At 62.9% G+C, this 57,234-nt stretch carries 53 protein-coding genes and 1 tRNA gene (1 of these 54 only partly in view); 11 read left to right on the forward strand and 43 right to left on the reverse strand.

Features of this window, described 5'->3' with window-relative positions; genetic code table 11:
- A partial coding sequence (locus tag GJ699_RS03000) for a S1 family peptidase (RefSeq protein ID WP_154373009.1) occupies positions 1 to 1,293 on the forward strand: 1,293 nt, incomplete at its 5' end.
- Positions 1,290 to 2,288: an FHA domain-containing protein gene (locus tag GJ699_RS03005; RefSeq protein WP_154373011.1), complete on the forward strand. Its 999-nt coding sequence runs from the start codon at positions 1,290 to 1,292 to the stop codon at positions 2,286 to 2,288. The genes GJ699_RS03000 and GJ699_RS03005, both read left to right, overlap by 4 nt.
- Before the next feature lie 101 nt (positions 2,289 to 2,389).
- On the opposite strand, the gene GJ699_RS03010 is transcribed toward GJ699_RS03005, so the two are convergent.
- Entirely contained in the window at positions 2,390 to 2,989 is a 600-nt protein-coding gene (locus tag GJ699_RS03010) for a TetR/AcrR family transcriptional regulator (RefSeq protein WP_154373013.1), read from the reverse strand.
- 100 nt (positions 2,990 to 3,089) lie between these two features.
- Between GJ699_RS03010 and GJ699_RS03015 the strand changes: the two genes are divergently transcribed.
- Positions 3,090 to 4,316, forward strand: a complete 1,227-nt coding sequence (locus GJ699_RS03015) for an MFS transporter (RefSeq protein ID WP_154373015.1) — start codon at positions 3,090 to 3,092, stop codon at positions 4,314 to 4,316.
- Between the two features lie 4 nt (positions 4,317 to 4,320).
- Here GJ699_RS03015 and GJ699_RS03020 read toward each other — a convergent pair whose 3' ends face one another.
- A complete protein-coding gene (locus tag GJ699_RS03020) occupies positions 4,321 to 4,626 on the reverse strand; it encodes a hypothetical protein (RefSeq protein ID WP_229261930.1) in 306 nt (101 codons plus the stop codon).
- Between the two features lie 225 nt (positions 4,627 to 4,851).
- Between GJ699_RS03020 and GJ699_RS34380 the strand changes: the two genes are divergently transcribed.
- The 3 genes from GJ699_RS34380 to GJ699_RS34385 all read left to right on the forward strand — a co-directional run bounded on the left by GJ699_RS34380 (position 4,852) and on the right by GJ699_RS34385 (position 6,144).
- Positions 4,852 to 5,334, forward strand: a complete 483-nt coding sequence (locus GJ699_RS34380; RefSeq protein ID WP_229261931.1) for a DUF433 domain-containing protein — start codon at positions 4,852 to 4,854, stop codon at positions 5,332 to 5,334.
- 113 nt (positions 5,335 to 5,447) lie between these two features.
- Positions 5,448 to 5,717, forward strand: coding sequence for a BrnT family toxin (locus GJ699_RS35250; RefSeq protein WP_154373017.1), 270 nt, complete (start codon positions 5,448 to 5,450; stop codon positions 5,715 to 5,717).
- A complete protein-coding gene (locus GJ699_RS34385; RefSeq protein WP_229261932.1) occupies positions 5,647 to 6,144 on the forward strand; it encodes a DUF433 domain-containing protein in 498 nt (165 codons plus the stop codon). The genes GJ699_RS35250 and GJ699_RS34385 overlap by 71 nt, the downstream gene beginning before the upstream one ends.
- Here the strand turns inward: GJ699_RS34385 and ispF are convergent.
- From ispF to GJ699_RS03220, 36 genes are all read right to left on the reverse strand, one after another.
- Positions 6,084 to 6,572 carry a 2-C-methyl-D-erythritol 2,4-cyclodiphosphate synthase gene (gene ispF, locus GJ699_RS03045; protein ID WP_154373019.1) on the reverse strand — a complete coding sequence of 163 codons (489 nt, stop codon included), beginning with the start codon at positions 6,570 to 6,572 and terminating at the stop codon, positions 6,084 to 6,086. The genes GJ699_RS34385 and ispF overlap by 61 nt on opposite strands.
- 2 nt (positions 6,573 to 6,574) lie before the next feature.
- Positions 6,575 to 7,297 (reverse strand): 2-C-methyl-D-erythritol 4-phosphate cytidylyltransferase, encoded by a 723-nt coding sequence (gene ispD / locus GJ699_RS03050; protein ID WP_154373021.1) that lies wholly within the window; start codon positions 7,295 to 7,297, stop codon positions 6,575 to 6,577.
- An 8-nt stretch (positions 7,298 to 7,305) separates the two neighbouring features.
- Positions 7,306 to 7,995 (reverse strand): hypothetical protein, encoded by a 690-nt coding sequence (locus GJ699_RS03055; RefSeq protein WP_154373023.1) that lies wholly within the window; start codon positions 7,993 to 7,995, stop codon positions 7,306 to 7,308.
- On the reverse strand, positions 7,992 to 8,543 hold the full coding sequence (locus GJ699_RS03060; protein ID WP_154373025.1) for an NUDIX domain-containing protein: 552 nt from the start codon (positions 8,541 to 8,543) through the stop codon (positions 7,992 to 7,994). Before GJ699_RS03060 ends, GJ699_RS03055 begins: the two co-directional genes overlap by 4 nt.
- A 34-nt stretch (positions 8,544 to 8,577) precedes the next feature.
- Positions 8,578 to 8,883 (reverse strand): DUF2818 family protein, encoded by a 306-nt coding sequence (locus tag GJ699_RS03065; RefSeq protein ID WP_154373027.1) that lies wholly within the window; start codon positions 8,881 to 8,883, stop codon positions 8,578 to 8,580.
- Positions 8,883 to 10,388 carry an NADH-quinone oxidoreductase subunit NuoN gene (gene nuoN, locus GJ699_RS03070; RefSeq protein ID WP_154373028.1) on the reverse strand — a complete coding sequence of 502 codons (1,506 nt, stop codon included), beginning with the start codon at positions 10,386 to 10,388 and terminating at the stop codon, positions 8,883 to 8,885. The genes GJ699_RS03065 and nuoN overlap by 1 nt, the downstream gene beginning before the upstream one ends.
- Before the next feature lie 19 nt (positions 10,389 to 10,407).
- Positions 10,408 to 11,907 (reverse strand): NADH-quinone oxidoreductase subunit M, encoded by a 1,500-nt coding sequence (locus tag GJ699_RS03075; protein ID WP_154373030.1) that lies wholly within the window; start codon positions 11,905 to 11,907, stop codon positions 10,408 to 10,410.
- A 31-nt stretch (positions 11,908 to 11,938) separates the two neighbouring features.
- A complete protein-coding gene (nuoL, locus tag GJ699_RS03080) occupies positions 11,939 to 14,032 on the reverse strand; it encodes an NADH-quinone oxidoreductase subunit L (protein WP_154373032.1) in 2,094 nt (697 codons plus the stop codon).
- 36 nt (positions 14,033 to 14,068) lie between these two features.
- Entirely contained in the window at positions 14,069 to 14,377 is a 309-nt protein-coding gene (gene nuoK / locus GJ699_RS03085; protein ID WP_072780604.1) for an NADH-quinone oxidoreductase subunit NuoK, read from the reverse strand.
- Complete coding sequence (locus GJ699_RS03090) at positions 14,374 to 15,003, reverse strand: NADH-quinone oxidoreductase subunit J (RefSeq protein WP_154373034.1); 630 nt, start codon at positions 15,001 to 15,003, stop codon at positions 14,374 to 14,376. The genes nuoK and GJ699_RS03090 overlap by 4 nt, the downstream gene beginning before the upstream one ends.
- 74 nt (positions 15,004 to 15,077) lie before the next feature.
- On the reverse strand, positions 15,078 to 15,566 hold the full coding sequence (nuoI, locus tag GJ699_RS03095; RefSeq protein ID WP_154373036.1) for an NADH-quinone oxidoreductase subunit NuoI: 489 nt from the start codon (positions 15,564 to 15,566) through the stop codon (positions 15,078 to 15,080).
- Between the two features lie 12 nt (positions 15,567 to 15,578).
- Entirely contained in the window at positions 15,579 to 16,661 is a 1,083-nt protein-coding gene (nuoH, locus tag GJ699_RS03100) for an NADH-quinone oxidoreductase subunit NuoH (protein ID WP_154373038.1), read from the reverse strand.
- On the reverse strand, positions 16,661 to 18,979 hold the full coding sequence (gene nuoG / locus GJ699_RS03105) for an NADH-quinone oxidoreductase subunit NuoG (protein ID WP_154373040.1): 2,319 nt from the start codon (positions 18,977 to 18,979) through the stop codon (positions 16,661 to 16,663). The genes nuoH and nuoG overlap by 1 nt, the downstream gene beginning before the upstream one ends.
- A 16-nt stretch (positions 18,980 to 18,995) precedes the next feature.
- Positions 18,996 to 20,291 (reverse strand): NADH-quinone oxidoreductase subunit NuoF, encoded by a 1,296-nt coding sequence (gene nuoF, locus GJ699_RS03110; RefSeq protein WP_154373042.1) that lies wholly within the window; start codon positions 20,289 to 20,291, stop codon positions 18,996 to 18,998.
- Positions 20,288 to 20,767, reverse strand: a complete 480-nt coding sequence (gene nuoE / locus GJ699_RS03115; RefSeq protein ID WP_154373044.1) for an NADH-quinone oxidoreductase subunit NuoE — start codon at positions 20,765 to 20,767, stop codon at positions 20,288 to 20,290. Before nuoE ends, nuoF begins: the two co-directional genes overlap by 4 nt.
- A gap of 18 nt (positions 20,768 to 20,785) precedes the next feature.
- The gene (locus tag GJ699_RS03120) at positions 20,786 to 22,039 is read right to left on the reverse strand and encodes an NADH-quinone oxidoreductase subunit D (RefSeq protein WP_154373047.1); all 1,254 of its coding nucleotides are present in this window, start codon (positions 22,037 to 22,039) and stop codon (positions 20,786 to 20,788) included.
- A complete protein-coding gene (locus GJ699_RS03125) occupies positions 22,039 to 22,632 on the reverse strand; it encodes an NADH-quinone oxidoreductase subunit C (RefSeq protein WP_154373049.1) in 594 nt (197 codons plus the stop codon). The genes GJ699_RS03120 and GJ699_RS03125 overlap by 1 nt, the downstream gene beginning before the upstream one ends.
- Before the next feature lie 18 nt (positions 22,633 to 22,650).
- Entirely contained in the window at positions 22,651 to 23,127 is a 477-nt protein-coding gene (locus tag GJ699_RS03130) for a NuoB/complex I 20 kDa subunit family protein (protein WP_008450353.1), read from the reverse strand.
- A gap of 3 nt (positions 23,128 to 23,130) precedes the next feature.
- Positions 23,131 to 23,490, reverse strand: a complete 360-nt coding sequence (locus tag GJ699_RS03135; protein ID WP_371867445.1) for an NADH-quinone oxidoreductase subunit A — start codon at positions 23,488 to 23,490, stop codon at positions 23,131 to 23,133.
- Positions 23,491 to 23,649: 159 nt separating this feature from the next.
- Positions 23,650 to 23,734, reverse strand: a tRNA-Leu gene (locus GJ699_RS03140).
- A gap of 174 nt (positions 23,735 to 23,908) precedes the next feature.
- The gene (secG, locus tag GJ699_RS03145) at positions 23,909 to 24,331 is read right to left on the reverse strand and encodes a preprotein translocase subunit SecG (protein WP_154373051.1); all 423 of its coding nucleotides are present in this window, start codon (positions 24,329 to 24,331) and stop codon (positions 23,909 to 23,911) included.
- A gap of 50 nt (positions 24,332 to 24,381) precedes the next feature.
- Positions 24,382 to 25,128, reverse strand: coding sequence for a triose-phosphate isomerase (gene tpiA, locus GJ699_RS03150; RefSeq protein ID WP_154373052.1), 747 nt, complete (start codon positions 25,126 to 25,128; stop codon positions 24,382 to 24,384).
- A 128-nt stretch (positions 25,129 to 25,256) separates the two neighbouring features.
- Positions 25,257 to 26,237 (reverse strand): NAD(P)H-quinone oxidoreductase, encoded by a 981-nt coding sequence (locus GJ699_RS03155; protein WP_154373054.1) that lies wholly within the window; start codon positions 26,235 to 26,237, stop codon positions 25,257 to 25,259.
- Positions 26,238 to 26,283: 46 nt separating this feature from the next.
- Positions 26,284 to 26,892 (reverse strand): tetratricopeptide repeat protein, encoded by a 609-nt coding sequence (locus tag GJ699_RS03160; protein WP_154373057.1) that lies wholly within the window; start codon positions 26,890 to 26,892, stop codon positions 26,284 to 26,286.
- A 24-nt stretch (positions 26,893 to 26,916) separates the two neighbouring features.
- A complete protein-coding gene (locus GJ699_RS03165; protein WP_154373058.1) occupies positions 26,917 to 27,684 on the reverse strand; it encodes a GIN domain-containing protein in 768 nt (255 codons plus the stop codon).
- A 113-nt stretch (positions 27,685 to 27,797) separates the two neighbouring features.
- On the reverse strand, positions 27,798 to 29,684 hold the full coding sequence (locus GJ699_RS34945; protein ID WP_267877707.1) for an MFS transporter: 1,887 nt from the start codon (positions 29,682 to 29,684) through the stop codon (positions 27,798 to 27,800).
- A gap of 10 nt (positions 29,685 to 29,694) precedes the next feature.
- A complete protein-coding gene (locus GJ699_RS03175; protein WP_229261933.1) occupies positions 29,695 to 31,392 on the reverse strand; it encodes a beta-N-acetylhexosaminidase in 1,698 nt (565 codons plus the stop codon).
- Positions 31,393 to 31,418: 26 nt separating this feature from the next.
- The gene (locus GJ699_RS03180) at positions 31,419 to 32,312 is read right to left on the reverse strand and encodes an SMP-30/gluconolactonase/LRE family protein (protein ID WP_195763450.1); all 894 of its coding nucleotides are present in this window, start codon (positions 32,310 to 32,312) and stop codon (positions 31,419 to 31,421) included.
- Positions 32,313 to 32,352: 40 nt separating this feature from the next.
- Positions 32,353 to 35,013: a TonB-dependent receptor gene (locus GJ699_RS03185; RefSeq protein ID WP_154373060.1), complete on the reverse strand. Its 2,661-nt coding sequence runs from the start codon at positions 35,011 to 35,013 to the stop codon at positions 32,353 to 32,355.
- Between the two features lie 244 nt (positions 35,014 to 35,257).
- Positions 35,258 to 36,262 (reverse strand): hypothetical protein, encoded by a 1,005-nt coding sequence (locus GJ699_RS03190; RefSeq protein WP_371867446.1) that lies wholly within the window; start codon positions 36,260 to 36,262, stop codon positions 35,258 to 35,260.
- Complete coding sequence (locus tag GJ699_RS03195) at positions 36,259 to 37,539, reverse strand: glycoside hydrolase family 18 protein (protein ID WP_154373062.1); 1,281 nt, start codon at positions 37,537 to 37,539, stop codon at positions 36,259 to 36,261. Before GJ699_RS03195 ends, GJ699_RS03190 begins: the two co-directional genes overlap by 4 nt.
- A 7-nt stretch (positions 37,540 to 37,546) precedes the next feature.
- Positions 37,547 to 38,650, reverse strand: coding sequence for an acyltransferase family protein (locus tag GJ699_RS03200; protein ID WP_154373064.1), 1,104 nt, complete (start codon positions 38,648 to 38,650; stop codon positions 37,547 to 37,549).
- Position 38,651: 1 nt separating this feature from the next.
- Positions 38,652 to 39,800: a DUF5009 domain-containing protein gene (locus tag GJ699_RS03205; RefSeq protein ID WP_195763451.1), complete on the reverse strand. Its 1,149-nt coding sequence runs from the start codon at positions 39,798 to 39,800 to the stop codon at positions 38,652 to 38,654.
- 204 nt (positions 39,801 to 40,004) lie between these two features.
- Positions 40,005 to 43,169, reverse strand: a complete 3,165-nt coding sequence (locus GJ699_RS03210) for a sensor histidine kinase (protein ID WP_154373067.1) — start codon at positions 43,167 to 43,169, stop codon at positions 40,005 to 40,007.
- An 8-nt stretch (positions 43,170 to 43,177) separates the two neighbouring features.
- The gene (locus GJ699_RS03215; protein ID WP_154373069.1) at positions 43,178 to 43,888 is read right to left on the reverse strand and encodes a response regulator; all 711 of its coding nucleotides are present in this window, start codon (positions 43,886 to 43,888) and stop codon (positions 43,178 to 43,180) included.
- 357 nt (positions 43,889 to 44,245) lie between these two features.
- Positions 44,246 to 45,136 (reverse strand): LysR substrate-binding domain-containing protein, encoded by an 891-nt coding sequence (locus GJ699_RS03220; RefSeq protein ID WP_154373071.1) that lies wholly within the window; start codon positions 45,134 to 45,136, stop codon positions 44,246 to 44,248.
- 77 nt (positions 45,137 to 45,213) lie between these two features.
- Here GJ699_RS03220 and GJ699_RS03225 point away from each other — a divergent pair, with 77 nt between their 5' ends.
- Together GJ699_RS03225 and GJ699_RS03230 are read left to right on the forward strand one after the other, a co-directional pair.
- A complete protein-coding gene (locus GJ699_RS03225; protein WP_154373073.1) occupies positions 45,214 to 45,633 on the forward strand; it encodes a CidA/LrgA family protein in 420 nt (139 codons plus the stop codon).
- Positions 45,630 to 46,313 carry an LrgB family protein gene (locus GJ699_RS03230; RefSeq protein WP_154373075.1) on the forward strand — a complete coding sequence of 228 codons (684 nt, stop codon included), beginning with the start codon at positions 45,630 to 45,632 and terminating at the stop codon, positions 46,311 to 46,313. The genes GJ699_RS03225 and GJ699_RS03230 overlap by 4 nt, the downstream gene beginning before the upstream one ends.
- On the opposite strand, the gene axe2C is transcribed toward GJ699_RS03230, so the two are convergent.
- Genes axe2C through GJ699_RS03255 form a run of 5 tightly spaced genes read right to left on the reverse strand, consistent with a single transcriptional unit; the run spans position 46,300 to position 54,130 of the window.
- Positions 46,300 to 47,391: a bifunctional acetylxylan esterase/glucomannan deacetylase AxeC2 gene (axe2C, locus tag GJ699_RS03235; protein ID WP_154373077.1), complete on the reverse strand. Its 1,092-nt coding sequence runs from the start codon at positions 47,389 to 47,391 to the stop codon at positions 46,300 to 46,302. The two genes, GJ699_RS03230 and axe2C, sit on opposite strands and share 14 nt — an antisense overlap.
- A gap of 3 nt (positions 47,392 to 47,394) precedes the next feature.
- Positions 47,395 to 49,344 carry a GDSL-type esterase/lipase family protein gene (locus tag GJ699_RS03240; protein ID WP_154373079.1) on the reverse strand — a complete coding sequence of 650 codons (1,950 nt, stop codon included), beginning with the start codon at positions 49,342 to 49,344 and terminating at the stop codon, positions 47,395 to 47,397.
- Entirely contained in the window at positions 49,341 to 50,663 is a 1,323-nt protein-coding gene (locus GJ699_RS03245) for a glycoside hydrolase 5 family protein (protein WP_229261934.1), read from the reverse strand. Before GJ699_RS03245 ends, GJ699_RS03240 begins: the two co-directional genes overlap by 4 nt.
- 15 nt (positions 50,664 to 50,678) lie before the next feature.
- A complete protein-coding gene (locus GJ699_RS03250) occupies positions 50,679 to 52,871 on the reverse strand; it encodes a glycoside hydrolase family 3 C-terminal domain-containing protein (protein ID WP_154373081.1) in 2,193 nt (730 codons plus the stop codon).
- Positions 52,868 to 54,130 carry a sugar MFS transporter gene (locus GJ699_RS03255; protein ID WP_154373083.1) on the reverse strand — a complete coding sequence of 421 codons (1,263 nt, stop codon included), beginning with the start codon at positions 54,128 to 54,130 and terminating at the stop codon, positions 52,868 to 52,870. Before GJ699_RS03255 ends, GJ699_RS03250 begins: the two co-directional genes overlap by 4 nt.
- Positions 54,131 to 54,368: 238 nt before the next feature.
- Here GJ699_RS03255 and GJ699_RS03260 point away from each other — a divergent pair, with 238 nt between their 5' ends.
- The 3 genes in view from GJ699_RS03260 to GJ699_RS03270 are tightly spaced (at most 2 nt apart) and all read left to right on the forward strand, a layout consistent with a single transcriptional unit that may run on beyond the window.
- On the forward strand, positions 54,369 to 55,397 hold the full coding sequence (locus GJ699_RS03260) for a LacI family DNA-binding transcriptional regulator (RefSeq protein WP_154373085.1): 1,029 nt from the start codon (positions 54,369 to 54,371) through the stop codon (positions 55,395 to 55,397).
- Positions 55,398 to 55,399: 2 nt separating this feature from the next.
- On the forward strand, positions 55,400 to 56,611 hold the full coding sequence (locus GJ699_RS03265; protein WP_154373087.1) for an AGE family epimerase/isomerase: 1,212 nt from the start codon (positions 55,400 to 55,402) through the stop codon (positions 56,609 to 56,611).
- A 1-nt stretch (position 56,612) separates the two neighbouring features.
- Positions 56,613 to 57,234, forward strand: the 5' portion of a protein-coding gene (locus tag GJ699_RS03270) for a carbohydrate kinase family protein (protein ID WP_154373089.1). Its footprint extends 281 nt past the window's final position; the window shows 622 of its 903 coding nt (coding positions 1-622); its start codon is at positions 56,613 to 56,615; the stop codon falls past the right edge of the window.

Here is a 57,234-nt window from a genome sequence, read left to right on the forward strand (position 1 = left end):
CAACCGGCCGCGCCCGGCGCCGATGGCGGCGCGTCGGCCGACGCCGCCCCGCTGCCGCCGCCGTCCAGCGCCGCCCAGCATCTGTACGCCGCCGCCAAGAACGACATCCTGCAAGTGCGCTCGCTGCTGAAAAGCGGCCGCACCCAATCGTCGGTCGGCTCCGGCTTCCTGATCGGCACCAGCAACCTGGTGGTGACCAACTACCACGTGGTGTCCCAATTCGCGCTCGATCCCGACACCTACGTTGGCGAATGGGTCGACACCGGCGGCCAGCGCGGCAATGTCGAACTGCTGGCGGTGGACGTGCTGCACGACCTGGCGGTGCTGCGCGTCAGCCGCAACGGCACCGGCTTCTTCAAGATGCCGGAACAACTGGCGCGCCTGACCCAGGGCCAATACCTGTACTCGATGGGCAATCCGCTCGACCTCGGCTTTGCGATTTCGGAAGGCGCCTACAACGGCGTCATCACGCGCAGCTTTTACGACCAGTTGATGTTCACCGGCCCGATCAACTCCGGCATGAGCGGCGGCCCCAGCGTGACGGTCGATGGCTCGGTGGCCGGCGTCAACGTCTCCAAGCGCCTCGATGGCGAGCTAGTCAGCTTCCTGGTGCCCGCCCGCTATGCCCAGGACTTGCTGAAAAAAGTCGAAGCCCAACAAAAAGCGCCAACCGACTTCACCGCCGTGGTGGCCGGCCAGTTGCTGTCGCACCAGAAGGCGATGGTCGACCAGTTGCTGTCCAGCCCGCTGAGCCTGAAACCGATGGGACCATACCAGGTGCCGGTGCGCGAATCCGAGCAGATGCGTTGCTGGGGCCGCTCCAACGTCAAGGCCGACAAACCGTTCACCGTGGACGACGCCAGCTGCGCGATGGAATCCGCGATCTTCGTCAGCGGCTCGCTGCAGACCGGGCAGATCGCCATCCGCCACCAATTCCTGCGCGGCACCGGGTTGGATAAACTGCGCTTCGCCCAACTGGCCAGCACCTCGTTCAAGAACGAGCACTTCGGCAGCAACAAAGACGCGCGCCTGACCGGCCCCAACTGCACCGAAAGCTTCGTCAAAAACAAAGACCTGCCGCTGCGCGCCGTGCTGTGCGTGCGCGCCTACCGCAAATTCGAAGGGCTGTACGACTTCGCGCTGCTGACCGCCAGCACCGATCAGGGCCTGATGAGCCTGCAAAGCCGGCTGGACGCGCGCGGCGTCTCGTATGACAACGGCATGCGGCTGTCGCGCGTATTCCTCGAATCGCTATCGTTGGCACAGAAGCCGAAGAAAGGCGGTGCCAAATGAAAGCGCCCTACTTCGTCGAAATCCTGGCCCGCAATGGCGACGTGCTACACCGGCACAAAGTGGCGCAACTGCCGATTCGTATCGGCCGCAGCTACGACAACGAGATCATCCTTGACGACGCCCATAGCGCCGCCAGCCACGCCATCGTCGAAACCGACCAGCACAACCAGGTCGTGATGCGCGATCTGGGCAGCAAAAACGGCACCGTCCACAAAGGCCGCCGCCAGAACAGCCTGACACTGGACGGCGACACCGTAGTGCGCCTCGGCCACACCAGGCTGCGGGTACGCGGCGCCGACTTCCCGGTGGCGCCGGAAATCGCCGACACCACCATGCACAGCTGGGAAGGCGCGACCCCGGCCACCATCGGCCTGGTGCTGATCGCCGTCTTCTCCTGCCTGGAAACCTGGCTGAGCGACGTCGAACCGTTCGCCCTGATCCGATACCTGCTGGTGCTGGCCTCCAGCCTGGCGGCCGGGCTGCTGTGGGCCGGCGTCTGGGCGCTGGCCAACCGCCTGTTCGGCAGCCATGCGCGGATTGGCCGCCACCTGTTCATCCTCGGCAGCGCGCTGGCGGTGGTGGGCGTATGGCGCGCCGGCAGCGCCGTGCTGGCCTACGCGTGGTCGTGGGAATCGCTGACGCGCTACGGCAACCTGGTCACACTGGGGATCGCCTGCGGCATGGTGTTCTTCCACCTCATCACCATCAAACCGCACCATCCGCGCCGCTTCCTGATCACCGCCACCGTCATGCTGCTGGCCGGCTCCGGGCTGATGGTAATGACCAACCTGCAAGGCACCGGCCGCGCCGCCGACGAGCTCTACATGTCAGTACTGCTGCCGCCCGAAGTACGGCAAAGCGAAGACCGCAGCGTCGACCAATTCCTGGCCAACGCCGGCAAACTCAAAGCCGCCCTCGACGCCGCCCGCACCCAAGACGTCAAAGACGGCGCCACCGGCGCCGATGACGACGACGAAGACACCGGCTCCGACTAACTGCCGAGCCCGTGTCCACTTCGGGGTCAGTTCCAGAAATCGGACATTGGATCGTGCGCGACTCAATGTCCGATTTTGGGAACTGACCCCGAAGTGGACATTCAGGCGGCTGGCCAGCCGTGCAGGACCTGGTCGACCACTTCCTGTAGCTGCTGGCGGGTGGCGCCGGCGGCGGCTTGGACTGCCATGCCGTTGGAGATGGTCATGACGTAACGCGCCATCTGGCCGGCGCAGAAGTCGGCCGGCAGATCGCCTTCTTGCTTGGCGCGCTCGAAACGCTCTCGCAAACGGGCTTCGGCGGCGGCGCGCCGTTCGATCAGCGAGTTGCGGATCGGCAGCGCGTCGTCGCTGCAGGCCAGCGCGCCGTTGATGACCAGGCAACCGTGCGGATTTTCTTCCTCGGTTTGGGCATTGGCGTTGCCGCGCAGGAAATGCTCGACCACTTCGCGCGCGCGCGACTTTTCCAGCGCGGCGTCGAACAGCGGGTCATGGCTGGCGCCATAGCGCTCCAGTGCCATCCGGAACAGGTTTTCCTTGTTGCCGAACACCGCGTACAGGCTGGGCCGGTTCATGCCCATGGCTTCAGTCAGCTCGGGCAGCGAACTGCCCTCGTAACCTTTTTCCCAGAACACCTTCATCGCCTTGTCCAGCGCGCTATCCGCGTCGAAGGTGCGCGGGCGGCCGAGTTTTCGCTCTTTCATACCGATCGGTTAAAAATTTATTGACAAAATGCTGCACTGCGGAGATTATGAACCGATCAGTAAAAAATTCAAGCATTTTTACCGCTTTCAAGGATTTCCAATGTCAAATCAGACTACTCAGCGGGCCGAAGCGCCCGTCCCAGCTCCGCATCACGGTTCGCCGTGGCCGGGTGTGCTGTCCATTGCCATCGGCGCATTTGCGCTGGTGACCACTGAATTCCTGCCGGTCGGCCTGTTGCCGGCCATCGCCGCCGAACTGGGCGTGACCGAGGGCGTGGCCGGCATGATGGTCACCGTGCCCGGCCTGGTTGCGGCGCTGGCGGCGGTGCTGGTCACGGTCGGCATCGGCCGCACCGACCGCCGCTACGTGCTGTGGGGGCTGACCGGCACCATGTTGCTGTCCAACCTGCTGGTGGCGTTTTCGCACGCCTTCCCGCTGGTGCTGGCCGGACGCGCGCTGCTGGGCGTCGGCGTCGGCGGTTTTTGGGCGCTGGGCCCGGCGCTGAGCACGCGGTTGGCGCCCGCCGGCTCGGAACCGCGCGCGCTATCGATGATTTTTGCTGGCGTGTCGATTGGCACCGTGGCCGGCGTGCCGGCCGGCGCGCTGATCGGTGAATTGTTCGGCTGGCGCGTCGCCTTCCACGCCGGCGGCGTGGTGGCGCTGCTGGTACTGCTGACGCAGATGCGACTGCTGCCATCGCTGCCGGCCAAGGCGTCGGTGACCTTCGGCCAGTTGCCGGAGCTGCTGCGCGTGCCGAAGGCGCGGCTGGGTATTTTCATTACCATGCTGATTTTCATTGGCCAGTTTGCCGCCTATACCTACATCACGCCGTTCCTGGCCCAGGTGGCGCAGCTCAACGCCAAGACCATCAGCACACTGCTGCTGGTGTATGGCGCGGCGGGATTGGTTGGCAATGTCATCGGCGGCAAGATCCTGGCCCGTAGCGTGCGTGCCGGCCTGATCACCACCGGCGTGGTGCTGGGTCTGTCGACCTTGGCACTGCCGCTGCTGGGCACTGGCTTGATCGGTGCGGCGCTGCTGGTGATTATCTGGGGCATTGCGTTTGGCATGATGCCGATGTCGGTGCAGACCTGGATCTTCCAGGCGGCGCCCCAGGCGATGGAGAGTGGCGGCGCGGTGTTTGTCGCCACCGCGCAAATCGCGCTGGCCAGTGGTGCGCTGGTCGGTGGCGTGGCGGTCGATCACCTGGGTGTGTCAAGCGCGATGGTGGTGGGTGGCGTGCTGGCGCTGGCGATGGCGGCGGTGGCACTGCGCTGGGCGCGCGATGGTCAGCAGCCCGCGACCAAGCTGCACGCGGTTCACTAAAGCACTAAAGGCGAACGCGGCGATAGGCACCGAGGAACACCTCGGCCTCTTTTGCCGTCAACACTTTGATGGCATCGCCATGCCAGACATACAGGTACTGCGGGCCGCCGAGGCGATCGGTCAGCTTGGCGTCGACCAGAAAGCTGGTGCCGAGCGGATAAACACTGGTATCGCTCATGCGACGCGAGCACTGCACGTTCATATCGGTGGCGTAAGCCTGGCCGGGCATCGGATGAATCTCCACCACCTCGCCCCACGCCACCGAATGCACCGCCACCTGGCGGTACGCCGTCATATCCCGCGCCATCATCGTTCTCCCAAAACCACCATGGTAGCAGACGCCACTTGCCTGCTGGGGTCCATGACGCACGTTTGATGTAAACGAAGGTCTTCGCAAATAGCAGGCTCAGGATGTGACAACGACATCCTGAGCCCACCTATGAAGACAGCAGCGCTCGTTACAGCGAGCGCCGATACATCACGCTCGGATCGCTTGGGAACTTGAAAGTCTCAATAGTCCACACGGAGAATCGCCATGGAATACGAATCATCTCGTTCAGGAAAGCAAGCAAAAAAGAACGACACATATTACGAGACGCCGAGTAACTGGGAGTCCGTTATGGATTTACCAGCTGACGATATGCAGTTCGATGAGGAACATCCGGAACTGGATCTGCGGCGCGCTGTCAGGCCGGTCATTAGGTTCAAAGGGAAAATCATCGAGCGTCGAAAACATCCGACAGATCCTCTGCTTCCTGAAATGCTTGAGTTAATTCAATCCCGGAGCCCGATGATACAAATGGCGCCGGACATTTTAGGCGGCATGCCGGTTTTCAAAGGCACACTGGTGCCCGTTAAGCGTTTGTTTGATTATCTGCTGTCCGGCAAGACCACCGCACGTTTTGTGAACGACTACCCTCTGGTGTCACGAGCAACGGCGGCCAACGTGCTACAAAACGATGCGACGCTTTTCTATGAAGACATCAGCAACGCATTGGAACCCATGACGCACGTTTGATGTAAACGAAGGTCTTCGCAAATAACAGGCTCAGGATGTGACAACGACATCCTGAGCCTGCTTGTTTTATTTCAGAGCCCGCTTGAAGAATGTCCTGACGCGGCTGCACTGAGATGACACTCTATACATGGGACGAGACCAAGCGCGAAAGCAATTTGCGCAAGCATGGCCTGGATTTCGCGGACGCCAGGGCCTTGCTCATGGCCGACATTTACATCGTCGAAGACATGCGTTTTCATTACACCGAGCCACGCTACAACGTCTATGCCTGGCTCGAAGGAAGCCTGGTCCGCATCACACTGGAGAAGCGCCATGGAATACGAATCATCTCATTCAGGAGAGCCAGTCAGAGGGAAAAGAAAGTTCTGGGACGAGCCCGATAGCTGGCTCAACGTCATGCCCGATCACGATGACGACATCCGCTTCGATGAAGACTGCCCGGAATACGATCCGCGCTATTTATCCGAGCCGGTACACCGTTTCAACGGCCGCCTCATCCCGCCACGCAAATCGCCATTGGATCCCTTTGATCCGGAAGTGCTGGCCTTCATAAAGTCGATCACGCCGATGGTGCAGATGGAACCGCGCATTCTGAACGGTATGCCGGTCTTCAAGCACACCGGCGTGCCCATCAAGCGCCTGTTCGACTACCTGCTGGCTGACCGGTCCATGGACGCCTTCCTGTACGATTTCCCCTCAGTCACGCAAGGTATGGCGACGCAGGTGCTGGCCTGCGACGCCATCCTGTTTTACGAAGCGATCAGCAAGGCGATCGATTCGGCGGCGATGCCTTCTTCGCGCCCCAGGTAGCCCAGCTTCTCATTGGTCTTGGCCTTGACGTTGACCTGACTGATGTCCACGCCCAAATCCTCAGCGATGTTGGCGCGCATGCTGATGATATGCGGCGCCATCTTCGGCCGCTGGGCGATGATGGTGCAATCGATGTTGCCAATGCTGTAGCCGGTCGCCACCACGCGCTGGGCCGCCGCGCGCAGCAGTTTGCGCGAATCCGCGCCCTTGAATTCCGGATCGGTATCCGGAAAATGTTTGCCGATGTCGCCCAGCGCGGCCGCGCCCAGAATCGAATCGGTAATCGCGTGCAGCAGCACGTCGGCATCCGAGTGACCCAGCAGGCCAACGTGGTGCGGGATGTCGACGCCGCCGATAATCAGCTTGCGGCCTTCCACCAGCGCATGGCAGTCATAGCCCTGGCCGATGCGGAATGGGAGTTTGCTCATGTTTAGTCTTCCTTGTTGGCCAGGTACATTTCCGCGATGCGGATGTCGGCTGGCAGTGTTACTTTCAGATTGCGGGGATGGCCTTCGATCAGGCGCGGCGCGTAGCCCAGCATTTCGACCGCGCTGGCATCGTCGGTGATGGCGTTGGCGTCCGGCGCGCTGCCCAGCGCGCGCAACAGCAGCGCGTAGCTGAACATCTGCGGCGTCTGCGCCGACCACAAGCCGTTGCGCGGCACCGTCGCCGCACTGACGCTGCTGCCTTCGGCGCCAGGCGCGCTGCGCTTCATGGTGTCCACCACTGGCAGCGCCAGCAGGCCACCGGCCGGATCATCGCCCACGCCGTCGACCAGGCGTGCGATCAGCGCCGGCGTCAGGCCGGGACGTGCGGCGTCGTGCACCATCACCATATCGTCCGCCGTCAGTTGGCCATCGAGCGCGCGCAAGCCGTTCAGCACCGAGTCCATGCGGGTGGCGCCGCCGACGCGCAGCACGGTCACGCTATCCAGCGATGGCGGCAGCACACTATCGATCACGCCGTCATCCGGGCTGACCACCACATAGGTGTGCGCCACCAGCGGCGAGGCGCAGAAGGCGTCGACCGCGTGACGCAGCATCGGCTGGCCGCCCACGGTCAGGTATTGTTTCGGTCCGTTCGCCGCCATGCGCGCGCCGACGCCGGCGGCTGGCAGCAGCGCGAAGTAGCGCCGTTGTATCGTTGTCGTCATAAATCTCGTTATCTGCGGCGGCGCGAAAGGATTTCCGCGATCTCGCCATTACATGTCTTGGCCAGGCGGGCGTATTCTTCCGGCGAGTCGATCTTGTCCTGCTCCACTTTGCCTTTGGCGAATTCGTCGCGGATGAAGTTGAACCAGGTGCTGTTGACCTCATGCTGCAGCGCCGACAAGGCGGTGCCGGACGGCGCATACAGCGGCTGTCCACCAAAGCGCTTGTTGAGCGCCTCGCCCACTACTTTCTGCACCCGCGCCAGATTGTCCTGGTGCGCCTTCAGGTGGCGCATCTCGTGCTGCAGGATTTCCTTGTAGGCGCAGCTGTTTGGCGCGAATTCGTTGCCGACATAAATCCGCACCGGCGAATAATACAGTTCGATTTCCACCTTGGGTGCGATGCACTCATAGCCGCTGGCAGGGTCCTGCAACACCGGGCCGCTGCTGACTTTGGCTTTGTGCATGCCTTGCGTCACAGTCAGGCCCAGCGTTTCCATGCGCCGGTCCAGGCTGCCGGTACGCGCGGTCAGCGCGCGGTAGGACAGCTGGTTGTTGACGGTGTAGCCGTCCTCCTTGGACTTCAGCACCGACACCGACTTGGTGATCGTGTCTTCGCAGCGGATCTGAAACGGCGTGCGCTCCGCCGCCTGCGCGCCAACTGTGGCAAGCAGACCGGCCAGCGCGATCGCCGCTTTCATAGCTTCCAGTCGCCCGCGCGCAGCTTGTCCAGCCAGAAGATGCCGATCACGGTCTTGACGTCGGTGATCTTGCCTTCGCGCACCCACTGCAGCAACTCGTCGATACTGGCGGTGAAGGTTTCGAGGAATTCGCCCTCATCGAGCCGCGACGGGCCGGCCTTCAGGCCACGCGCCAGGTACAGGTCCAGATGCTCGTCGGAATACGCGATGGCGTTATGGATCTTGGTGACGAATTGCCATTCGCCGCCGGTGTAGCCGGTTTCCTCTTCAAGCTCGCGCTTGGCGGCCAGCAGCGGATCTTCGCCCTTGTCGATTTTCCCGGCCGGGAATTCGATGAACACGTCGCGCAGCGGATAGCGGTATTGGCGCTCCATCAGCACCGTGCCATCGTCCAGCAGCGGCAGAATCACCACTGCGCCGGGGTGCAGGATGTATTCGCGCGCGGTGCGCTTGCCGTCGGGGAGTTGTATGGTGTCGCGCTGGACTTTGAGGAAATGGCCTTGATAGACCAATTCGCCATCGACATGCGTTTCTTTGAGGTTGTCCATCCCTGCTCCACTAACGTTGAAGAACGATAGTGTATCAGCCGTGGGGCTTGCGCAGGTAGCGGACGATGAATCCCGGAAATCCGAGAACGATGAAGGTGCAGGCGGAGATCGCGTAGAACTCCCAGGTCTGCGGGAAGCGGGTGCCGATATTGGCTTCGAGTGCGAAGCCCAGCGCCCCCACCACAAAGTACAGCGCGACGATCTCCAGCAGCCGCACCGGCAGCGGTTTGCGCTGCCAACCTACCGGCACCAGCGCCAGTACTTTGTCGTTGAAGAACGGCAGGTTGGCCGCCGCGATGGCTATCGCGAGGACCAACCAGCCAGCGATGGATACATCCATCAGATGGCCAGCGTGGCGTGCATTACCGACAGGCAGGTGGCCAGCAGCGGACCAGGCATGGCGCCCAGCAGCAGGATGGCCGCACCGTTCAGGCTCAGCACCAGTTTCATGTCGGCCGGCGCAACGATTTCGGTGCTGTCGGTCGGCTCATCGAACCACATGGTCTTGATGACGCGCAGGTAGTAGAACGCGCCGATCAGCGAGAACATCACCGCGAAGATGGTCAGCCACAGCTGGCCGGTGGCCAGCACCGAGTTCAGCACGGCGAACTTGGCGGCAAAGCCCATCATCGGTGGCACGCCGGCCAGCGAGAACAGCAGCACGGTCATCACCAGCGCGAACCATGGGTTGCGCTTGCTCAGGCCCTTGAAGTCCACCAGGTTGTCGGCGTCGAAACCGGCGCGCGACAGCAGCATCAGGGTACCGAAGGTGCCGACCGTGGTCAGCACGTAGGTGATCACGTAGTACATGGCCGAGCTGTAAGCGGCGTCCATGCCGGTGCGGCTCGAGGTGCCAGCCACGCCGGCCAGCAGACCCAGCAGCACGAAGCCGATCTGGGCGATGGTCGAGTAAGCCAGCATACGCTTGATGTTGGTTTGCGCGATCGCGGTCAGGTTACCGATCGCCAGCGACATCACGGCCAGCACCAGCAGCATTTGCTGCCAGTGGAACGCCATCGGCAGCAGACCTTCCACCAGCAGGCGGACGCAGATCGCGAAGGTAGCGATCTTCGGCGCGCCACCCAGCAGCAGGGTCACGGCGGTCGGCGAACCATCGTAGACGTCCGGTACCCACATGTGGAATGGCACGGCGCCCAGTTTGAACGCCAGGCCAGCCACCAGGAACACCAGGCCGAAGATCAGGATGGTCGGGTTGATGGTGCCACGGCCAACGGCGGCCGAGATTTCGCGGATGTCCAGGGTGCCGGTGGCGCCGTACAGCATCGACATGCCATACAGCAGGAAACCGGAAGCCAGCGCGCCCAGCACGAAGTATTTCATCGCCGCTTCGGTCGCACGCACGTTGTCGCGACGCATCGCCACCAGCGCGTACAGCGACAGCGACATCAGTTCCACGCCGAGGTAGATCGACAGCAGGCTGGAGGCCGAAATCATGATCAGCTGGCCCAGCATGGCGAACAGCGCCAGCACGTAGAACTCGCCGCCCAGGTTACCGCTCAGCATGTCGCGGTCGCTGGCGTATTGACGCGAGTAGACCAGCGTCATGCCCACGGTCAGGTAGGTGAACAGTTTCAGCAGGTTGGCCATCGGATCGGCGACGAACATACCGTGGAAGGTATAGGTCGTGGCGCCGGTCGACAGGTCGCTGAAGCTGATGCCGGCGCAGACCAGCAAGGTCAGCAGCGACAGCACGTAGGTGATCGAACGCTGCGCCTTGGTCAGGAACATGTCGATCAGCAGGATAGCCGATGCGCCGATCAGCACCGCGATCTCGGCATAGGCCGGGATCAGGTTGACGGCCTCTTGAGGAATAGGTGTAGTCATTTATGTATTTCCGTTCTTCTTAAGGCAGCTTGCTGTGTGCTACGTGCGCCAGCAGGTCAGCGACCGAGGTTTGCATCGTGTCGGTGAATGGTGCTGGGTACAGGCCCATGTACAGCGTGGCGACGGCCAGAAGGCCCAGCATGAAGAATTCACGGCCATTCAGATCGACCAGCTCAGCCACATGGTGGTTGGCCACTTTACCGAAGATGACGCGCTTGGCCATCCACAGCGAGTAAGCTGCGCCGAAGATCAGCGCGGTGGCGGCCAGCAGACCGATCCAGAAGTTGTACTGGGTCGCGCCCAGGATCACCATGAACTCGCCGACGAAACCGGAGGTCGCTGGCAGGCCGCAGTTGGCCATCGAGAACAGGATGAAGAAGGCGGCAAAGCGCGGCATTTTGTTGACCACACCACCGTAGTCGGCGATTTGACGCGAGTGCGCCTGGTCGTACAGCACGCCGATGCACAGGAACATCGCGCCCGACACGAAGCCGTGCGAGATCATCTGCATGATGGCGCCCTGCACTGCCATGTTGTTGAACACGAAGAAGCCCAGCGTCACAAAGCCCATGTGCGCGATCGACGAGTAGGCGACCAGCTTTTTCATGTCTTTCTGTACCAGCGCGACCAGACCGATGTAGATCACAGCGATCAGCGACAGCGTGATGACGAAACCAGCCAGGTGGTGCGACGCGTCAGGGGCGATCGGCAGCGAGAAGCGGATGAAGCCGTAAGCACCCAGCTTCAGCATGATCGCGGCCAGCACGGCGGAACCGCCGGTAGGCGCTTCAACGTGGACGTCCGGCAGCCAGGTGTGGACCGGGAACATCGGCACTTTCACGGCAAACGCCATGAAGAAGGCGAAGAAGATGGCGATCTGTTCGGTCATCGTCAGCGGCGCTTTGTGCCAGTGCAGGATGTCCCAGCTACCGGTCACGTTGTACAGGTAGATGATGGCAACCAGCGTCAGCAGCGAGCCGAAGAAGGTGTACAGGAAGAACTTGAACGACGCGTAGACGCGGTTGTCGCCGCCCCAGATACCGATCACGATGTACATCGGGATCAGGGTCGCTTCGAAGAAGAAGTAGAACAGCAGGCCGTCCATGGCGGTGAACACGCCGATCATGATGCCGGACAGGATCAGGAACGCGCCCATGTACTGGGCGACGCGGTTCTGGATCACTTGCCAGGCCGAGATCACCACGATGATGGTGATGAAGGCGGTCAGCGGCACGAACCACAGCGACAGGCCATCAATGCCCAGCGAGTAGTAGATGTTGAAGCGCTCGATCCAGGCCGCTTTCTCAACGAACTGCATGCCATGGGCGGCGTTGTCAAAGTTGGTAATCAGCGGGATCGTCGCGCCGAAGCTGATGATCGAGCCGATCAGCGTCAGCACGCGGGTGAAGCCCGCGTTGCTGTCGCGGCCTACAGCCAGCACGATCGCGCCGAAAATAATCGGGAGCCAGATCGCGAGGCTCAGGTACGGAGGTAGTGTAGATATGGTTGACTGCATCATGGTTATCGTTATCTCTTTGCGTATCAGCTAATTAAGCGTGCCAAAACGGCAGGAAGTAGACCAGGAACCCCAGAATGCCGAGGATCATGACGAACGCATAGTGGTAGATGTAACCAGTCTGCGCCAGGCGGGTCAGTGCCGAGAACCAGCCCACTGCCTTGGCGCTGCCGTTCACCAGCAGGCCGTCGATCAGGGTCTTGTCGCCAACAGTCCACAGGCCATTGCCCAGCAGGCGGGCGCCGCCTGCGAACACGGCTTGGTTGAACTTGTCCATGTAGTACTTGTTGTCCAGCAGGGTGTGCAGGAACTTGAACTTGTCGTAGAACCAGGCTGGTACGCGTGGATTGATCATGTAGCAGTAGTACGACGATGCCACACCGGCGATCGCCAGCCACAGCGGAACCGAAGTCAGCGAGTGGATTGCCATGGCGACTGGACCGTGGAACTCGTGTGCCAGTTCTTCCATTGCGTGGTGGTTTTCGCCGACGAAGATCACGCCTTTGAAGAAGTCACCGAACAGCATAGGACCGATTGCCAGCGCGCCGATGATCACCGACGGGATCGCCAGAGCAACCAGCGGGAACCAGACCACGAATGGCGATTCGTGCGGCTTCTGACCTGGGGCCAGACCGTGGTGGGCGTGATCGTCGTGATCTTCGTCGTGGCCGTGGTCGTCGTGACCGTGGTCGTCATGCGCGGCAGCAGCCGCCGGAGCGTGATGATGATCGTCATGTGCGTGAGCCTTGCCGAAGCGCTCTTCGCCGTGGAACACCAGGAAGTACATACGGAACGAGTAGAACGCGGTCACGAACACACCCGCCAGCACGGCGAACTGTGCGAAGCCGGCGCCCCAGATGTGGGTTTCGGCCACGGCTTCGATGATCGAGTCTTTCGAGTAGAAGCCCGAGAAGAACGGCGTACCGATCAGAGCCAGCGAGCCCAGCAGCGAGGTGATCCAGGTAATCGGCATGTATTTACGCAGGCCGCCCATGTTGCGAATGTCCTGATCGTGGTGCATGCCGATAATGACCGAACCGGCGCCCAGGAACAGCAGTGCCTTGAAGAACGCGTGGGTCATCAGGTGGAACACCGCCACCGAGTAAGCCGAGCAACCCAGCGCCACGGTCATGTAACCCAGCTGCGACAGCGTCGAGTAAGCCACCACACGTTTGATGTCGTTCTGGATGATGCCCAGGAAGCCCATGAACAGCGCGGTGATCGAGCCGATCACGATGATGAAGCTCAGCGCGGTGTCCGACAGTTCGAACAGCGGCGACATGCGCGACACCATGAAGATGCCGGCGGTAACCATGGTCGCGGCGTGGATCAGTGCCGAGATCGGGGTTGGGCCTTCCATCGAGTCAGGCAGCCAGACGTGCAGCGGGAACTGTGCCGATTTACCCATCGCGCCGATGAACAGGCAGATGCAGGCTACGCTCAGCAGCGCCCAGTCGGTGCCCGGCAGGTGCAGCAGCGCCAGCGCTTCGCGCTTGGCGAACACTTCCTGGTAGTTCATCGAACCGGCGTAAGCCAGCAGCAGGCCGATGCCCAGGATGAAGCCGAAGTCACCCACGCGGTTGACCAGGAACGCCTTCATATTGGCGAAGATCGCGGTCGGACGGGTGTACCAGAAGCCGATCAGCAGGTAGGACACCAGACCCACCGCTTCCCAGCCGAAGAACAGCTGCAGGAAGTTGTTCGACATCACCAGCATCAGCATCGAGAAGGTGAACAGCGAGATGTAGGAGAAGAAGCGGTTGTAGCCTTCGTCTTCCGCCATGTAGCCGATGGTGTAGATGTGCACCATCAGCGACACGAAGGTCACCACGCACATCATCATTGCCGACAGCGCGTCGATCTGGAAGCCGACTTCCAGCTTCATGCCGGCCACCGTCATCCAGTTGTAGACGGTGCCGTTGTAGGTGGCGCCGTTGATCACATCATTCAGCGTCAGCGCCGAAATGATGAATGCCACCAGCACGCCCAGAATGGTCGCCGCGGTCGAGGTTTTGCGCCCCACCACGTTGCCGAAGAATTTAGTTCCCAACAGGCCGGCCACCGCGGAGCCCGCGAGGGGCGCCAGGGGTACGACTAGCAGGAGATTAGGGTTAAGAGTAACCGCCATGATGAACCTTAATCGTTATTTTTCGTGAGGTTAAAATTAGCCCTTCAGGCTGTCCAGGTCTTCCACGTTGATGGTGTCCAGATTACGGAACAGCACCACCAGGATCGCGAGGCCGATTGCCGATTCGGCGGCCGCCACGGTCAGAATGAAGAAGACAAAGATCTGCCCTGCCGCATCACCGAGGTAATGCGAGAACGCGATGAAATTCATGTTCACTGCCAGCAGCATCAATTCGATGGCCATCAGCAGGATGATGATGTTCTTGCGATTCAGGAAAATACCAACGATGGAGATCGCGAACAGGATCGCGCCCAACACCAGGTAGTGAGCCAGGGATAAAGTCATGGTGCCTCCTTAACTTCGGTTTCGGCCTGGCCACGGGTGGTGACCGGTGCGATCTTGACGATCTTCAGGCGGTCATTCCGTTTGACGCGCACGGCGTCGGCTGGGTCGAAGAATTTGGTGTCCTTGCGCTTGCGCAGGGTCAGCGCTACGGCTGCGATGATCGCGACCAGCAGAATGGCGGCGGCGATTTCAAAGCCATAGATGTATTTGGTGTAGATCAGCAGACCCAGTTCCTTGGTGCCGCCCAGATTGGCGACCGCCGCAGGACGCGGGTCGAAGGTGAGGAAGGAGCGCCACAACACGGCCGCCATTTCCAGCACGATCACGATACCGACGAAGGAGGCCACCGGCAGGTAGCCCCAGAAGTTTTCGCGCAGTTTCTCGGTGTCGATGTCCAGCATCATCACCACGAACAGGAACAGCACCATCACGGCGCCGACATAGACCAGTACCAGCACGATGGCCAGGAACTCGGCCTCCAGCAGCAACCAGATGCCGGCGGCGTTGAAGAACGCCAGCACCAGGAACAGTGCTGCGTGCACCGGATTACGAGCCGTAATCACGCGCGTCGAGGCCAATATCATGATGGCCGCGAAGACGTAGAACAAAGCAGTTTTAAATTCCATAACTAACCCAAGAGACGTACAGTTGTTTGATCACATCGCTGAAGCGGGCCTCACCGGAGTTCGGCCCGCTGGGGTCAGCGATAAGGAGCGTCCGCTGCGCGGGCCGCGGCGATATCGTCTTCGTAACGGTCGCCTACGGCCAGCAGCATCTCTTTCGTGTAGTACAGATCGCCGCGTTTTTCGCCGTGGTATTCCAGCACATGCGTTTCCACGATCGAATCAACCGGGCACGACTCTTCGCAGAAACCGCAGAAGATGCACTTGGTCAGGTCGATGTCGTAGCGGGTGGTGCGGCGCGAGCCGTCATCACGCTGTTCCGATTCGATGGTGATGGCCATCGCCGGGCACACTGCTTCGCACAGTTTGCAGGCGATGCAGCGCTCTTCCCCATTTGGATAGCGGCGCAGCGCGTGCAGGCCACGGAAGCGCGGCGACATCGGCGTCTTCTCTTCCGGGTACTGCACGGTGATCTTGCGCGAGAACATATACTTGCCCGTCAGCGCCATCCCTTTGATCAGCTCGGTCAGCATGAAGCTGCTGACGAAATCTTTTAATCGTTCCATTTTCTTTTGTCCTTACTTCCAGATATTCCAGGAGGTCTGCATCCAGCCTGCGACGAACACCAGGTACACCAGCGTCAGCGGGATAAAGACTTTCCAACCCAGACGCATGATCTGGTCGTAACGGTAGCGAGGGAAAGTACCACGCACCCAGATGAAGACGGAGACCAGGAAGAACGCTTTCACGAACAACCAGAAGAAGCCGCCGAAACCGCCCCAGAATTCCAGGAAGGCAAATGGCGCCGACCAGCCGCCCAGGAACATGATCGAACCCAGCACCGCGATCAGGATCATGTTGGCGTATTCGGCCAGCATGAACATGGCGTAGGCCATGCCCGAGTATTCCACCATGTGACCGGCAACGATTTCCGACTCACCCTCGACCACGTCGAACGGGTGACGGTTGCACTCGGCCAGGCCGGAGGTAAGGTAGACCACGAACAGCGGCAGCAGCGGCAGCCAGTTCCACGACAGGAAGTTCAGGCCCTTGTCAGCGAACATGCCCTGCTGCTGGCCATGCACGATGTCGATGAAGTTCAGCGAACCGGACACCATCAGCACCACCACCAGCACGAAGCCCATGGCGATTTCGTAGGAAATCATCTGTGCCGAGGCGCGCATCGCGCCCATGAAGGAGTACTTCGAGTTCGAGGCCCAGCCGGCGATGATGATGCCGTAGACTTCCATCGAGGTGATCGCCATCAGCAGCAGCAGACCGGCGTTGACGTTGGCCAGCACCGCTTCAGGACCGAACGGCACCACCGACCAGCACGCCAGTGCCGGCATGATGGTCATGATCGGGCCGATCACGAACAGGCCGGGATTCGACTTGGCCGGGGTGATGATCTCTTTGAACAGCAGTTTCAGCGCGTCGGCGATCGGCTGCAGCAGACCCATCGGGCCAACCCGGTTGGGACCGACGCGGATCTGAATCCAGCCGATGAATTTACGTTCCCACAGGGTCAGGTAAGCAACCAGACCCATCAGTGGCAGCAGCACCACGACGATGCGGATCACGGCCCAGACCAGCGGCCAGTACTGCCCCAGCGCTTCCGCGCCGGTGGCATTGATGGTAGTGACGAATTCAGGCAGAGCCATTATTTCACCTCTCCTGCTTTTTCTACGGTAATCGAACCGAACATGCTGCCCAGCGCGGCGGTGGTGGCGTGTGCCGCAGCCACGCGCACGGCGTTGGCTGGCAGTTTGGCGTCCACCGCGGCTTCCAGGATGGCGCTGCCCGAACCTTGCACTACTTTGACCTTGTCGCCGGCGACCACACCCAGTTGCTGCGCCAGAGCGGTCGACAGGTGCGCTTTTGGCGCAGCCGCGTCGGCCATCTTCTGCAGCGACTCGGCACGGCGCACCACGGCGTCGGCAAAGTAGATCGGTACGTCAGCGATACGTTCGATACCGCTCGAAACAGCAGTCGCTGCGGTCAGCGGCAGTTTCGACACGTTGCTCAGCTTGGCCGATACATCGGTCACGCCGGCACCCAGGATTTCGTCACGGATTTGTTCCGAAGTGTCGTAGTCAAAGCCCGGCAGGCCCAGGATGTTGCCCAGCACGCGCAGCACTTTCCACGCAGGACGGGTTTCCAGCAGCGGCTTGACGGTGCCGTTGAAGCTTTGCGCGCGGCCTTCGGCATTGACGAAGGTGCCCGAGGTTTCGCTGAATGGCGAAATCGGCAGCAGCACGTCGGCGTAGTCCAGACCATGCTTGTAGGCGGACATGGCGACGACCATATCGGCTTTCTTCAGCGCGGCGACGGCGGCTTGCGGGTTGTGCGCGTCCAGTTCCGGTTCGGCATTCAGCAGCACGTAGGCGGCTTTCGGCTCGGTGAACACTGGCGCCTTGGCGGCGTTGGCGTTGACCACGTAGGCGCCAACGGTGTTGGCGGCTTCGGTCAGGTAGCCCAGCTTGGCACCGGTCTGTTCAGCGATCCACTGTGCGGCGGCGTGCAGCGCGCCGGCTTGCGGGTGCTGAACTGCGGCGTTGCCCAGGAAGATACCTTTGTTCTCGCCCGACAACAGCGAAGCGGCGATCGCGGTTGCAGCGTCGGAGGCTTGTACGCCGTCGAAGCCGGCAGGAGCCGCCACTTCTTTGGCCTTGGCCACGGCTACCACCACTTGCGACAGCGCCGACAGCCACTCCGATGGAGCGACGATCAGTTTGTTTGCCACGTTCATCAGCAGGTCGTCGTCGGTTGCGTGCAGGATCGACAGCTTGGCGCCGCCTTTCACCGAGGTACGCAGACGGGTCGCCAGCAGCGGGTGATCCTTGCGCAGGAACGAGCCGATCACGAAGGCGCGGTTCAGTGCGCCGAATTCGCTGATCGACATGCCCAGCCATGGGGTCACGTCCAGCGAGAAGTCGCTTTGACGCAAACGGGTGTCCACGCTGTCCGAACCCAGGCCACGCGTCAGTTTCTGCAGCAGGTGCAGTTCTTCCAGCGTCGAGTGCGGGGTGGCGATGGCGGCCAGCGCGTTGGCGCCGTGCTCGTGCTTGATGTTTTTCAGACCGTGCGCCACGTATTCCAGCGCGGTCTGCCAGTCCACTTCTTTCCACTCGCCGCCCTGCTTCAGCATCGGCTGGGTCAGACGTTCAGCGACGTCCAGACCTTCGTAGGAGAAGCGGTCCTTGTCGGAGATCCAGCATTCGTTGACCGCGTCGTTTTCCAGCGGCAGCACGCGCTTGACCTTGCCGCCTTTGACCTGAACGATCAGGTTGGCGCCCAGGCCGTCGTGCGGCGACACGGATTTGCGGCGCGACAGTTCCCAGGTACGGGCGCTGTAGCGGAATGGCTTCGAGGTCAGTGCGCCGACTGGGCACAGGTCGATCATATTGCCGGACATTTCCGAATTAACGGTCTGGCCGACAAAGGCGGTAATTTCGGAATGTTCGCCGCGCCCGATCATCCCCAGCTCCATCACGCCGGCCACTTCCTGGCCGAAACGTACGCAACGGGTGCACTGGATGCAACGCGCCATTTCCTGCATCGACACCAGCGGGCCAGCGTCTTTCGGGACGACCACGCGCTTGTCTTCCTCGTAGCGCGATTCGCCCTTGCCGTAGCCCACGGCCAAGTCTTGCAGCTGGCATTCGCCGCCCTGATCGCAGATCGGGCAGTCCAGCGGGTGATTGATCAGCAGGAATTCCATCACCGACTTCTGTGCCTGCACAGCCTTGTCGGAGTGCGAACGCACGATCATGCCGGCCGAGACTGGAGTGGCGCAAGCCGGCAAGGGCTTAGGCGCTTTTTCCACTTCGACGAGGCACATGCGGCAGTTCGCAGCGATCGACAATTTCTTGTGATAGCAGAAGTGCGGAATGTAGGTTCCCAGTTTGTTGGCGGCGTCCATCACCATGCTACCAGCAGGGACTTCGACTTTTTTGCCGTCTATTTCGATTTCAACCATGGTGATCGTACGCAGCTTAGAGGTAAGCGGGCACTAAGCAATGCTTGTGCTCGATGTGATATTCAAATTCTTCGCGGAATTGCTTGATGAACGCACGCATCGGCATTGCCGCCGCGTCGCCCAGCGCGCAAATCGTGCGGCCCTGGATGTTGTCGCAAACCGAATTCAGCACGTCCAGATCCGATGGACGGCCTTGGCCATTTTCAATACGGTGGATCATGCGGTACATCCAACCGGTACCTTCGCGGCACGGGGTGCATTGGCCGCACGACTCTTCGAAGTAGAAGTAAGCCAGACGCTCCATGGCCTTGACCATGCAACGGGTCTCGTCCATGACGATCACCGCGCCCGAACCCAGCATCGAACCCGCTTTGGCGATCGAATCGTAGTCGAGGTCGGTTTGCATCATGATCTCGCCGCGCACCACTGGCGCGGAGGAACCGCCAGGAATGACCGCCTTGATCTTTTTGCCGCCGCGCATGCCGCCTGCCAGTTCCAGCAGTTTGGCGAACGGGGTGCCCAGCGGGACTTCGTAGTTGCCCGGACGTTCAACGTCGCCCGAGATCGAGAAGATCTTCGAGCCGCCGTTGTTCGGACGACCGATCGCCAGGTATTTTTCCGGACCCATGTTCAGGATGAACGGAACCGCGGCGAAAGTTTCGGTGTTGTTGATGGTGGTCGGCTTGCCGTACAGGCCGAACGACGCCGGGAATGGCGGCTTGAAGCGCGGCTGGCCTTTTTTGCCTTCCAGCGATTCCAGCAGCGCGGTTTCCTCGCCGCAGATGTAGGCGCCATAACCATGGTGCGCGTGCAGCTGGAAGCTGAACTCGCTGCCCATGATCTTGTCGCCCAGGAAGCCGGCGGCGCGCGCCTCTTCCAGCGCTTCTTCAAAGCGCAGGTATTCCTGATAGATCTCGCCGTGGATGTAGTTGTAACCCACGGTGATGCCCATCGCGTAGGCGCCGATGGCCATGCCTTCGATCAGCGCGTGCGGGTTGTAACGAATGATGTCGCGGTCCTTGAAAGTGCCAGGCTCGCCCTCATCTGTATTACATACCAGGTACTTCTGGCCCGGGAACTGACGCGGCATGAAGCTCCACTTCAGGCCGGTAGGGAAACCCGCACCACCACGGCCGCGCAGCGACGACGCTTTGAGGTCGGCGATGATTTGTTCCGGGGTGATTTTCTCTTCGATGATACGGCGCAGGGCGCTGTAGCCGCCGCGTTTTACGTAGTCTTCCAGATGCCAGTTATCGCCGTTCAGGCCGGCCAGGATGACTGGATCGATATGTCGGTCGTGGAGTGACGTCATTTCTTGAGTTCCTCCACGAGGGAGTCGATTTTGTCGTTGGACATGAAGCTGCACATGCGGTGATTGTTCACCAGCAGTACCGGCGCGTCGCCGCAGGCGCCCATGCACTCGCCTTCCATCAGCGTGAACTCGCCATCGGCCGTGGTGTCACGGTAGTCGATGCCCAGCTTCTGCTTCAGGTGGTGTGCCGCGCGCTCGCCGCCCGACAGGGCGCAAGGCAGGTTGGTGCACACGGTGATCTTGTGTTTGCCGACCGGCTTCAGGTTGTACATATTGTAGAAAGTGGCGACTTCCTGCACGGCGATGGCCGGCATGCGGATGTAGTCCGCCAGTTCCTGCATCACTTCCGGCGAGACCCAGCCCAGTTCAACCTGGGCGTGCGCCAGCGCTGCCATCACGGCCGACTGGCGCTGATCGTCTGGATACTTGGCCAGCTCGCGATCGATTTTTTTGTAGCACTGCTCAGATAACAACATTCTTTTTGCCTCTCGCACTTAGCGGTCAATACTGCCGAACACGATGTCTTGGGTGCCGATGATGGTCACGGCGTCGGCAATCATGTGGCCACGCGCCATTTCGTCCAGCGACTGCAGGTGCGCATAATCGGGCGAGCGCAGCTTGACGCGGTATGGCTTGTTGGCGCCGTCGGACAACAGGTAGACGCCGAATTCGCCTTTCGGATGTTCCACCGCCGAGTAGGCTTCGCCTGGCGGCACGTGGAAGCCTTCAGTGAACAGCTTGAAGTGGTGGATCAGCGATTCCATATTGGTCTTCATGTCCACGCGGCCTGGTGGCGCAACTTTGCGGTTGCTGGTCATGACGGGACCTGGGTTGTTGCGCAGCCATTCAACGCACTGTTTGATGATCTTGTTCGACTGACGCAGTTCTTCCACGCGCACCAGGTAGCGGTCGTAGCAGTCGCCGTTGGTGCCGATCGGCACGTCGAAGTCCATCAGGTCGTACACTTCGTACGGCTGGTGCTTGCGCAGATCCCACTGGATGCCCGAACCGCGCAGCATGGCGCCGGTGAAGCCCATCGCCAGTGCGTCTTCCGGTGCCACCACGCCGATGCCGACGGTACGCTGTTTCCAGATACGGTTGTCGGTCAGCAGGGTTTCGTATTCGTCGACATAAGTCGGGAAACGCGCGGTGAAGGCTTCGATGAAGTCCAGCAGCGAACCCTGACGGTGTTCGTTCAGCTGGTCGATGGCTTTTTGCGAACGGATGATCGATGGCTTGTGCTGCGGCATCGCGTCCGGCAGGTCGCGGTAGACGCCGCCCGGACGGTAGTAGGCCGCGTGCATGCGCGCGCCGGATACCGCTTCGTAGCAGTCGAACAGGTCTTCGCGGTCGCGGAAGCAGTACAGGAACGGCCCCATGGCGCCAACGTCCAGCGCGTGCGCGCCCAGCCACATCAGGTGGTTCAGGATGCGGGTCATTTCGTCGAACATGACGCGGATGTACTGCGCGCGCAGCGGCACGTCGATGCCCAGCAGCTTCTCGATCGCCATCACGTAGGCGTGCTCGTTGCACATCATCGACACGTAGTCCAGACGGTCCATATACGGTACCGACTGCAGGTAGGTCTTCTGTTCCGCCAGCTTCTCGGTACCACGGTGCAGCAGGCCGATGTGCGGGTCGGCGCGCTGGATCACTTCGCCGTCCAGCTCCAGCACCAGACGCAGCACGCCGTGCGCTGCCGGGTGCTGCGGACCGAAGTTCAGGGTGTAGTTCTTAATCTCAGCCATTATTTAATCCCGTAATTTTCTTCGCGGATCACGCGCGGCACGTTTTCACGCGGCTCGATGGTGACCGGCTGGTAGATCACGCGCTTCTGCTCAGGGTCGTAGCGCATCTCGACATAACCCGAGACCGGGAAGTCCTTGCGGAACGGATGGCCGATGAAACCGTAGTCGGTCAGGATGCGGCGCAGGTCGTTGTGGTTCTCGAACAGGATGCCGTACATGTCGAACGCTTCGCGCTCGTACCAGTTGACGGCGCGCCACAGCGGCGTGACCGATGCCAGCAGCGGCATGTCGTCGTCGGCGCAGAACGCGCGCACACGGACGCGCCAGTTGTTTTTCACCGACAGCAGGTGCACCACCACGGCGAAACGCTGGCCGTCCCAGGCGCCGTCGCCATAGGTCAGATAGTCGATGCCGCACAGGTCGATCGCCTGGTCGAAGCCCAGCGATGGATCATCACGCAGGGTTTGCATCACGCCGTAGTAGTCGGCGGCCTTCACGGTGACCGTGATCTCGCCCAGCGCAACCACGGTAGTAACGCGATCGCCCAGGGCGGAGCCGAGGGCGGTTTGCAGTTTTTCCAGATGTGTAGTCATTTTGTTGTAGCGCCCCCGTTAGCGTGCGATCGTGTTGGTGCGCTTGATCTTGTTCTGCAGCTGCATGATGCCGTACAGCAGAGCTTCAGCGGTCGGCGGACAGCCTGGCACATACACGTCGACCGGCACGATGCGATCGCAGCCGCGCACGACGGAGTAGGAGTAGTGGTAGTAGCCACCGCCGTTGGCACAGGAGCCCATCGAGATGACCCAGCGTGGCTCTGGCATCTGGTCGTAGACCTTGCGCAGTGCCGGGGCCATCTTGTTGCACAGCGTGCCGGCCACGATCATCACGTCGGACTGACGTGGCGATGGACGGAACACCACGCCGAAGCGGTCCATGTCGTAACGGGCAGCGCCCACGTGCATCATTTCGACTGCGCAGCAAGCCAGACCGAACGTCATCGGGAACATCGAACCCGTGCGCGCCCAGTTGATCAGCTTGTCAGCCGAGGTGGTGATGAAACCTTCGTTTAATACGCCTTCAATAGCCATGGCTTATTCCCAATCAAGGGCACCTTTCTTCCAGATGTACCAGAAACCGACCACGAATTCGGCGATGAAGACCATCATCGTGACGAAGCCTTGCCAGCCCAGTTCGCGCATGGATACGCCCCACGGGAAGAAGAACGCCGTTTCCAGATCGAACAAAATAAAGAGAATCGCGACGAGGTAGTAACGCACGTCGAATTTCATGCGCGCGTCTTCGAACGCTTCGAAGCCGCATTCATACGGGGACAGCTTGGCCGCATCGGGCTTTTTCGGGCCGAGAATGTGGCCCAGCAGTTGGGGAGCGATACCTACGCCGAGACCGACGAGGATGAACAACAGGACGGGGAGATAATTTTCGAGGTTCACGATTGATGAGCTTATGTTGAACGATCAGTTTAAAGGACACATCGCGGTGTTCTGCGGTGCGCTTACGTTCGCCCCAATCGTAAAACCTCTAAGACCAGGATCGAACGACACATCCTCGTAAAAAAGCCAGCTTGGTACCACCCTTGCTGGCCTATATTCTGGTGCCGACGACGAGACTCGAACTCGTACAGCTTGCGCCACTACCCCCTCAAGATAGCGTGTCTACCAATTTCACCACGTCGGCATAAGGCCGTTATTTTACTTCGTTTTCACGCGGTTGTTAATGCCGTATTGCGTCAAAACAAGAAGAAAAGCGATAAATCTTTAACTATTTTTGCGCTCACTACGATACTGCTAAAACTATGAGCAAACAACTTAAAAAATTATCAACAGCACTCGATTTACAACAGCGATTATATTACTTTGGAATCGAATTTGCAGGAGGCACGTTGGCAGGCGCCGACGCGGCCGGTGCAACCGGTGCCGACGAACCCTCCGCCGATGCTGCGGCAGGAGCTACAGGGGCCGCTGCGGCTGGTGCCGCCGGGGCTGGCGCAGCGGCCGGCACTTTATCCATCACACCGCCGCTGACGCTGCTGATTTGATGGGTGGTGATGTAGGACAGGGCCAGCGTGGCGCTGAAGAAGATCACGGCAGCAACGCCGGTCGACTTGGACATGAAGTTCGACGAGCCGGTGGCGCCGAACAGGCTGCCCGAAGCGCCCGAGCCGAAGGCCGCGCCCATGTCGGCGCCCTTGCCGTGCTGCAGCAATACCAGGCCGATAATGGAGATAGCCGAAATGACCTGTACTACGATAACCAGATTGAAGAAGGTACCCATGTTATTCCATTCAAATATAAAAGTTTTGTATCGTTTTGTTTCTACCGCTTTTAAACCGACTGAATAATCCCGAGAAAATCAGTCGACTTTAATGCGGCGCCACCAATCAGACCGCCATCAATATCTGGCTGCGCCATCAATTCACGTGCATTTTCCGGCTTCATGCTGCCGCCGTACAGGATTTGCACGCCGGCCGCCGCTGCCGTATTCTTTTTCGCCACACAATCACGCAGGAAGCGATGCGCATCCTGGGCAATCTGCGGCGTCGCCGTCTTGCCGGTACCAATGGCCCAGACCGGCTCATAAGCCAGCACGATATTCGCCACCTGCTCCGGCTGGATCAGATCCAGCACCGCCTGCAGCTGGCCACAGATCACTTCCTCGGTCTGCCCCGCTTCGCGCTCGGCCAGCAATTCACCGACACACACCACCGGGGTCAATCCGGCCGCCAGCGCTACCAGCGTCTTCTGCGCCACCAGTTCATTGCTCTCGTGATGATAAGCACGACGCTCCGAGTGGCCGACGATCACATATTTGGCGCCAAAGTCCTGCAACATGGCCGCCGATACCTCGCCGGTGTAAGCGCCGCCGGCGTGAACCGACACATCCTGCGCGCCCCATGCGACCGGGGTGCCGCTCAGCTCCGCCTGGCACTGGGCCAGGTAAGGTGCCGGCACGCATACTGCCGCTTCCGCGCCAAAGTCATTCAGACCCGCCACGATGCCGGACAACAATGCCGTGTTAGCGGCGCGGTTGCCGTTCATTTTCCAGTTACCGATGACGAGTTTTTGACGCATGAGTGTCAGTCCAAAGATTAATAACTGACCATTGTACCGCGCCAAAAAAGACACGGTCAAACAGGCAAAGCCTCTCCCCGGCTCATCAAAACCGTAAATTTACTACGCATTTTACAACGAAATCCCCTTTAGATCACCTGCAACATGATTTTGCCGACGTGATTACTGCTTTCCATGAGGGCATGCGCGGCGGCGGCCTGCTCCAAAGGGAACACGGTATGGATCACTGGCTTGATCTTGCGCTCGGCCATCATCGGCCAGACTTTTTCCACCAGCTTGCGGGCGATCGCCCCCTTGAATTCGGCGGAACGCGGACGCAGCGTGGAGCCAGTGATGGTCAGGCGGCGGCGCAGCACCTGGCCCATGTCCAGCGGCGCCTTGCCGCCGCCCAGGGTGGCGATAATCGCGATGCGGCCATCGTCCGCCAGGCAGGAAACCTCGCGTGGCAGGTAGTCTCCCGCCACCATGTCGAGGATGACGTCGACGCCGCGATCGTTGGTCAGCGACTTGACCACGGTGGCAAAATCCTCGGTTTTATAGTTAATGCCGCGCTCGGCGCCGAGCGCCACGCAGGCCGCGACCTTGTCGTCCGAGCCGGCGGTGGCGAACACGCGATGGCCCATTGCCGACGCCAGTTGGATCGCCGAAACACCGATGCCGGAGCTGCCACCCTGCACTAATAATGTCTCGCCGGCACTGAGTTGAGCGCGGTCGAACACGTTGCTCCAGACTGTGAAGTAATTTTCCGGAATTGAGGCCGCTTCCAGCATCGACCAGCCTTTTGGCAGCGGTAAAACCTGCTGCACTGGCGCAACAACGTACTCGGCATAGCCACCGCCCTGGACCAGCGCACACACTTGGTCGCCGATATCGAGGGTGGTGTAATCGAGGTCGCCGTCGACGATTTCGCCGGCCACTTCCAGGCCGGGAATGTCGGACGCGCCGGGCGGCGGCGCGTAATTGCCCTGGCGCTGGAACACGTCCGGGCGGTTGACGCCGGCCGCATGCACCTTGATCAGCACCTCGCCCGCCTTCACCACCGGCATCGGACGTTCACACAGTTTCAGGACATCGGCCGGGCCGGGATGGGTGATTTCAATTGCGCGCATGGTTCGCCCTTTAAAACGTAAAGGGCGATTGTACGTCAGGCGCCTGTCAGCCGCCGCCCGTGCGCGATTTCTGCGGCAAGGGGGTGTTCAGCTTCCACGCCGCCGACAGCGACTGCCCCTCCTCGATCTGCTCCTGCGTCATGCTCTTCAGCACCTGTGAGCGTTGCTCTGCGGCATTAACCGAGCCATTGGCCGCCGCCAGATTCCACAGCATGTAGGCGATCACGTTATCCTGCGGCATGCCGCCGATGTGATAACGGTACATCAGCCCCAGCACCTGCTGCGCGTCCGGATGGCCCTGTTCGGCCGCCTTGCGGAACCACGCCACCGCCTGCTTGTGATCCTGAATCACCGCATTGCCGGTGTAGTACATCGCGCCCACCACGTACTGCGCGTCGGCCTTGCCCTTGAGCGCCGCCTTGCGGTGCCACTCCAGCGCCTGCTTGTAATCTTGCGGCACGCCACGGCCCATGTAGTACATCAGCCCCAGCAGATGCTCGGCATCGGCATTGCCGGCCTGCGCCAGCGGTCGTATCTCTTTCAACGCCACCGCATAATTCTTGCTGTTGTATGCGGTCGCCCCTTCGGCGAATCCGGCCATCGCGGCTTGCTGCCAGCCCAGGGCGAAGACCATCGCTAGTATGAATTTTTTCATATCGCGTTATATATAAGGTGTGTTTTACTTCCAGCTGACCTTGCCCAGACCGTCGACGCTAACGTTGCGGTTCAACGGCTTGCCATACACAGTGACCGACCCCAGGCCACTTAGGTTCAGCGTTGCATTGGTTTTTGCGGTGACGGTGGCGTTGCCCAGGCCGCTCAGCTCGACATCCACCGAATCGGCCTGGAACTGCTGCGCGTTCAGGCCGCCCACGCCGCCCAGTTCCGCTTTCAGCAACTTGCTGCGCCCGCCCAGCGTGACGTAGCCGGCGCCGCGCAGATCCAGTTCAACCTCGTCGTTTTCGCTCAGCCACAGATTCATGCTGCCGACGCCGCCCAGGCTGGCCCGCAGCACCTTGTAGTCACACACCACCTTCATGGTGCCGGCGCCGTCCATGGTCAGCTCCAGCTCGTCGCCACTGAAGCCGTTGATCTCGGTCTGGCCGACGCCATCCGATACCACCTCGCGCAGCTTCGGCAGCACCAGTTCGACGCGGGTGGTCGAGCGGCCGATCTTGATGCCCCGCCCTTCGGTTTCCAGATGCAAGGTATCGCCGGTTTGCGAGGCGGTCAGCTTGTCCAGGTTGCGCCGTTCGCCGATCAGCTTGAGCGTGGGCACATCACCCTGGCGCAGCTTGAGGTCGATCAGGCCATCCAGCTTGACGCGCACCACGCGCGCGTCGATGGCGATCGCCCGCGTTTCAGTGGCATCGTCGGCGGCGTCGGCGCGGGTGAACAAGGCCAGGAAGGCGGCCAGCAGCAGGCCGAACTGGAAAAGCTTCTTCATAGACGGAATCCTCGGATGATATTGCGACAATCATACCTCCGGCCGAGCGCCGGCCGTCCCCGAATTGCGACAGACTGCGCAATTCGGGGACTGGACGAGCAAAAACGGGAGGTTTAGCGGCCGGCGGCCGGGCGGACGAACAGCAGTTCGATTTCTTCCAGCGACTTGCCGCGCGTCTCGGGCAGGAAGAAGGCGGCGGTGATGAAGTACACCACGGTGCACAGCGTCCAGAACAAAAACATCACATGGAAGCCGAAATTGCCGACCAGGGGCAGGAAGGCGCCGGCGATCAAGGTGCCGGTGCCCTGGTTGATCAACAGCGCCACGCCCATGCCGACCGAGCGGATGCGGGTCGGCATCAGCTCGGACAGCGCCAGCCAGACGCAGACGCCGGGACCGATCGAGAACGCGGCGATGAAGCCGGCGATGCACAGCGCGGCCAGCGCCCCGGTCTGCGCACTGGGCGTCGGCCCGGCCGTGGCGCGCAGGATATGCAACGCCGGCAGCGTCGCCCCGGCCGCAGCCGGCGGCGGCGCGATCAGGATGTGCTGCGCCGCCAGCACGCGCCGCCCCGCCTCCAGCGCCGTGCGCGCCTCGGCCGGCAAGCCGGCGATCAACTGCTGCGCCGCGTCCGCCGCTTCAGCCGGGCCGTGGCCACTCCAGGCCGCCTGCGCCTGACGCAACACAGCCTGCTGCTGCGGCGACAGGGTGTGCGCCACCTCGTCCGCCCGCACCAGCACCGCCAGCGACGCCTCGGTCGGCGTATACGCCTCCGCCACTTGCTGCCGCTCGCCATATTGATACAGAATGCTCAGTTGCACCGCACCCTGTCCGACCCAGCGCGCGTCGGCCAGATTGAAGTCCAGCCGGTTGCCGCTGACCTGCGCCGCCACCTGCGCCCGCACATCCACGCGCTGCGACTCGAAGCGGTAGAACAGCAGCGCCAGCAAGCACAGCGACACAATGATGCCGCCCGTGCCCAGCTTCAGCAGGAACACCCTGCCCTTGCGCTCGACCAGCACAATCGCCACCACCGTCATCACCGAATTGAGGATCTTGATGACCGTGCCATAGCTGGCCGCCACCACCGGGTCCAGCCCGGCCTTCTGCAAAATGGTCGACATGAACTGCAGCATCGAATTGATGCCGGTCGCCTGATTGCAGCCGAGGATGATGCAGGCCAGGATAAACGGCAGCACATAGCGCCGCTCGGTCAGCATCTCGACCACGGCGGCGGCCGGCGCCAGCCGGGGCCGCGCACGTTCGGCCGCCAGCGCCGACGCCATCTCGGCCAGCTCGGCATCGCAGGCGGCGGCGGGACGCAGCCGCAGCAACGCCGTCCGCGCCAGCTCCGGCCGGCCACGCCGCAACAGCCAGCGCGGCAATTCCGCCACCAGCAGACAGCCCAGCAGGAAAGCCGCGCCCGGATACAGCACCGTCAGAAACATGCTGCGCCACGCAACATCGGCGGCCGCGATCACCTTGGCCTGATCGGCGCCAGCCGCCTGTATCGCCAGTTCGGCATTGCCGAGGTAGTGATTGCCGACAAACGCCGCCAGCACAATGCCGGCGGTCAGCATGAACTGGAACACCGCCACGCCGCGTCCACGCTGCTCGGCCGGCAGGCACTCGGCCAGATACAGCGGCACCACCACCGCGATCACGCCGCCGCTCATGCCCTGCAGCAGACGCCCCAGCAGCAGCGGCACGAACGATTGCGACAGATAGATCACCGCCACGCTGCCAACAAACATCAGCGCGCTGATGACCATCATCGGCTTGCGGCCCAGCCAGTCGGCCAGCACGCCGGCCACCACCGAGCCGAGAATGGAGCCGGCCAGCACCGCCGCCACCACCAGCGACAGCTGGCCCTCGCTCAAACTGGTGGCGCGGTTCAGATAGGGCAGCGCCGGATCGATGATGCCGATATCAATCCCGTACAACAGCCCGGCCAGGCCGCTGACCAGCGCCAGGAACCACTGATAAGTCTTGTGCGTCATCAGTGTTCTTTCAACGCGGCCAGCGCGGACCATCGGCCGTGCGATAGTTCACGTCCTGCACCTCCAGCCGCTGCAAGGCCGGCGCCAGGCGCTGCTCGAATTGCGGGTAATCCTTGAGCGCTTTCGGCGTCCACAGATTCTCCGCCATCGCCAGCAGGCGCGGCCAGGCCATGTATTCGACGTGGCGGCCATCCGGCATATACTCGGTCCACAACTGTGCCTGGCTGCCCAGCACATGATGCGCCAGCTCCGGCGGCATCGCGGCCGGCACCGGCTCGTAGGCGTACACGCGCTGCAAAGTGGTAACCTGGCGCGCGCCCGGCGGTTCGCGGAAGCCCGGCGTGGCTGGATCGGCCTGGTAGTAATCGAAGTAGGTATCGCGCTCCGGCGTCATCACCACATCGTGGCCGGCCTGGGCAGCGTGCAAGCCGCCCTGCTCGCCACGCCAGCTCATCACCGTGGCGCCCTGCGCCAGCCCGCCTTCCAGAATCTCGTCCCAGCCGATCAGGCGCCGACCATGCTGGGTCAGATAGACATCCATCTGGCCGATGATCCACGCTTGCAGCTGATGCAGCGCCGGGTGATCGGCCGGCTTGCCCTGCCCATCCTTGTAGTTCTGGATGTCGGCCAGCGTGGTCTCGGCCGGCACCAGCTTCAGCTGCTTCATGCGCGCCAGCGCGGCCGGCGAATGCGCCCATTCGGTCTTCGGACACTCATCGCCGCCGACGTGGATGTACTGGCCGGGGAACAGCACCAGCACCTCCTCCAGCACCTGCTGCAGGAAGCGCACCGTGCTTTCCTCGGCATTGAACACTTCAGGAATCACACCCCAGTCGCGGCCCACGCCCAGCTTGCGCTCGGGCTGGTTGCCCAGCTCGGGATAAGCGGCAATCGCCGCGCGCGCATGGCCCGGCATTTCGATTTCCGGCACCACCGTGATGTGACGGGCGGCGGCGTAGGCCACCACTTCGCGGATATCGTCCTGCGTGTAGAAGCCGCCATGCGGCTGGCCGTCGTAGCGCAGGCCGGGCGGATCGCCGGGGCGCGGCGTCAGCTGGGTTTCAGTGCGCCAGGCCCCCACCTGCGTCAGCAGCGGGAAGCGCTTGATCTCGATGCGCCAGCCCTGGTCATCGGTCAGGTGCCAGTGGAACACGTTCATCTTGCTTTGTGCCAGCAGTTCCAGATGCTTGAACAAAAACGTCTTCGGCATGAAGTGGCGCACCGTGTCCAGATGGCTGCCGCGCCAGCCGAAACGCGGCTGGTCTTCGATGCTCACCGCCGCCAGCGGCCAGTTGCGCTGCACCTTGGCCTTGCGGTAGATATCGGCCGGCAGCAGCTGGCGCAAGGTCTGCACGCCATAGAACAGACCGGCGCTGGTGGCGGCCGTGATGGTGACGCCGCGCGCATCGCTGCTCAGGCGGTAGCCCTCTTTGCCGAGCGCGCCCTGCTTGCCGTCCAGCCTGAGGCGGATGGCGTTGACGCCGTCCTTGCCGACGATGGGTAAATCATAGCCGGTGGCCGGGCGCAGGTAATCGCGCAGCATGGCTGCTTCCGCAAGCGCATCACCGCTGGCGACGATGCGGGTGGCCGCCGTCAGCGTGAATTCGCCGGCATTGCGCTGCATGTGCGCCGGGCGCGGCACCACCTCTTGCGCGCCCGCCGTTCCCATCAGACAAACCAAACACGACAGCAAAACTTGTAATCGCATACGTCCCCTCGAATTATTGGATTGAATTAACGCAGCCGCTGCCACTCCAGCCCCGGCCGGTCGACGCGGAATTGCAGCAGCCTGCCATGCTCGACCTCGGTCACATAGGCGGTGCGGCCATCCGGCCCGCCAAAGCAGATATTGCTCGGCCTGGCGCCCGGCAGCCGGATTTCGCGCAGCAGCTTGCCCGCCGGCGACAGCTTGACCACCGAGCCCTTGCCATGCCGCGTCACGTACAGATTGCCGTCGACATCCACCCGCATGCCGTCCATGCCGAAATCGGCAAAGCGCCGCAGCAGCCGCTTGTCCGCCAGCGAGCCGTCGGCCTGGATGGTGAACGCCCAGATAGTCCGCTGCACGCTCTCGTTGACATACAAGGTGCGGCCGTCCGGACTGACCTCGATGCCATTGGCCGTGCCCATGCCATCCGCCGCCAGCGTCACCGTGCCATCGCGGTCGATGCGCCACACGCGGCCGCTGTTGTGCTCCCAGTCCGGATCGCTGGCGTACAGCACGCCGTCGGCGGTGATGGCGATATCGTTCGGCTGCGTCATGCCGGCTTCATGCGCGAACGGCAGCGCCGCGTTGCCGCCCGGCGCGACGCGCAAAATATTGTGGCCGACATAGTCCGCCACATACAGCGTGCCGTCGCGGCCGAAGCGCAGGCCGTTGGCCACCGATTCGCCCGGCAGCGCCAGCAGCTCGCGCGCCACGCCCTGCGGCGTCACCACGCCGATGGTTTGCTGGCGGCCGAAATTGACGGCGTAGATATTGCCGGCGGCATCCACCGCCGGCCCCTCGATGCCGGGCGTGAAGCTGTGCGCGGCCGTCAATGGCACGGCTCTGAACAGCACTTCGGCGACGGCCGGCATGGACATGGCCAGGCCGGCAAACAGCAAGGAAAGAATAGGTGATCGCATGCTCGCTATCCTAACCCAGCCGTGAAGGTTCGCCACGCTTTTACCATTCCGTTCCCAGGCGGATGCCGAACATGCGCGGATCGTTGTACGAGGCCACGGTGAAGGTCTGCTGCGGACCGCCGATGCCGGCCCAGGTCTTGGCCCGCACATCGCCCAGGTTGCGCACGTACAGTTCGGCATGCCACGGCAACTTGGCGCCTGACGGCGTGCTCAAACGCAGCGAGGCATCGACCTGGCTGTAGGCGCGCTGCGCGTCGGACAGGTGCGGCGCGTCCAGATTACGCAGCGAGAAATACATCTTGTCCTGCCAGCGCGCCTGGATCCACGGCGTCAGCGCCCAGCCGTTGGCGAAGTAAAAGTCCTGCGAGAAGCTGATATTCAGCGTACGCGGCGGTGCGTACGGCAGATGGTTGCCGACCACGTTGTACGGCCGCAGCTGCGCCAGCGCCGTATCGCTGCCGTTGTAGTAATCCGGGCACGGCGTCACGCCCTGCGCGGCGCGCGCGGTACAGCCGATGTCATCGCTGTAGGTCTTGTAATCGGCGATCTTCGCGCTCAGCAACGAGGCCGAATACGAGAAGCGGCCATCACGCCACGGCCGGTACTGCCCTTCCAGTTCCAGCCCCTTGATATCGGCGCGGCCGACGTTCTGGGTCGACCACCAGCTGATGACCGCATCGCAGCCCGGATGGTCGGCGTCGCATACGCGGGCGGAGCGGCCCACCGTGTGCTGGCCGGTCACCTGCATATCCTTGTAGCGGCTGTAGAACACCGTGGCCGACAGGGTCAGGCGGTCATCCAGCATTTTGCCCTTGTAACCGAATTCCAGGTTGGTGACGGTTTCCGGCTTGTACGGCAGGAAGGAGTATTGCGGGCCGGCCGGGCCGGTGGCGCAGTTGTACGGATTGCCGTTGGCGTCCAGCTCGGAGCCGCACAGATTGAAGCGGTCGTTGAAGCCGCCAGCCTTGTAGCCGGTCGACAGCGAGGCGTACAGCATGTTGCGCGAATCCGGCTGCCAGGTCAGGCCGAGGCGGCCGGTGGTCTTGCTCCACGATTCCGCGTGGTCGCTGATCAGCGAGGCGTTGGGGAAGGCACTGCTGCCATAATAAGCGCCCATGCCCGGTTTCAGCAGGCTGGAGTTGACGCCGGTGTAGCCCGGCGTGCCGGGACCGCCCGGATCGAGGATGCCGTTGAAGTAATCGGTGCCGTAGGATTCCCAGAACTGGCCGTTCTTGTCGGAGCGCGAGTCGCGGCTGAAGCGCACGCCGGCGGTGAAGTTCCAGGTCGGCACGAACTGCCAGTCGGCCTGCGCGAACGCGGCCTTGGATTCCGATTCACGGTCCGGCTGGTGATAGAAGTTGGAATACGGATAACCGTTCGGTCCCTGGTTGAGGAAATCCTGGCCGTAATCCAGGCTGTTCTTTTCCTTCATGTAGAACAGGCCGCTGACATAGCGCCAGTTGCCGAAGTTCTGCCGCAGTTGCAGCTCGTGCACGTCGGACGCGAATTTCGAGCCCAGCGTGTAAGTGGCGTTGTCCACCACCGGCCAGTGATCGCCGCCGGCCGCAGCGGTGGCGTCGACATCGGCTTCGATCGGCTGGTAGCCGCCATCGCTATCCTGCTGCTGGGAGCGGCGCTGCACCGCGTGCGCGTAGCTGTATTCAATGTCGGTTTGCTGGTTGACGTTCCACACCAGGTTGGAGCGTAGCGTACGGATCGACATGTCGGTGATGCCCGGCACGTTGATCGACACGCTGTACTTGCCGCCGGTGCAGGCATACGGCGTGCCGGCCGCCTGCGCGCAATCCTTCATGGCGATGTCGCCGGCATCGTTGTTCTGGAAATTCTCGTAGGCCACCAGCCATTGCAGGTCCTTGGTGACTTTCCACAGGCCCGACAGGCGCGCCGCCCACTGGTTGCGGTTGGTGTAGTAATCGCTCTTGCCAACGGCGGTGTTGTGGCGCTGGTCGGTATCCGGAATGCCATCCGCCACGAAGCCTTTGGATGGCATGTTGACGTCGTACTTGTCCTGCGTCTGGTTGATCCAGCCGTCGCGCTTGACACCGCTGGCGGTGAAGCGCAGCGCGAAGTTATCGGTCACCGGAATGTTCTGCACGATCGACAATTGACGCTGGTTGTAATTGCCCAGGTCCAGCTCGACATTGCCTTCCTTGCTGCCGATCACCGGCTTGTTCGGAATGATGTTGATGCTGCCGCCGGTCGAGTTACGACCGAACAGCGTGCCTTGCGGGCCGCGCAAAATCTCCAGGTGGTCCAGGTCGAACAGCAGCGCCAGCGCGCCCTGCGGACGCGGCGAATAAATGCCGGCCACGTGCAGGCCCACCGCCGGGTTGCCGATTTCGGTGAAGTCGGAATTCGACACGCCACGAATCGCGATCTGCACGCCCGAGCTGCCATCGACCGCGCCGCCCAGCTGCAAGTTCGGCACCTCGCCGGTCAGCGCCTTGATGTTGACCGCGCCCTGGCGCGTCAATTCTTCCTGGGTGATGGCCGTCACCGCCACCGGTGTCTTCAGCAGCGAAGTGCTGTAGCGGGTCGCGGTCACCATCACTTCCTGGATGCCGTCGGCGTTTGGCTTGCCATCGGCCTGTTCTTGCGCCAGCGCGCTGCCGGCCAGCACGGCCAGCGCGCCCGCAACTGCCGAGCTAATAAGAGTCTTACTGCGGTTCGATTGAAACATGCTCTTTCCTCTAGTTTGATTTGAATGCTTACCCACGGCGCGGTGGCCTGTTTTCAACAGTAACATTGGCATTGACGCCAGACCAGATTAAGACCACTTTGCACAAAACATTCATAAGCTTCTGAATTTATTGATTATTTTTTTAGCCCACCCATACCGCGCTTACACTTCCTTACGCAGGCTTTTGCCGTGCCTGTGGTGCTGCCGGATTCGCTTAGAAAATCATGCAAATCCTTACAATTCATTACAGAGCCGTGTGCCCCGGCTGCAACACCAGCGGGCCGATCTTGCGGGCGAAGGGCCAGCCCTGGCGTTCGTCGGTATCCAGTTCCCAGTTGAAGGCGCCGCGCAGATCGGGGTGGCGGCGCTGCACTGCGCGCCAGGTGGCGGCCGCCTGCGCATCGCTCATGAAATTGGCGGCGCTGTTGATGCCGAAGCCGACCACCACATGCGACGCGCCCAGCAGCGCCACCCACTGGTCGACGTTGGCGATCACGTAATCGGGATCGGCCAGGTTGGGGCCGTCGTAGTACTGCGGCGCCGCGTAGTCGAGCGCGCCGGCACGCAGCATGTCGAGGCAGAAGCGCTGGTCGACGCTGTTCCACGGCGCCGGCGGCGCGCTGATGATGAAGCCGGGGAACAGGCGTTTGAGTTCGAGGCTGATCCAGATCATCTCGGCCGTGTCCGGGCGCTGCGCGGCCTGGAAGGTGTTCCAGTCCAGGCCATCGAAGCCGCCGAATTGCCGGTACAGCGCGACGATGCTGGCGATGAAGGCGCGCGACTTGGCGCGGTTGGGGAAGCTCATGCCGTTGCCATCGCCGCCGACCGACAGGATCACCTTGCGGCCCTGCACCTTGCGTGCGTATTGCAGGTCGTCGTTGAAGTGGCTGGCGGCACCACGACCGTCACCCGGCGGCGTCCAGTAAACCGCGCCGGTGGTGCCGGGAGGGCCGCCGACCGGGCGCGCCGCGAACAGGTAGACCACGCCGTAATGCGGATCAAGGTCGCGCAGCCGTGCCGGCGCGGTGTACCAAGCCGGATAGTAGCCCGCCAGTATCCGTGCCGGCGCGCCGCCCGCCGCTGGCTGGCCGATGCCGAGCAGCGACAGCAGGCCCGTGCCACCGGCAGCGCCAGCGGAACCGGAGAACAGTCCCGCAGCGTCAGGCACGCCGCTGGCAGCCACGCCGCCCAGCGTTGCCACGGCGACGACCAGCAGCGCGGCGACCGCGCCGGGCAGGCGCAGCTTCACGGCGCGCGCCGCACGTCCAGCATGGCGCGCGACAGCGAGAACGCGGCATCATCCTGATCCAGCGCCCACGACATCATGCCGGCCAGCCCACGCGTGCGCACGTACTCCGCCTTGTCGCGGATCACGCGCGGATCGTCGTAGGTCCAGAAAGTGCCGTTATCGAAGGTCCACAACTGCCGCGTCAGCGGATGGTAGAACGGTGTCAGCTTTTTGGCGGCGATGGTCGCGTACTGTTCGGCGCCCTCCTCGAAGCCGTGCGCCGGCCCGGTGGCGGGCTGGTACAAGCCATTGTTGGACGCGCCCACGCCACGCCAGCCGCGCGCATAAAACGGCACGCCCACCACGATCTTGTTAGCAGGCACACCCGCCTTGATGAAGCGCTGCACGCCGCTGTCGACGCTGCGCGGGCTGGCGTCGCCGCTGGCCGGATCGCTGTACAGATTGGACTGGAAGCCGGTCGGTCCCTTGGCGCTCCAGGCGCCGTGGAAGTCGTAGGTCATCAGGTTAATCCAGTCCAGCGAACGGCTGTAGGCCGCCGGATCGGTGTACTGCATCTTTTCATCGGTGCTGTTGACGGCCGACGTTAGCAGGTAGTGCTTGCCGCCGCCCAGCGCATCCAGCTGGCGGCGGAATTCTTCCAGCAGCAAGGTCAGGTTGGCCTTGTCGCCCGGTCCCGGATGTTCCCAGTCGAGGTCGATGCCATCGAACACGCCTGCTGCCGCGCCGGGGCCGCCATGCCCATCCAGCAGCGGCAGATTCCCGCGCAGGTACAGGTCGATGCACGACGCCACCAGCGCCTTGCGCGAAGCCGCCGTCGCCGCCCCTGCCGAGAACCAGCGCGACCACTCGCCGCCGCCCAACGCCACCAGCACCTTCAGCTGCGGATGGCGCTTCTTCAATTGCGCCAGTTGATGGAAGTTGCCCGCCAGTGGCTGGCCGGCGCGGTCGGCGCTGCCGTCCACCGACTCATCGGCGGCAAAGCGGCGCGCGTAATCGTAGGTCGCGTACATGCCGGCGCCCTGCCCCGCATCCGGCGCGTCGCGGCCGCTGTCGCAGCGGTAGCCGCCGTCCGGCATCTTGTAGACGTTTTCAAACGCGTACACCAGATAAGTGAAACCGGCCGCCGCGCCCGACTGGTCGAACTGCTTGAGCCGGAATTCCTTTTCCACACTCCACGCGGTGAAGTAGGAGCCGACCTGGCCCTCCGCCGCAACCGCGCCGCCGGCCGCCGTCAACAGGGCCGCAGCGGCGGCCCAGCAGGATAAACGTGTACGCATATGATCCTCAGAGTTTGATGTAGATTTTGCGGAGATCCATCAGATAAGCCACCAGCCAGCAGGCCAGCATGTAGGCCAGCGCAAACAGCAGCGACGCCGGCAGCGGCTCGGCCCAGGACAGGAACAAGGTCTGGTACAGCCAGCGGTACAGCATCACGCCGCCCACCTGCACGCGCGCCAGCACGATCACCATCACATCGGCCAGCAGGTAGATGAACAGCGTGTTCTTGCCGAACACTTCGAAGAAGTACAGGCCGAAGCGCAGGCCGGCGATGTCGATCAGCCACACCAGCGCGGCCAATATCAGCAAATCCCAGCCCACCGTGCAAGCGACAAAGGAGCTGGTCCAGATTTTCTTGTTGATCGGCAGCAGCCCATCCCAACCGATGGCCAGCAGCAGGCAGGCGACGCCAGCCGCCACCAGCGCCAGCAGCGCGCGCGGCGTGCGTCCGCGCCGTTGCAGCCACAACGCGGCGGCGTAACCGGCCAGCACGTTGACGATGGACGGCAAGGTACTCAGAATGCCCTCGGGATCGAAGGCCACGCCCTCGCCGTGGTACATATGCGGCGCACCAAGCAGCGCCAGGTCCAGCTTCAGCACCGCGTTGCCGGTCAACGTGTAGTCGCCGAACTGATACAGCAGCCACCAGTAGCCCAGCAACGCCGCGACGCTGAACGCCAGCGCGCCACGCAGCCCGCCATAGCGCACGATCAGCGCGGCGCAGAAGTAGCACAGGCCGATGCGCTGCAACACGCCCATGATGCGGGTGGCGGCAATCGGCGACAGCGTAAATTCCGGCGTGAAGAACGGGAACCAGTACAGCAGATAGCCCAGCAGGAAAATCAGGCCGCCGCGCTTGGCGACGGTGCGCAGGAAATACGCCTCGTCGCGGCCCTCGAATTTCTTCATGCTCAGGCACATGGCGCCGCCGACCACGAACAGGAAGGATGGGAACACCAGGTCGGTCAGCGTGAAGCCGTGCCACACGGCGTGTTCCAGCGGTGCGTAGCTGGCTTCGCCGCCAGGCGTGTTCACCACGATCATCAGGGCCAATGTCAGGCCGCGGAAAACGTCCAGCGCCAGGTTGCGGGAGGAAGCAGTTGTCGACATCTCAGAGTTTCAGTTTGATGTTGTATTGGTTCAGGACCGTCACCAGCGCCACCATGACGGCGGCGAACAGCAGGGAGAAAGCGATGGCGGCGCCGCCGTGCATCAGCACCGGCCACCATTGCCAATGCAGGTAATGCATCAGCGTCACCAGCGCCACCGGCAGCAGATAGGTGACCAGCGGATTGGCGGCGGCCGGTTGCACCAGCGCGGTCCAGCGCGTGACGCCGCGCAGTTCGATCAGCCAGTACAGCAGCGTGAACAGCGCGCTGCACAGCGCCGCGCAGTACAAGGCCCACGGTGGCGTGGCGCCGATCTTGGAGATGGGATAAAAACGATGCAGCAGCCACGCGGCCAGCGCCAGCAACACCGCCAGCGCGAGGCCCGCCGGCAAGCGGCGACCGGCACGGCCGCCATCGAAAAACAGCAGCACGCAGATGGCGCCGCACAGCACAATGGAGGTGTGGGTGGCATGCATGGCGATCACGCCATTGCCGCCGCATGCGGCGCTGACCATGAACCACGCCACACAAGCGGCGGTGGCCAGCGCCAGCAGCGCCAGCCGCCCGCGTCCGCCCAGGTACACCAGGCTGGCGACCAGATATGCCCAACCGATGCAGCCGAGGATGCCCCACCACGCCGTCGCCATCCAGCCCTGGCCGTCGGCGCCACTGCGGTAGACCAGCGCCAGCGCCACGATCACCAGCGCGCCTGCCACGCGCAGCCAGCGGCCGCCCGGCCCCCATGCCATCAGCACGGCCGCATAAAAGCACAGCGCCCACAGGCTGATCGACATGCCCATGGCGGCTTCGTTATAGCCCTCCTCCGTGTTCACCATGAACAGGCCAATCACAATCAGCCCGAACGCCCGCGTGAGCACCTGCCACACCGTCTGCCGCATGCCGCCTTCGACCGCCAGCCGATGATTCAGGCTGAACGGAATCGACATGCCGACCACGAACAGGAACGCCGGGAACACCACATCCGCCAGGCTCATGCCGTCGACGTTGGCGGCGAAATGCTGCAAGCCATACGGCACGCCATCCGCCCCGGCCAGGCAATTCACGAACAGCATCACGACAAAGGTCAGGCCGCGCATCGCGTCGATGGCAATGATGCGTTGGCGAGGCAGCACAGGCAGGGCTACGGACATAGGCAAGTTCATCTTGTGATCGGGACGGATCAGACACTATCACGCGCGCAACGGCCGCCGCAACGCCGTCACCGAAAAGCACTAAGCCTTTGATTACAATGAATATTCAGCTATTTTGCAGGTGACGGCGCTTACGCTTCTTTACACAAGCGGCCCGCACGCCCCAAGAATGTGTGCACCGCCCCGCCGCGCACTCACAATTCATTACGAATCAGTGGCGGCCGGCAGCGTGATCGTGGCCAGCAAGCCACCTTGCGCGTGGTTTTCCAGCAGCAGCCGGCCGTCATGCGCTTCGACGATGCCGCGCGTGATGCTCAGCCCCAGCCCGAGTCCACCGGCGTTCTGCGCCCGTCCATGCTCCAGCCGCACATGCGGTTCGGCCAGCCGCGCCAGGTCTTCCGGCGGCACGCCAGGGCCATGGTCGCGGATGCGGATGCACACCATGTCGTCGCAGCGCTCGGTGGCGATGCTGGCGCGGCCGCCGTAAAACAGCGCGTTGTCCAGCAGGTTGCCGATGGCGCGTTTCAGCGCCAGCGGCCGCGCCTGCACCGCCAGCCCGGCCGGCGTGAAGGCGATCTCGTGCCCGGCCAGCTGGGCGCCGCGCAACATGCGGCCGATCAGCGCGTCCAGTCGCACGGCGGTGACGTTTTCGTGAATGTCGCTGTCCTTCACGGTTTGCAGCGCGCCCTTGACCATCATGTCCAGGTCGTCCAAGTCGTCGTGGAATTCCTCGCGCACGGCGTCGTCATCCAGCAGTTCCGAGCGCAGCTTGAGGCGGGTGATCGGCGTGCGCAGATCGTGCGAGATCGAGATGAACAGCCGCTCGCGGTCCTCGACATAGCGCTGCAACTGCGCCTGCGCCTGTTCCAGCGCATCCTTCTGCTGCTGCACTTCGGCGGTGCGGGCGCGCACTTCCACTTCCAGCTGGCGCCGCCGGCGTCGGTGCATGCGCGCGCGGATGCGGTCCGCGCTCCAGATCAGCAGCGCCAGCGTCAGCAGGCAGGCCAGCCGGAACCACCAGCGCTGCCAGAACGGCGGCGCGATCTCGAAGCCCAGCGGCGGCGAAGGCTGGCCCCAGACCCCGTCTTTGTTGGCGGCCAGCACCTGGAATTGGTAGTGACCCGGATCGAGATTGGTGTAGGTGGCCACGCGCTTGCTGGCATCGCTCGGTATCCAGTCGGCGTCGTAGCCCAGCAGGCGATAGCGGAACTGGTTGCGCGCGGGATCGGCGTAATGCAGCGCGGCGAATTCGAAGGTCAGCGCGGCGGCGTCCGGCGGCAGCCGCAGGGCGGCGTCGGTGCGCAGCGGCTGCCCGCCGGCCCGCATCGACGTCACCACCGCCGCCGGCGCGTACGGGTTGTCGCGGATAGCGGACGGGTGGAAGGCGGTCAGGCCGTTGACGCCGCCAAAATACATGGTGCCGTCCGGCTCGCGCCAGGCCGAGCCGGAAAAATAATAGCCCTCGATCATGCCGTCGCGCGCCGAGTAATTCTTGAAGCGGCCCGTTGCGATATCCATGCGCGAGATGCCGGTGGCGGTGCTGAGCCACAAGCGGCCGTCGTCGTCCTGCAGGATGGCGCCGATGGAGTCGTCGGCCAGGCCGTCGCGCGCGGCGTAGCGGCGGAAGCGGATGACGCCGCCGGCGTCCTCCATCACCCGGTTCAGGCCGCCGTTGGTGCCGACCCACAGCGTGCCGTCGCGGTCGAGGAACAGCGCCTGCACGCGGTCGCTGCTGAGGCTGCTCAGATCGGCCGCATCGTGGTGGAAGTGGCGGAAGCCGGCGCCGTCCGCTTTCAGCAGATTGAGGCCGTTGTCGGTGGCGACCCAGATACGGCCTTGCGCATCCTGCGCCGTCATGCGCACCCAGTCGTCGCTGAGGCTGGCGGCGTCGCGGGCGTCGTGACGGTAGCTGCGGTCGGGCGCGCCGGTGGCGTCGATACGGTGCAGGCCGCCACGGCTGCCGATCCACAGGTTGCCGGCGCGGTCGCCGGCGATGTGGGTGATCGAGCCACTGTTCGGATCGGGGCTGGCGAAGCTGTGGGCGGCGTAGCGGCCGGTCTCGGGATCGAATCGGCCCAGCTCGGCGCTGCTGCCGAGCCAGGTCACGCCCTTGGCGTCGCGGTACACCGCCAGCACCAGTTCCTTGTTGAGCATGTGGCGGTCGAGCCGGGCGTCGCCGCGCAGCCGCGTGATTTTGCCAGTGACGGGGTCGAGCCGGTCGATGCCGCCCAGGCCGGCCAGCAGCAGCCCGCCCCTGCCGTCGCCGCTGATGCCGTAGATGCGGTTGTCGTGCAGGGTTTCCGGGTCGCCGGGAATGTGGAAGTAGCGGCTGAAGCCGCCGCTGGCGAGGTCGGCGCGGCGGGCGCCGGCGGTCCAGGTGCCGACCCACAAGGTGCCGCAGTGATCCTGGAACAGGCTGGACACTTCGTTGCCGGCGGCCTGGTGCGGATCGGCCGGAATCGCGATGAAGCGCCGCCGCTGCTCGTCCCAGCGGTGCAGGCCGTTGGTGTTGGTGCCCAGCCAGAGGGTGTTGTCGCGGTCCTGCAGCAGCGCCGTCACCAGGCCCGGCGCCAGGCCGTCGGCCGGACCGAATCCATGGCGCGGCCGGCCCGGCACGCCCAGCTGCCAGCTGACCAGGCCGTCCATCGTTACCAGCCACAGCGTTTGATGCTGGTCGATGCGCAACTGCTGCACCTCGTTCATCGCCGCGCTCGGCCGCGCTGGCGTGTCGACGCGGAAGTGCTCGAAAGCGCGGCCGCCGGCCGGCAGCCGGTCCAGCCCTTGCTTGAGGCCGACCCACAGCGCGCCTTCGGCGTCCAGCGCCAGCGCGTTGACCTGGTTGTTGGCCAGGCTGGCGCTGTCGGCCGGATCGTGGCGCAGCACGCTGTACTGGCCGGATTCGGGATTGAAGTGGTGCACGCCATCGGCGGTGCCCAACCATAGTTGGCCGTAGCCGTCGCTGATGATGGCCTGCACCTGCTGCTTGCCGGCGGCACCGCCGTAACGGGTGAAATCGCCGCTGGCCGGATCGAAGCGCTGCAAGCCGCCGCGCGTGCCGACCCACAGCCGGTTCTTTTTATCGACGTGCAGCACCTGCACCCAGTTGTCGGCCAGGCTGCGCGGATCGTTGGGAATGGTGCGGTAGACGGTGACGTGGTAACCGTCGTAGCGGCTCAGGCCGTGCTGGCTGCCGAACCACATATAGCCTGTCTGATCCTGCACGATGGCGGTGACGGTTTCCTGCGCCAGTCCATCCTTGACGCTGAGCTGCTCGAAGTTGAGGGTGGGCGGCAGCGCGGCCAGTGCGGCGGCCGGCAGCAGGCACAGCAGTGCGGCCACCAGCCAGGCCAGCAGGCCGCGACACGCCATCTCAGCGCTCAGGCTGGCGCGGCGCTGACATCGGCCGAGAACACATAGCCGGCGCCGCGCACCGTCTTGATCAGCGCCGGCTGCTTGCCGTCGTCATTGAGGCGCAGGCGCAGTTTGCTGATCTGCACATCCAACGAACGGTCCAGCGGGCCGGCATCGCGGCCGCGCGTTTGTTCGCACAACATGCCGCGATCGAGAATATCGCCCGGATGTTCGACAAAATATTTGAGCAGCTGGTAATCCAGCCCGGTCAGCGGCACCAGCGCGCCGGCGGCGTCGGTCACGGTGCGCTCCAGCAGGTCCAGCGTGAAGCCGACAAAGCGGTAGTAGCGCGGCGCCGCCTGCGCCTCCAGCCCGGCACGCCGGTGGATGGCCTTGATGCGCGCCAGCAGTTCGCGCGGGCTGTAGGGCTTGGCGATATAGTCGTCCGCGCCCAGTTCCAGGCCGACGATGCGGTCGGCTTCGTCGGAACTGGCTGTCAGCATGATGACCGGCACGTTGGAGCGCCGCCGCACCACCTTGCACAGCGCGAAGCCGTCGGTATCGGGCAGCATCACATCCAGGATCACCAGCGACAGCTGATCGGCCTGGCGCGAAAACTCGTTCTGGAAATTGAGGCCGTCCTGCGCCAGCGTCACCTCGTATTGGTGCTTCTCCAGATAAGTCTTCAGCAGGACGCCAGCCTTGTGGTCGTCCTCGGCTATCAATATCTTGCGCATGCGGCTTCCTGTGGGCTAAGGCAGGTGGGATCGAGCTTTTAGTATAACCACAACATGGCAAAAAGAAAAAGCCAGCGCCCGGCGGGGCGCTGGCCCGAAAAGAACCACATCGCCGACGGGAGGGAAATGTGATCCAGCGAAGAAATTCTAGCACCGCGCGTGACGGCGGGCAGACGCCGCCGGAAACGCGCAAGTGCTTGAATTTACGGGCGCCGTTGCTGGCGGCATTACATTTCCTTACCGGCGCGGCGGCGGCCGGGGCGACGCCGGGCGCGACGGCGTGCGCGGGGCAATGCTTTCTAAGGAAAGCTTACAAAACTTAACAAAAATATCGACGCTTGTTGCGTGGCCGTCACGCTAGGCCGACTTGGTACGCACCAGATCGAGCCAGGCGCGCGCGGCGAACGACAGATGGCCGCCACGCCGCCACGCCAGCATCAGGTTCCAGTCCAGCGCCGGCTCTTCCAGCCGGGCGATGGTGAAGCGGTCCTGCTCCAGCGTGTCGCAGAATACCTTGGGCAGCAGCGTGATGCCCACGCCCAGCCGCACCAGCGAGGCGACGAAGTCCCACTGCCCGCTGCGGCTGGAGATGCGCGGCGTGAAGCCGGCGCGCAGGCAAGCGTCGGCGATGACTTCATTCAGCGCGAAGCCCTCGCCGTAAAAGATGAAGGCGCTGTCGGCCAGCTCGCGCAGCTTGACGCGCTTGCGGCCGTGCCAGGCCGAGTCTTTCGGCGCCAGCAAACACATGGGCGAGCGCACCAGCGGGAAGGAATCGAACTCCTGCCAGATCGCCTGCTTGGCGGCGTGGTCGAGCAAGGTGCCCATCTCCAGCACGCCGCTGCGCAGGTCTTCTTCGATGCCGTGCGAGCCGCCTTCAAACAGTTTCAGTTCAATCTGCGGGTAGCGCTTGTGATAGGCCGCCAGCAGCGGCGCCAATGATCCATGCGCCTGCTGGGTGACGCCGATGCGTAAATCGCCGCGCTGCAGCTGCTGCAAGTCCTGCAATTCGACCGCCATTTCCTCGTGCATGGCCAGCAGCGCGCGGCCGCGTTGCAGCACCACGTTGCCAGCATCGGTCAGCGTGAAGCGCTTGCCGACGCGTTCCAGCAGCGTCAGGTCCAGCGTCTGTTCCAGTTGCTGGATCATCTTGCTGACGGTGGGCTGGGTGACGTGCAGACGTTCCGCCGCGCGGCTAAAGCTTTGCTGGTCGACCACGGCGACGAAATAGCGCAGCGCGCGGATATCCATGAACTATTCCAATTCAGAATGATTTTCATAATTTTAATTCATTTTATCTTTCATGCGGCGACGCCTAGAATGGCAACATGAAACGTATTGTCTACACATTGCTGCAGGTGCTCGGGTTGATCGTCGCCTGGTATGCCGCCGACCGCGCGTCGGCCTGGCTGGGACTGCCATTCTCCGGCGGCGTGGTCGGGCTGATCGTCATGGTCGGCCTGCTGCAGAGCGGCGTGGTGCGCCCGTCCGTGATCGAGCATGGCGCCGACTGGTTGTTGTCCAATATGCTGCTGTTCTTCGTGCCGCTGGTGGTGTCGGTGGTGCAGTTCACCGGGCTGCTGGAAGCCGAAGGTCTGCGCCTGTTCGCCGCCATCGGTATCGGCTTTACCTGCGTGCTGCTGGCGACCGCCTTCACGGTGGAGTGGGTGTGCCGCTTTGAACGCGGGCGGCAGCTGCGCCAGTTGCGCCAACTGCGCAGCCTGCGCGCGGCAAAGGCGCTGGTATGAAACCGCTGCTCTTCCTGCTGCTGACGCTCGTGCTGTTTTACGCGAATCAGGCGCTGCACAAGCGCTATCCGCGCGTGTGGCTGACGCCCGCCATCGCCACGTCGGCGGTGCTGATCGCGGTGGTGCAGTTGTCGGCCACGCCGTTCCCGGTGTACTTTGACGACACGCGCTGGCTGTCGTGGCTACTCGGCCCGGCCACGGTGGCGTTTGCGCTGCCGATCTATCAGTATCGCGATCTGGTCAAGCGCCACTGGCTGGCACTGTCGCTGGGCAGCGTGGCCGGCATCGCGGCATCGCTGGGCAGCACGCTGCTGCTGGATCGTTTGCTTGGTCTGCACGGCAGCATGGCGCAAAGCCTGCTGGCGCGCTCGGTGTCGACGCCATTTGCGCTGGAAGCCACGCGCCATCTGGGCGGCTCGGCGCAACTGACTGGCGTGTTTGTGATTATCACCGGCTTGTTCGGCGTGCTGCTGGGCCAAGTGCTGCTGGCGCGTCTGCCGCTGCGGATGCGGATTGCACGCGGTGCGCCGTTTGGCGCTGCGGCCCACGGCTTCGGCTTGAGCAAGGCGCGCAGCATCGGCGCGCAGGAAGGCGCGGTCGCTAGCCTGACCATGATCTTCAGCGGTGTGCTGATGGTGCTGCTGGCGCCACTGCTGGGGCACATCCTTACCAGTGCATGATGGCGCGTACCTGCGGCAGCAGGTCGTTGGTGATGCTGATGTGCTGTTCGCGCGTGGGGTGGGCGTCGTCGGCGTCGCCTGGATAGTGGGTGGAGGCGATGGCGTGCAGGCGTGGATCGGCCACGCGCTGGATGGTATCGGCGATGTAGCTGTGCAGCGCGGCCTGTTTTTCATCGTGCAGGATGCTGCCTTCGGTGAGCATGATCTGCGCTTGTGAATGGTCTTGCAGCAGTGTGCGTACCAGTGACACGTAGGCTTGCACGTAGGGCTCGCGCTCCGGTATGCCGACCGTCATGTCATTGGTGCCGATGGCGACGATGATGGCGTCTGGCCGGTAGTTGCGCTGGTCCCATGGCACGGACTGTGGTTGCGTCGGCAGCGCCATGCCGTAGTAGTCGGCCAAATTCATTTCGTTGGTTTTGCCTTCCCAGGTGCGGATCAGGCCACGGCCGCCGTAGCACACCAGTTGTACCTGGGCGTTGAGACGGCGGGCCAGCAGCATGCCGTAGGATTCACGCGGGCTGCCCCAGGCGGCACCGCGCTCTGTCGACGCGCGGTCTATCGAGGCGCCGCAGGTGACGGAGTCGCCCAGTATCGCCAGCTTGCGGGCAGGCAGCGCGGGCGGCGCGCGCCATGTGCCGTCTGTGTCGAAGCTTAGCAGCGTGGCGTTGCCCTGCCAGGTCTCGGAGCGGTTGACGATTTCCACGCCGTGCGGCCCGCGCGCCAGCCCCTCCGCCAGCACCACGCTCGCGCGGCCGACGGCCAAACGTAGCTTGCGCGCGATGCCGTCCACCACCACATCCAGGAAGCTATCCTTGCCGCTGGCGTCGAACGTCGCCGCCAGGCGGGTGCCGTCGAAGTTGACGAAGAAGCTCACGCCCGGATAGCTGAAGCGCAGCCCGCCGTCCGCCGCCGGCGCGGTGCGGCCCTCAACGACAACGCGGGGATCGCTCGCAACGACGGTCGCTGCAAGCGGCGCTGCGGCGGCAGTGCCGACCACACTGGTCGCGACAGCTGGTGACGCCGACAGGGTCGCCGCCAGCATCGCGGCGAATAACGCGATGGCGCGCAATCGCATCGCTTACTCCATCAGCTTGCGGACGTCCGGCAGCATAGCGTCTGCCCAGATTTGATAGCCCTTGGCGGTCGGATGCAGGAAATCGCCCATCACCTCGGCCGACATGTCGCCGTTGGACTGCAGGAAGTGCAAGCCGTAGTCCTGATAGAACACGTGCTGACCATCATTCAGTCCCGCCACCAGCCGGTTCAACGCCACCACCTTCTGACGCTGCGGGCTTTGCGGGGACTGGCCATACGGCAGAATCGCGTTCAGCAGAATGCGCGTATCGGGATACAGTTTGCGCAGCTGCGCCACCACCAGCTTGACGCCGCTGAACGCCTGCTCCGGCGTGGCATCGCAGAAGCCGAAGTTGTTCACGCCGATGGTCAGCACCACTAGCTTCGGATGCAGCTTGTCCGCATGACCGTTCTGCAGGCGCCACAACACATTGCCGGTATGGTCGCCGCCGATGCCGAAATTGGCCGTCTTCCAGGCGCCAAACGAGCGCGTGAAGATCTCCTGATTCCAGCCTTCGGTAATCGAATCGCCGACGAACAGCAGATCCACGCCGCCTTTGTCGGCCACCGCCACATCCTCATTGAACATCTGCTGCCAGCGCTCGCGCGACATCCACGGATAGTCGCGCTGACGCGGCGCCGGCGTTACGCTGCACGCACCGCCATCGAGCGCGACTGCCTGCCCGGCCGCACCCGCTGCCCCCGCCGCACCGGCCGCCGCCTGCCCGGCCGCCCGCCCCGCCTGGCCGTCGCTGGCGGCGGCGGTCAGGCGCAGCACCAGCGCGCTGTGCGGCGCCAGCTTCGCCTCAAGCTTCGCGCCCGTATCGCCAGCCTTGCCGCTCCAGGCATCGCGCCACTTGTAGACCGCAGTGCGCGCATCCAGCGTACGCTTGCTGACATCATCATTGATCTCGTGCGCCTTCCAGTCATAGTTCAACGTCGCCGCCTGCTCACCGCGATTCAGCACCAGCACCGCCCACTCGCCATTCGCCATAGGCCGCGCCCAGTACTGCAGCTTGCCCTCATCGAGGAACTTCCAAGCCTGAATGCCCAGCTTATCCTGGCTGATCGCAATCACATCCTTGTTGGTCAAAATGCGACGTGTGGACTCCGGCATGCTGCGCAAGTCATTACCCAGAATCAGCGGCGACGCCAGCATCGCCCACAGCGCAAAATGCGCGCGGTCTTCATCCTCGGTCATGCCATTGCCGACTTCCAGCATGTCCATATCGTTCCAGTGCCCCGGCCCCGAGTATTTGCGCAAGCCGGTCTGCCGGTCCAGAATCCGCATCACGCCATAACGCGCAAACGAATCGTGACTCAGCTCGCAATCCCAGCACGGATAAATATCGCCAGTGGTGCGCCACGAATGGCCGATATCCTTGGCCCACTCCCACGGCTTGTTATCGCCCCACTCGCACATGCTGAACAACATCGGCCGGCCAGCGGCCTGGATCGCATCGCGCATGGTGGTGTAAGCGCCGACCGCGCTCAAGCCCTTGCTATCGCACCAGTCGTACTTCACATAATCGATGCCCCAGGCGGCATAGGTTTTGGCATCCTGATACTCATGCCCACGACTGCCGGGACGGCCGCCGCAAGTGGTGGCGCCGACATCGGAATAGATGCCCAGCTTCAGCCCTTTGCTGTGCACATAATCCGCCAGCGCCTTGGTCCCGGACGGGAAGCGCTGAGGGTCGGCCTGAATGAAACCATTGGCATCGCGCGCGCCATGCCAGCAATCGTCGATATTGACGTACTGGTAGCCGGCATCCTTCAATCCCAGCTTGACCATGGAATCCGCCGTATCGCGGATCAGCTTTTCGTTGATATCGCAAGCGAACGAGTTCCAGCTGTTCCAGCCCATTTGCGGCGTTTCGGCCAGGCCGTCAAACTTCTGCGCGTAGGCGCTGGCAGAGACTGCCGCCAGCAGCAGTGGCAACAGGCGCTTCATCGTTTGATCGCGTGCAGTTTGTCGGCGTACTCCTTGATCAGCAACAGCGAGCTGACGTCGGAATCGAATACCGAATACAAGCCCTGCTCTTCCTGTGGCGGATCGCCGACGAAGTCATTACCCGGCTTCCACCAGTAATCCGCATTGGCCGCGCGGCCAGCGCCACCCCAGGCCCAGAAGTTAAAGCCGGCGATAGGATCGCCCTTGGCGGCGCGGGTGTAGACGATGTCGAACACTTCGCGATAGAAGCGGTCTCGGATCTTGGTGGTGGCCTTGATGCTGAACGACGGGCCGTCGCGGTCCAGGCCAAATTCCTCCAGCACGATAGGCTTGCCCAGTTTCTTGGCCAACTCGATGTGCGAATTCAGATAGTCGCGGCTCTTGGTAATGGCGTTGTCCCAGGTGCCGCTTGGGTTGTTGGAATCGAACCAGCTCCAGTTCTTCGGCCACAGGTGATAAGTCAGATAGTCGATATTTTTGGTGCGGTGCGCGTCCAGGTAAAGCTGCGCATCCTGCGCCGAACCGGCCAGACCTTCGCTGCCGCTGCTGACCAGGTGGTTCTTGTCCAGGCTATGGATATAGCCCGCCGTTTCGTCCACCCACTTGACGTAGACCGCCTTCTCTTCCGGCGTCGATTTGCTGTTGCCAGGACGCGGCTCGTTGGCCAGTTGCCAGGACAGGATATGCGTGTCCTCGATGTACGGTTTGCCGGTAATGGTGTTCACGCGCTTGACGATTTTGGCGATGACGTTGCGGTACTCTGCCTGCGCGGCGGCGTTGCGATAGAAGCCCGCCGTTTTCTGCATATAGGTCTCGTAGTCCTTGGTCACGTTCGGGTCCAGCGCCGGCGTGCCTTCGAACCAGTTCAGGTACTGCGTCATGCCGCCCGACCACTGCCAGAAGTTGTTCAGGTAAAGCACCACCGTCATGTCGCGCTTGGCCACTTCGGCCATCAGGAAGTCCAGGCCGGCCAGCAGTTCTTCGTCGTACTGGCCAGGCGCGTTGGTGGTGGCGGGACGCACCGCGCTCTTCATCTCGGTTTTCTCCGACACCGCCAGCACGCGCAGGTTGTTGATGCCCAGCGCCTTCATGTTGTCCAGCTCTTTCAGCAGACGCGCGCGCTCGCCCACGCCGCTGGCCGCGCCCAGATAGCCGCCGTACCAGAAGTTGGCGCCGACGATGTAATACGCGTGTCCCTTGCGCGCGAAGTGGGTGTTCTTGACGGTGACGAAATCGTTGTTGGCGGCCGGCGCGGCTTCGACCATGCCGCAGGCGCCGATCATCATCGCGGCGGCCCAGAATTTATGCAGTTGTTTCAAGTCTCGCTCCTTTTATTATTTACCCGCGACGTTCAATGTGCGTTGTAGCAGTTGGACGGTGACGCTGGTGGCTTTGCTATCCGCCGCGTCATGCGCCAGCAGGACTTTGTAGCCGCCCTTGGCGATGCGCCAGGTCTTGCTGGCGCTGTCGTAGGTGCCCAGCAGGCGCGGATCGACCGTCACGCTAAGCTGCTTGCTTTCGCCCGGCGCCAGTTCCACCTTGTCCCAGCCGGCCAGACGCTTGGGTGCTTCCCACTTCGCGTTCAGCGGCGCCACGTACAGCTGCGGCACGTCCTTGCCCTTCACCGCGCCGGTGTTGGTGATCTTGAAATTCACTGTCAGCTTGCCGTCCTTCTGGCTGGCCGCCAGGCCCGAGTATTCAAACTTGGTGTAAGACAGGCCGTGACCGAACGGGAACAGCGGCTTCAACCCCTTGAGGTCAAACCATTTGTAGCCGACTGCCGCGCCTTCATGATAATTGACTGTGAAGCGCACTGCCTCGTTCTTTGGATCGCCATCGAGTTTCGGCCGTGGCAGCTGGCTTTCCGATGCCGGGAACGTGGCTGGCAAGTGACCGGATGGATTCACTTCACCGAACAACACGCGCGCAATCGCCTCGCCGCCGCTGGTGCCGGAATACCAGGCTTGCAGGATGCCGGCGGTCTGGTCCACCCATGGCATCAGCACCGGACCGGAAGTCTCCAGTACCACCACGGTTTTCGGATTGGCCTTGGCCACCGCGCCGATCAGCGCATCCTGATTGCCGGGCAGCGCCAGCGACACCGCGTCCAGCGCCTCGCCCACCCATTGTTGGGCGAACACCAGCACCACGTCGGCATCGGCGGCTGCGCGCGCGGAGGCGGCCGGATCGCTGCCATCGTTGTAGACCACCTTGGCGCCAGGGGCGCGCGCCTGAATCGCCTTCAACGGCGACGATGGGTGATACACCACAGGTCCAGGCCACGAAGTCGGCGCGATGCCCGGCGCGGCGTTGCCGCCGATCGGGTACACCAGCGAGGAACCGCCACCGGCCAGCACGCCCACATCCGCATGCGCGCCGATGATGACGATCTTCTTCGCACCGGCCTTCAGCGGCAGCACATTGCCGGCGTTCTTCAGCAGCACCATGCCCTCCTCGGCGTCGGTGCGGCTGACCAGATTGTGCGCGGCGTAGTCGATCGTGCCGCCTTCCTTGACTGGATGATCGACCACGCCCTTGTCGAACATGGAGCGCAGCACGCGGAACACCATGTTATCCAGCCGCGCTTGCGACACGTGGCCATTGGTCACCGCCTCTTCCAGTGCGCCGCCGAAGTACTGCGACTTGTCGAACTCCCAGCCGGACTGCTGATCGAGGCCGGCATTGGCCGCTTCCACCGTGCTGTGGGTAGCGCCCCAGTCGGTCATCACATAGCCTTTGAAGCCCCAGTCTTTTTTCAGCACCTGGTTCAGCAGATAGTCATTCTCGCAGGCGTAGACACCGTTCAGGCGATTGTAGGAGCACATGACCGATCCGGGATCGGCCTGCTCCAGCAGCAGCTGGAACGCCAGCAGGTCGGAACTGCGGTTGCTGGCATCGTCCAGTCGCGCGTCCAGCACGAAGCGGCCGGTCTCCTGGTCGTTGACGGCGTAGTGCTTCATGGTGGCGATGACGTGATTGGACTGGATGCCCTTGACCTGCTGCGCCACCATGGTCCCAGCCAGCAGTGGATCTTCACCGGCGTATTCAAAGTTGCGGCCATTACGCGGCTCGCGCAGCAGGTTGACGCCACCGGCCAGCATGACGTTGAAGCCGGACGCGCGCGCCTCGGAACCGATCATGGCGCCGCCCTTGTAGGCCAATTCGCGGTCCCAGGTGGCGGTGGTGGCCAGGCCGGACGGCAGTGAGGTGCGCTCGCGCGGCGTCTTGCTGGCTTGCGTGGCGACGCCCAGGCCGGCGTCGGTCTCGAACAACGCTGGCAGACCGAGTCGCGGCACGCCTTCGATATAGCCGGCCGAGAAAGGTAGCGCGGCCGGATGCTTCTTGGTCTTGTTGCCGAAATCCGAACCGAAGTGGCCCAGCACGTACTTCAGCTTCTCTTCCTGCGTCATCGCCTTCAGCGCGAGTTCGGCACGCTGGTCGGCGCTCAGAGATTTATCCATCCACGGTTCCGCAGCGTGCGCCGAGAGCGCGGCCAGTGCGAGTGCTATCGCCAGTTTCAACTTCATACAGTCTCCTTGTTGTTATACATGCCAGCATACTTCAAGCCGAAATACAGGATGAACACATAGCAGGCGGCCGGCACGAAGAACGACCATTGCAGGCCGATGGTGTCCGCCAGCAGCCCTTGTGCGAACGGCACCAGCGCGCCGCCGACGATGGCCATGCACAGGATGCCCGACGCCTGGCCGGTCCGTTTTCCCAGCTTGTGCAGCGCCATGCTGAAAATGGTCGGGAACATGATGGAGTTGAACAGGCCGACGGCGATGATGGACCACATGGCCAGTGAGCCGTGGCCGAAGATCGCCAGCAGGATCAAGACAATCGATGCCGTCGCGTTGAAGGCCAGCGCCTTGCCCGGGCTGACGTAGCGCATTACGGCGAAGCCGATGAAGCGGCCGATCATGGCGCCGCCCCAGTAGTAGCTGACGTAATGCGCGGCGACGCCCGATGGCAGGCCGGCGATATTGGCTTCGCCGAGGAAGTTAACCAGGAAGCTGCCGATGCTGACCTCACCGCCGACGTACAGGAAGATGCCGATGGCGCCCAGCAGCAGATGACGGTGCGCCAGCACGCTGTCCGTTGGCGCGGCAGTCGGCGCCTCATCCGGAGCATGGCTGATCTTCGGCAGGCGCACCACGGCGAACAGCATCGCCAACGCCAGCAGCGCGCCGGCCAGCGCCAGATACGGGCCTTGCACGGCCGCCGCCTCCTCCGCCTTGGTGCGCACCACGCTGCTCACGCCCTCGGACAGAATCAGGATGCCGCCCAGCGATGGCGCGATGGTGGTACCCAGCGAATTGAACGCCTGCGTCAGCGTCAAACGGCTGGAAGCGGTGGCAGGTTCGCCCAGCACCGTCACATACGGATTGGCCGCCACCTGCAGAATGGTGATGCCGCTGGCCAGCACGAAGAACGCCAGCAGAAACAAGGCATAGCCGCTGGTGGAGGCAGGGAAGAACAGCGCGCAGCCGCCGGCGGCGATCACCAATCCGCTGACCGCACCGCGCTGGTAGCCAATGCGCTTGATCAGCATCCCGGCCGGCAGCGATACGATGAAGTAAGCGCCGAAGAAGCAGAACTGCACCAGCATGGCCTGCACGTAGCTCAGCGTATAGATCGATTTCAGGTGCGGGATCAGCACATCGTTCAAAGAGGTCAGCAGACCCCACATGAAGAACAGCAGCGTAATGATGATGAGCGGGACGGTGTTGCCGCCCTCCGCAGGCGCGTGCGGGCGCACGCTTGCCGATGCAACGTGTTCCATCGATGTCTCCTCGTATGGATGGTTTTTGTATTAGTGAAAAGATTCTGCATAGTTGGCGCGACCGGGTCAAACAACATGCGGAATTTGGTCGCAGTTTAGCCATCTTCACTAAACACGCTGCGTCCGATGGGGTGTGTTTAGTAAATTACGCTAAACTCAAAGCCCAACCTCATCTCGCGGTTGACCGTCAATCGACGCTAATGCAAGACTTCCACCACACCGAGGAGACAAAACAATAATGGCCACGAACGTAACGATCAGGGACATCGCCCGAGTCGCAGGCGTATCGGCGGGGACGATTTCACGCGCACTGAAAAATGAACCCGGTCTGACTGAAGCGACACGCCAGATGGTGCTGGAAACGGCACGTAGTCTGGGCTACGACTTTTGCAAGCTGCGTCCGAAGCGCCTGCGTCGCCTCACCTTCCTGTTGCACCGCCAGCACAACACTGCGGCCAGCAGTCCGTTTTACTCACCGGTGCTGCACGGCGCCGAGGAAGCCTGCCGCAAGCAGGGCATCGTGCTGTCGTTCATGGCGGTCGGCCCGGCCGATGGCCTGATCGACCAGATTCGCATGCACGCGCCGGACGGCATCGTCTGCGCCGGCTTCTTCGAACCCGAAACACTGAGCGCGCTGCGCTCGACCGGCAAACAACTGGTGCTGATCGATATGAAGCTGCGCGGCTATAGCTCGGTCAATCCGGACAATATGATGGGCGGCTACCTGGCGACCAAGCATTTGATCGACACCGGCCGCACCCGCGTTGGCTTCATCTCCGGCCCGCTGGCGCACTACAGCATCCGCGAACGTGCGCGCGGCTACCGGCAGGCGCTGTTCGAGGAAGGCATTCTGGCCGATCCACGGCTGGAAGCCAACCTGCCGGACGGCGTTGACCTTGAAACCGGCGCCTGGGAAGCGATGGAGCAGCTGCTGGATCTGCCGCATCCGCCGGACGCGGTGTTCTGCTACAACGACAGCGCCGCGCTGGTGGCGATGCGCTGCTGCCTGGCGCGCGGGCTGAAAGTCCCGCACGACATTGCCATCGTCGGCTTCGACGATATTTCGACCGCCGTGCTGGGGCACCGTCCCCTGACCACGTTGCGCATCGACAAAAAAGCGCTGGGCGCGATGGGCGTGGAAATGCTGCTCAACGGCCAGCACGAAGTCCCGGAGGAGAAGACCGCCCCGGTTGAGTTAATCGTCCGCGCCAGCACCGTGCTCGATGGCTGGCGCCCCAAGAACCTAGTAACCTTTAAACGGACCTGAAGATGGCCCCTGATTTCCGATCCCGCAGCACTCTGCTGAATCACATCCGCCACACCAAGCATTTCTATGATGCGCGCTGCGTCGACCCAAGCGGCGGCCTGTATCACTTCTATAAAGACGACGGCACGATCTACGATGCGCATACCCGCCATCTGGTCAGCAGCACCCGCTTCGTCTTTAACTATGCGATGGCGTGGCGGCAGTTCGGCGATGAGGCGGATCGGCAGCGGCTGCGCCAGGCGCTGGCATTCCTGCGCGAAGTCCATCGCGATCCGGACACCGGCGGCTATGCATGGCAGCTGACATGGAAAGACGGCGCACGCACCGTCAGCGACGGCACCAACCACTGTTACGGCCTGGCCTTCGTACTGCTGGCCTACAGCCACGCGCTGATGGCCGGTGAAAAACAGGCCGCCGAATGGATCACCGAAACCTACGCGTTGATGGAGCGCCGCTTCTGGGAAGCGCAGCACGGCCTGTACGCCGACGAAGCCAGCGCCGACTGGTCGCATCTGGACGGCTATCGCGGCCAGAACGCCAATATGCACGCCTGCGAAGCGCTGATCGCCGCCTATGAAGCCACCGGCGACCGCGCCTACCTGCTGCGCGCCGAAACGCTGGTGCACAACATCACCGTGCGTCAGGCCGCGCTGGCCGACAACATGGTGTGGGAACACTATCACGCCGACTGGTCGGTGGACACCGAATACAACCGCAACGACAAAACCAACATCTTCCGTCCTTGGGGCTACCAACCGGGCCACCTGACCGAATGGGCCAAGCTGCTGCTGCTGCTGGAGCGCCACGGCGACCAATTGGCCAACAATCCGAACTGGCTGCTGCCGCGCGCGGTGCAGCTGTTCGATGCGGCGCTGGCCAAGGCATGGGACCACCAGCATAGCGGCATCTACTACGGCTTCGCGCCGGATGGCAGCATCTGCGACGACCTCAAATATTTCTGGGTGCAGGCCGAGAGCCTGGCCACCGCCGCCCTGCTGGCGGCACGCACCGGCGAGGAACGCTATTGGACCTGGTACGACAAGATCTGGGCCTACAGCTGGGAGCATTTCGTCGACCACCAATACGGCGCCTGGTACCGCATCCTCGGCGCCGACAACAGCAAGCTGACCGACGAGAAAAGCCCGGCCGGCAAGGTGGACTACCACACCATGGGCGCCTGCTACGAAGTGCTGAACGTATTGAAGAAGGACTGAGATGGGCTTCCCTTTATTTGTGGCGGCGGGCGAAGCGCTGACCGACATGATCGTGCAGGACGCGGCGCAGACACAGTGGCAAAGCATTGTGGGCGGCTCGACCTGGAACGTGGCGCGCGCGATGGCCAAACTGGAGGTGCCGACCGCGTTTGCCGGTGCCATCAGCCGCGACGTGTTTGGCGACGCGCTGTGGCAGGCCAGCGAGGCGGCGCGACTGGATCTGCGCTTCCTGCAGCGCCATGCGCGATCGCCGCTGCTGGCGATCGTGCACCGCACCGATCCGCCCAGCTACTTCTTCGTCGGCGACGACAGCGCCGACCTGCACTTCGATGCGGCGCAGCTGCCGGACGGCTGGCAAGCGCACTGCCAGTGGGCGCACTTCGGTGGCATCAGCCTGGCGCGCGAGCCGCTGGCCGGCAAGCTGGTGGCGCTGGCCGAGCAGCTGAAGAGCAAGGGTGTGCGCATCAGCTATGACCCCAACTATCGGCTGCTGATGGATGAGCGTTACGACGCCACACTGCGCCGTATGACCGCGCTGGCGGACGTGATCAAGGTATCGGAGGAGGATCTGGAGGGACTGTTCCGCAGCAGCGACACCGCCGCCGCCTTCGCCACGCTGCGCA

Source organism: Duganella guangzhouensis (assembly GCF_009674535.1).
Classification (GTDB): domain Bacteria; phylum Pseudomonadota; class Gammaproteobacteria; order Burkholderiales; family Burkholderiaceae_D; genus Rugamonas; species Rugamonas guangzhouensis.

Coding starts and splice junctions, on each gene's coding strand:
- GJ699_RS03005 (WP_154373011.1), top strand. CDS start 1,290: ATGAAAGCGCCCTACTTCGTCGAAATCCTGGCCCGCAATGGCGACGTG.
- GJ699_RS03010 (WP_154373013.1), bottom strand. CDS start 2,989: ATGAAAGAGCGAAAACTCGGCCGCCCGCGCACCTTCGACGCGGATAGC.
- GJ699_RS03015 (WP_154373015.1), top strand. CDS start 3,090: ATGTCAAATCAGACTACTCAGCGGGCCGAAGCGCCCGTCCCAGCTCCG.
- GJ699_RS03020 (WP_229261930.1), bottom strand. CDS start 4,626: ATGATGGCGCGGGATATGACGGCGTACCGCCAGGTGGCGGTGCATTCG.
- GJ699_RS34380 (WP_229261931.1), top strand. CDS start 4,852: ATGGAATACGAATCATCTCGTTCAGGAAAGCAAGCAAAAAAGAACGAC.
- GJ699_RS35250 (WP_154373017.1), top strand. CDS start 5,448: ATGACACTCTATACATGGGACGAGACCAAGCGCGAAAGCAATTTGCGC.
- GJ699_RS34385 (WP_229261932.1), top strand. CDS start 5,647: ATGGAATACGAATCATCTCATTCAGGAGAGCCAGTCAGAGGGAAAAGA.
- ispF (WP_154373019.1), bottom strand. CDS start 6,572: ATGAGCAAACTCCCATTCCGCATCGGCCAGGGCTATGACTGCCATGCG.
- ispD (WP_154373021.1), bottom strand. CDS start 7,297: ATGACGACAACGATACAACGGCGCTACTTCGCGCTGCTGCCAGCCGCC.
- GJ699_RS03055 (WP_154373023.1), bottom strand. CDS start 7,995: ATGAAAGCGGCGATCGCGCTGGCCGGTCTGCTTGCCACAGTTGGCGCG.
- GJ699_RS03060 (WP_154373025.1), bottom strand. CDS start 8,543: ATGGACAACCTCAAAGAAACGCATGTCGATGGCGAATTGGTCTATCAA.
- GJ699_RS03065 (WP_154373027.1), bottom strand. CDS start 8,883: ATGGATGTATCCATCGCTGGCTGGTTGGTCCTCGCGATAGCCATCGCG.
- nuoN (WP_154373028.1), bottom strand. CDS start 10,388: ATGACTACACCTATTCCTCAAGAGGCCGTCAACCTGATCCCGGCCTAT.
- GJ699_RS03075 (WP_154373030.1), bottom strand. CDS start 11,907: ATGATGCAGTCAACCATATCTACACTACCTCCGTACCTGAGCCTCGCG.
- nuoL (WP_154373032.1), bottom strand. CDS start 14,032: ATGGCGGTTACTCTTAACCCTAATCTCCTGCTAGTCGTACCCCTGGCG.
- nuoK (WP_072780604.1), bottom strand. CDS start 14,377: ATGACTTTATCCCTGGCTCACTACCTGGTGTTGGGCGCGATCCTGTTC.
- GJ699_RS03090 (WP_154373034.1), bottom strand. CDS start 15,003: ATGGAATTTAAAACTGCTTTGTTCTACGTCTTCGCGGCCATCATGATA.
- nuoI (WP_154373036.1), bottom strand. CDS start 15,566: ATGGAACGATTAAAAGATTTCGTCAGCAGCTTCATGCTGACCGAGCTG.
- nuoH (WP_154373038.1), bottom strand. CDS start 16,661: ATGGCTCTGCCTGAATTCGTCACTACCATCAATGCCACCGGCGCGGAA.
- nuoG (WP_154373040.1), bottom strand. CDS start 18,979: ATGGTTGAAATCGAAATAGACGGCAAAAAAGTCGAAGTCCCTGCTGGT.
- nuoF (WP_154373042.1), bottom strand. CDS start 20,291: ATGACGTCACTCCACGACCGACATATCGATCCAGTCATCCTGGCCGGC.
- nuoE (WP_154373044.1), bottom strand. CDS start 20,767: ATGTTGTTATCTGAGCAGTGCTACAAAAAAATCGATCGCGAGCTGGCC.
- GJ699_RS03120 (WP_154373047.1), bottom strand. CDS start 22,039: ATGGCTGAGATTAAGAACTACACCCTGAACTTCGGTCCGCAGCACCCG.
- GJ699_RS03125 (WP_154373049.1), bottom strand. CDS start 22,632: ATGACTACACATCTGGAAAAACTGCAAACCGCCCTCGGCTCCGCCCTG.
- GJ699_RS03130 (WP_008450353.1), bottom strand. CDS start 23,127: ATGGCTATTGAAGGCGTATTAAACGAAGGTTTCATCACCACCTCGGCT.
- secG (WP_154373051.1), bottom strand. CDS start 24,331: ATGGGTACCTTCTTCAATCTGGTTATCGTAGTACAGGTCATTTCGGCT.
- tpiA (WP_154373052.1), bottom strand. CDS start 25,128: ATGCGTCAAAAACTCGTCATCGGTAACTGGAAAATGAACGGCAACCGC.
- GJ699_RS03155 (WP_154373054.1), bottom strand. CDS start 26,237: ATGCGCGCAATTGAAATCACCCATCCCGGCCCGGCCGATGTCCTGAAA.
- GJ699_RS03160 (WP_154373057.1), bottom strand. CDS start 26,892: ATGAAAAAATTCATACTAGCGATGGTCTTCGCCCTGGGCTGGCAGCAA.
- GJ699_RS03165 (WP_154373058.1), bottom strand. CDS start 27,684: ATGAAGAAGCTTTTCCAGTTCGGCCTGCTGCTGGCCGCCTTCCTGGCC.
- GJ699_RS34945 (WP_267877707.1), bottom strand. CDS start 29,684: ATGACGCACAAGACTTATCAGTGGTTCCTGGCGCTGGTCAGCGGCCTG.
- GJ699_RS03175 (WP_229261933.1), bottom strand. CDS start 31,392: ATGCGATTACAAGTTTTGCTGTCGTGTTTGGTTTGTCTGATGGGAACG.
- GJ699_RS03180 (WP_195763450.1), bottom strand. CDS start 32,312: ATGCGATCACCTATTCTTTCCTTGCTGTTTGCCGGCCTGGCCATGTCC.
- GJ699_RS03185 (WP_154373060.1), bottom strand. CDS start 35,013: ATGTTTCAATCGAACCGCAGTAAGACTCTTATTAGCTCGGCAGTTGCG.
- GJ699_RS03195 (WP_154373062.1), bottom strand. CDS start 37,539: ATGCGTACACGTTTATCCTGCTGGGCCGCCGCTGCGGCCCTGTTGACG.
- GJ699_RS03200 (WP_154373064.1), bottom strand. CDS start 38,650: ATGTCGACAACTGCTTCCTCCCGCAACCTGGCGCTGGACGTTTTCCGC.
- GJ699_RS03205 (WP_195763451.1), bottom strand. CDS start 39,800: ATGTCCGTAGCCCTGCCTGTGCTGCCTCGCCAACGCATCATTGCCATC.
- GJ699_RS03210 (WP_154373067.1), bottom strand. CDS start 43,169: ATGGCGTGTCGCGGCCTGCTGGCCTGGCTGGTGGCCGCACTGCTGTGC.
- GJ699_RS03215 (WP_154373069.1), bottom strand. CDS start 43,888: ATGCGCAAGATATTGATAGCCGAGGACGACCACAAGGCTGGCGTCCTG.
- GJ699_RS03220 (WP_154373071.1), bottom strand. CDS start 45,136: ATGGATATCCGCGCGCTGCGCTATTTCGTCGCCGTGGTCGACCAGCAA.
- GJ699_RS03225 (WP_154373073.1), top strand. CDS start 45,214: ATGAAACGTATTGTCTACACATTGCTGCAGGTGCTCGGGTTGATCGTC.
- GJ699_RS03230 (WP_154373075.1), top strand. CDS start 45,630: ATGAAACCGCTGCTCTTCCTGCTGCTGACGCTCGTGCTGTTTTACGCG.
- axe2C (WP_154373077.1), bottom strand. CDS start 47,391: ATGCGATTGCGCGCCATCGCGTTATTCGCCGCGATGCTGGCGGCGACC.
- GJ699_RS03240 (WP_154373079.1), bottom strand. CDS start 49,344: ATGAAGCGCCTGTTGCCACTGCTGCTGGCGGCAGTCTCTGCCAGCGCC.
- GJ699_RS03250 (WP_154373081.1), bottom strand. CDS start 52,871: ATGAAGTTGAAACTGGCGATAGCACTCGCACTGGCCGCGCTCTCGGCG.
- GJ699_RS03255 (WP_154373083.1), bottom strand. CDS start 54,130: ATGGAACACGTTGCATCGGCAAGCGTGCGCCCGCACGCGCCTGCGGAG.
- GJ699_RS03260 (WP_154373085.1), top strand. CDS start 54,369: ATGGCCACGAACGTAACGATCAGGGACATCGCCCGAGTCGCAGGCGTA.
- GJ699_RS03265 (WP_154373087.1), top strand. CDS start 55,400: ATGGCCCCTGATTTCCGATCCCGCAGCACTCTGCTGAATCACATCCGC.